This is a genomic window from Clostridium sp. FS41 (genome assembly GCF_000954015.1).
In the GTDB taxonomy this organism is placed as follows: Bacteria; Bacillota; Clostridia; order Lachnospirales; family Lachnospiraceae; genus Enterocloster; species Enterocloster citroniae.
Genome location: NZ_JYHN01000072.1, coordinates 1 through 54,223 on the forward strand (window position 1 = coordinate 1; position 54,223 = coordinate 54,223).

General features: G+C 48.1%; 53 protein-coding genes. 9 read left to right on the forward strand and 44 right to left on the reverse strand.

What is annotated here, in order from left to right; translation table 11 throughout:
* Nucleotides 1-64 precede the first annotated feature (64 nt).
* From CLFS41_RS24405 to CLFS41_RS24445, 9 genes are all read right to left on the reverse strand, one after another.
* The gene (locus CLFS41_RS24405; RefSeq protein WP_045093785.1) at nt 65-997 is read right to left on the reverse strand and encodes an AraC family transcriptional regulator; all 933 of its coding nucleotides are present in this window, start codon (nt 995-997) and stop codon (nt 65-67) included.
* 360 nt (nt 998-1,357) lie between these two features.
* Nucleotides 1,358-2,050 (reverse strand): GntR family transcriptional regulator, encoded by a 693-nt coding sequence (locus CLFS41_RS24410; protein WP_007867666.1) that lies wholly within the window; start codon nt 2,048-2,050, stop codon nt 1,358-1,360.
* 42 nt (nt 2,051-2,092) lie between these two features.
* Complete coding sequence (locus tag CLFS41_RS24415; RefSeq protein WP_007867668.1) at nt 2,093-2,422, reverse strand: cupin domain-containing protein; 330 nt, start codon at nt 2,420-2,422, stop codon at nt 2,093-2,095.
* A 24-nt stretch (nt 2,423-2,446) separates the two neighbouring features.
* A complete protein-coding gene (locus CLFS41_RS24420) occupies nt 2,447-3,967 on the reverse strand; it encodes an FGGY family carbohydrate kinase (RefSeq protein WP_007867670.1) in 1,521 nt (506 codons plus the stop codon).
* A 138-nt stretch (nt 3,968-4,105) separates the two neighbouring features.
* The gene (locus CLFS41_RS24425; RefSeq protein ID WP_045093786.1) at nt 4,106-4,729 is read right to left on the reverse strand and encodes a flavodoxin family protein; all 624 of its coding nucleotides are present in this window, start codon (nt 4,727-4,729) and stop codon (nt 4,106-4,108) included.
* A 5-nt stretch (nt 4,730-4,734) separates the two neighbouring features.
* Nucleotides 4,735-5,829, reverse strand: a complete 1,095-nt coding sequence (locus CLFS41_RS24430) for an ethanolamine utilization protein EutH (protein WP_045093787.1) — start codon at nt 5,827-5,829, stop codon at nt 4,735-4,737.
* Nucleotides 5,830-5,927: 98 nt separating this feature from the next.
* A complete protein-coding gene (locus CLFS41_RS24435) occupies nt 5,928-7,265 on the reverse strand; it encodes a hypothetical protein (protein WP_242856909.1) in 1,338 nt (445 codons plus the stop codon).
* Between the two features lie 20 nt (nt 7,266-7,285).
* Entirely contained in the window at nt 7,286-8,179 is an 894-nt protein-coding gene (gene dapA, locus CLFS41_RS24440; RefSeq protein ID WP_045093789.1) for a 4-hydroxy-tetrahydrodipicolinate synthase, read from the reverse strand.
* 48 nt (nt 8,180-8,227) lie between these two features.
* Nucleotides 8,228-8,893, reverse strand: a complete 666-nt coding sequence (locus CLFS41_RS24445) for a hypothetical protein (protein WP_082082685.1) — start codon at nt 8,891-8,893, stop codon at nt 8,228-8,230.
* Nucleotides 8,894-9,200: 307 nt separating this feature from the next.
* Between CLFS41_RS24445 and CLFS41_RS24450 the strand changes: the two genes are divergently transcribed.
* Nucleotides 9,201-10,067 carry an AraC family transcriptional regulator gene (locus tag CLFS41_RS24450; RefSeq protein ID WP_007862650.1) on the forward strand — a complete coding sequence of 289 codons (867 nt, stop codon included), beginning with the start codon at nt 9,201-9,203 and terminating at the stop codon, nt 10,065-10,067.
* Between the two features lies 1 nt (nt 10,068).
* The gene (ilvD, locus tag CLFS41_RS24455) at nt 10,069-11,739 is read left to right on the forward strand and encodes a dihydroxy-acid dehydratase (RefSeq protein ID WP_045093791.1); all 1,671 of its coding nucleotides are present in this window, start codon (nt 10,069-10,071) and stop codon (nt 11,737-11,739) included.
* Between the two features lie 268 nt (nt 11,740-12,007).
* Here the strand turns inward: ilvD and CLFS41_RS24460 are convergent, their stop codons facing one another.
* The 4 genes from CLFS41_RS24460 to CLFS41_RS24475 all read right to left on the reverse strand — a co-directional run bounded on the left by CLFS41_RS24460 (nt 12,008) and on the right by CLFS41_RS24475 (nt 16,103).
* Nucleotides 12,008-12,835, reverse strand: a complete 828-nt coding sequence (locus tag CLFS41_RS24460) for an HAD family hydrolase (protein WP_045093792.1) — start codon at nt 12,833-12,835, stop codon at nt 12,008-12,010.
* Between the two features lie 12 nt (nt 12,836-12,847).
* Nucleotides 12,848-13,453: a sugar O-acetyltransferase gene (locus CLFS41_RS24465; protein WP_045093793.1), complete on the reverse strand. Its 606-nt coding sequence runs from the start codon at nt 13,451-13,453 to the stop codon at nt 12,848-12,850.
* A 216-nt stretch (nt 13,454-13,669) separates the two neighbouring features.
* Complete coding sequence (locus CLFS41_RS24470) at nt 13,670-14,812, reverse strand: mandelate racemase/muconate lactonizing enzyme family protein (protein WP_045093794.1); 1,143 nt, start codon at nt 14,810-14,812, stop codon at nt 13,670-13,672.
* 67 nt (nt 14,813-14,879) lie between these two features.
* On the reverse strand, nt 14,880-16,103 hold the full coding sequence (locus CLFS41_RS24475) for an ABC transporter substrate-binding protein (protein ID WP_045093795.1): 1,224 nt from the start codon (nt 16,101-16,103) through the stop codon (nt 14,880-14,882).
* A 228-nt stretch (nt 16,104-16,331) separates the two neighbouring features.
* Between CLFS41_RS24475 and CLFS41_RS24480 the strand changes: the two genes are divergently transcribed.
* Complete coding sequence (locus CLFS41_RS24480) at nt 16,332-17,252, forward strand: AraC family transcriptional regulator (RefSeq protein ID WP_045093796.1); 921 nt, start codon at nt 16,332-16,334, stop codon at nt 17,250-17,252.
* Nucleotides 17,253-17,338: 86 nt separating this feature from the next.
* On the opposite strand, the gene CLFS41_RS24485 is transcribed toward CLFS41_RS24480, so the two are convergent.
* The 7 genes from CLFS41_RS24485 to CLFS41_RS24515 form a co-directional block, all read right to left on the reverse strand.
* Entirely contained in the window at nt 17,339-17,572 is a 234-nt protein-coding gene (locus CLFS41_RS24485; protein WP_007862667.1) for a hypothetical protein, read from the reverse strand.
* Between the two features lie 40 nt (nt 17,573-17,612).
* Entirely contained in the window at nt 17,613-18,320 is a 708-nt protein-coding gene (locus tag CLFS41_RS24490) for an ABC transporter ATP-binding protein (RefSeq protein WP_007862668.1), read from the reverse strand.
* Nucleotides 18,321-18,323: 3 nt separating this feature from the next.
* Nucleotides 18,324-19,094, reverse strand: a complete 771-nt coding sequence (locus CLFS41_RS24495) for an ABC transporter ATP-binding protein (protein WP_007862669.1) — start codon at nt 19,092-19,094, stop codon at nt 18,324-18,326.
* Nucleotides 19,091-20,071 (reverse strand): branched-chain amino acid ABC transporter permease, encoded by a 981-nt coding sequence (locus CLFS41_RS24500; protein WP_052665852.1) that lies wholly within the window; start codon nt 20,069-20,071, stop codon nt 19,091-19,093. The genes CLFS41_RS24495 and CLFS41_RS24500 overlap by 4 nt, the downstream gene beginning before the upstream one ends.
* 15 nt (nt 20,072-20,086) lie before the next feature.
* Nucleotides 20,087-20,962 (reverse strand): branched-chain amino acid ABC transporter permease, encoded by an 876-nt coding sequence (locus CLFS41_RS24505; RefSeq protein WP_007862673.1) that lies wholly within the window; start codon nt 20,960-20,962, stop codon nt 20,087-20,089.
* Between the two features lie 513 nt (nt 20,963-21,475).
* Nucleotides 21,476-22,189, reverse strand: coding sequence for a CAP domain-containing protein (locus tag CLFS41_RS24510; protein WP_045093797.1), 714 nt, complete (start codon nt 22,187-22,189; stop codon nt 21,476-21,478).
* A 138-nt stretch (nt 22,190-22,327) separates the two neighbouring features.
* Nucleotides 22,328-23,794, reverse strand: a complete 1,467-nt coding sequence (locus CLFS41_RS24515; RefSeq protein WP_045093798.1) for a Na+/H+ antiporter NhaC family protein — start codon at nt 23,792-23,794, stop codon at nt 22,328-22,330.
* A gap of 341 nt (nt 23,795-24,135) precedes the next feature.
* Between CLFS41_RS24515 and CLFS41_RS24520 the strand changes: the two genes are divergently transcribed.
* A complete protein-coding gene (locus CLFS41_RS24520) occupies nt 24,136-25,071 on the forward strand; it encodes an AraC family transcriptional regulator (protein ID WP_045093799.1) in 936 nt (311 codons plus the stop codon).
* Between the two features lie 115 nt (nt 25,072-25,186).
* Here CLFS41_RS24520 and CLFS41_RS24525 read toward each other — a convergent pair whose 3' ends face one another.
* Nucleotides 25,187-25,555, reverse strand: a complete 369-nt coding sequence (locus tag CLFS41_RS24525) for a TfoX/Sxy family protein (RefSeq protein WP_045093800.1) — start codon at nt 25,553-25,555, stop codon at nt 25,187-25,189.
* 127 nt (nt 25,556-25,682) lie between these two features.
* Nucleotides 25,683-26,594 carry a YafY family protein gene (locus CLFS41_RS24530; protein WP_045093801.1) on the reverse strand — a complete coding sequence of 304 codons (912 nt, stop codon included), beginning with the start codon at nt 26,592-26,594 and terminating at the stop codon, nt 25,683-25,685.
* Nucleotides 26,595-26,802: 208 nt separating this feature from the next.
* On the opposite strand from CLFS41_RS24530, the gene CLFS41_RS24535 reads away from it, so the two are divergent.
* Nucleotides 26,803-27,717, forward strand: coding sequence for a LysR family transcriptional regulator (locus CLFS41_RS24535; RefSeq protein ID WP_045093802.1), 915 nt, complete (start codon nt 26,803-26,805; stop codon nt 27,715-27,717).
* On the opposite strand, the gene CLFS41_RS24540 is transcribed toward CLFS41_RS24535, so the two are convergent.
* From CLFS41_RS24540 to CLFS41_RS24585, 10 genes are all read right to left on the reverse strand, one after another.
* Nucleotides 27,714-28,883 carry a mandelate racemase/muconate lactonizing enzyme family protein gene (locus CLFS41_RS24540; RefSeq protein ID WP_045093803.1) on the reverse strand — a complete coding sequence of 390 codons (1,170 nt, stop codon included), beginning with the start codon at nt 28,881-28,883 and terminating at the stop codon, nt 27,714-27,716. The genes CLFS41_RS24535 and CLFS41_RS24540 overlap by 4 nt on opposite strands.
* Nucleotides 28,880-29,476 carry a fumarylacetoacetate hydrolase family protein gene (locus CLFS41_RS29620; RefSeq protein ID WP_161797508.1) on the reverse strand — a complete coding sequence of 199 codons (597 nt, stop codon included), beginning with the start codon at nt 29,474-29,476 and terminating at the stop codon, nt 28,880-28,882. Before CLFS41_RS29620 ends, CLFS41_RS24540 begins: the two co-directional genes overlap by 4 nt.
* 200 nt (nt 29,477-29,676) lie before the next feature.
* Complete coding sequence (locus CLFS41_RS24550; RefSeq protein WP_007862693.1) at nt 29,677-30,966, reverse strand: TRAP transporter large permease; 1,290 nt, start codon at nt 30,964-30,966, stop codon at nt 29,677-29,679.
* Nucleotides 30,967-30,981: 15 nt separating this feature from the next.
* Nucleotides 30,982-31,506, reverse strand: a complete 525-nt coding sequence (locus CLFS41_RS24555; protein ID WP_045093804.1) for a TRAP transporter small permease — start codon at nt 31,504-31,506, stop codon at nt 30,982-30,984.
* 91 nt (nt 31,507-31,597) lie between these two features.
* Complete coding sequence (locus tag CLFS41_RS24560) at nt 31,598-32,686, reverse strand: TRAP transporter substrate-binding protein (protein WP_052665857.1); 1,089 nt, start codon at nt 32,684-32,686, stop codon at nt 31,598-31,600.
* A gap of 27 nt (nt 32,687-32,713) precedes the next feature.
* Entirely contained in the window at nt 32,714-33,664 is a 951-nt protein-coding gene (locus CLFS41_RS24565; protein WP_045093805.1) for a hydroxyacid dehydrogenase, read from the reverse strand.
* Complete coding sequence (locus tag CLFS41_RS24570) at nt 33,657-34,433, reverse strand: PIG-L family deacetylase (RefSeq protein ID WP_045093806.1); 777 nt, start codon at nt 34,431-34,433, stop codon at nt 33,657-33,659. Before CLFS41_RS24570 ends, CLFS41_RS24565 begins: the two co-directional genes overlap by 8 nt.
* The gene (locus CLFS41_RS30160; RefSeq protein ID WP_045093807.1) at nt 34,393-34,683 is read right to left on the reverse strand and encodes a hypothetical protein; all 291 of its coding nucleotides are present in this window, start codon (nt 34,681-34,683) and stop codon (nt 34,393-34,395) included. Before CLFS41_RS30160 ends, CLFS41_RS24570 begins: the two co-directional genes overlap by 41 nt.
* 206 nt (nt 34,684-34,889) lie before the next feature.
* Nucleotides 34,890-35,306, reverse strand: coding sequence for a YjdF family protein (locus CLFS41_RS24580; protein ID WP_007862701.1), 417 nt, complete (start codon nt 35,304-35,306; stop codon nt 34,890-34,892).
* A 219-nt stretch (nt 35,307-35,525) separates the two neighbouring features.
* Nucleotides 35,526-35,885: a nucleotide pyrophosphohydrolase gene (locus CLFS41_RS24585; protein WP_007862703.1), complete on the reverse strand. Its 360-nt coding sequence runs from the start codon at nt 35,883-35,885 to the stop codon at nt 35,526-35,528.
* A 237-nt stretch (nt 35,886-36,122) separates the two neighbouring features.
* Between CLFS41_RS24585 and CLFS41_RS24590 the strand changes: the two genes are divergently transcribed.
* Together CLFS41_RS24590 and CLFS41_RS24595 are read left to right on the forward strand one after the other, a co-directional pair.
* Nucleotides 36,123-36,917 (forward strand): DUF305 domain-containing protein, encoded by a 795-nt coding sequence (locus tag CLFS41_RS24590; RefSeq protein WP_045093808.1) that lies wholly within the window; start codon nt 36,123-36,125, stop codon nt 36,915-36,917.
* Between the two features lie 182 nt (nt 36,918-37,099).
* Complete coding sequence (locus tag CLFS41_RS24595; protein WP_045093809.1) at nt 37,100-37,297, forward strand: hypothetical protein; 198 nt, start codon at nt 37,100-37,102, stop codon at nt 37,295-37,297.
* A gap of 186 nt (nt 37,298-37,483) precedes the next feature.
* Here CLFS41_RS24595 and CLFS41_RS24600 read toward each other — a convergent pair whose 3' ends face one another.
* The 8 genes from CLFS41_RS24600 to CLFS41_RS24635 all read right to left on the reverse strand — a co-directional run bounded on the left by CLFS41_RS24600 (nt 37,484) and on the right by CLFS41_RS24635 (nt 45,312).
* Complete coding sequence (locus CLFS41_RS24600) at nt 37,484-38,503, reverse strand: zinc-binding alcohol dehydrogenase family protein (RefSeq protein WP_197092168.1); 1,020 nt, start codon at nt 38,501-38,503, stop codon at nt 37,484-37,486.
* Between the two features lie 40 nt (nt 38,504-38,543).
* Nucleotides 38,544-39,557 carry a tripartite tricarboxylate transporter substrate binding protein gene (locus tag CLFS41_RS24605; protein ID WP_045093810.1) on the reverse strand — a complete coding sequence of 338 codons (1,014 nt, stop codon included), beginning with the start codon at nt 39,555-39,557 and terminating at the stop codon, nt 38,544-38,546.
* 76 nt (nt 39,558-39,633) lie between these two features.
* On the reverse strand, nt 39,634-41,151 hold the full coding sequence (locus CLFS41_RS24610) for a tripartite tricarboxylate transporter permease (RefSeq protein ID WP_007862712.1): 1,518 nt from the start codon (nt 41,149-41,151) through the stop codon (nt 39,634-39,636).
* An 11-nt stretch (nt 41,152-41,162) separates the two neighbouring features.
* A complete protein-coding gene (locus CLFS41_RS29160; protein ID WP_007862713.1) occupies nt 41,163-41,615 on the reverse strand; it encodes a tripartite tricarboxylate transporter TctB family protein in 453 nt (150 codons plus the stop codon).
* Nucleotides 41,616-41,666: 51 nt separating this feature from the next.
* Nucleotides 41,667-42,344, reverse strand: a complete 678-nt coding sequence (locus CLFS41_RS24620; RefSeq protein WP_007862714.1) for a 4-carboxy-4-hydroxy-2-oxoadipate aldolase/oxaloacetate decarboxylase — start codon at nt 42,342-42,344, stop codon at nt 41,667-41,669.
* 107 nt (nt 42,345-42,451) lie between these two features.
* On the reverse strand, nt 42,452-43,345 hold the full coding sequence (locus tag CLFS41_RS24625; RefSeq protein ID WP_007862722.1) for a MurR/RpiR family transcriptional regulator: 894 nt from the start codon (nt 43,343-43,345) through the stop codon (nt 42,452-42,454).
* A 289-nt stretch (nt 43,346-43,634) separates the two neighbouring features.
* Nucleotides 43,635-44,456, reverse strand: coding sequence for a GNAT family N-acetyltransferase (locus tag CLFS41_RS24630; RefSeq protein WP_045093811.1), 822 nt, complete (start codon nt 44,454-44,456; stop codon nt 43,635-43,637).
* A 67-nt stretch (nt 44,457-44,523) separates the two neighbouring features.
* The gene (locus CLFS41_RS24635) at nt 44,524-45,312 is read right to left on the reverse strand and encodes an SDR family NAD(P)-dependent oxidoreductase (RefSeq protein ID WP_007862726.1); all 789 of its coding nucleotides are present in this window, start codon (nt 45,310-45,312) and stop codon (nt 44,524-44,526) included.
* 207 nt (nt 45,313-45,519) lie between these two features.
* On the opposite strand from CLFS41_RS24635, the gene CLFS41_RS24640 reads away from it, so the two are divergent.
* Nucleotides 45,520-46,797, forward strand: a complete 1,278-nt coding sequence (locus tag CLFS41_RS24640; RefSeq protein WP_045093812.1) for an MFS transporter — start codon at nt 45,520-45,522, stop codon at nt 46,795-46,797.
* 193 nt (nt 46,798-46,990) lie between these two features.
* Here the strand turns inward: CLFS41_RS24640 and CLFS41_RS24645 are convergent, their stop codons facing one another.
* Nucleotides 46,991-47,248, reverse strand: coding sequence for a DUF3795 domain-containing protein (locus tag CLFS41_RS24645; RefSeq protein WP_045093813.1), 258 nt, complete (start codon nt 47,246-47,248; stop codon nt 46,991-46,993).
* Between the two features lie 111 nt (nt 47,249-47,359).
* Nucleotides 47,360-48,157 (reverse strand): sigma-70 family RNA polymerase sigma factor, encoded by a 798-nt coding sequence (locus CLFS41_RS24650; protein ID WP_007862738.1) that lies wholly within the window; start codon nt 48,155-48,157, stop codon nt 47,360-47,362.
* A 374-nt stretch (nt 48,158-48,531) separates the two neighbouring features.
* Here CLFS41_RS24650 and CLFS41_RS24655 point away from each other — a divergent pair, with 374 nt between their 5' ends.
* Nucleotides 48,532-49,203 carry a nucleoside phosphorylase gene (locus CLFS41_RS24655; RefSeq protein ID WP_242856910.1) on the forward strand — a complete coding sequence of 224 codons (672 nt, stop codon included), beginning with the start codon at nt 48,532-48,534 and terminating at the stop codon, nt 49,201-49,203.
* 174 nt (nt 49,204-49,377) lie between these two features.
* Here CLFS41_RS24655 and guaA read toward each other — a convergent pair whose 3' ends face one another.
* Both guaA and uvrA read right to left on the reverse strand, forming a co-directional pair.
* A complete protein-coding gene (guaA, locus tag CLFS41_RS24660; protein ID WP_007862771.1) occupies nt 49,378-50,919 on the reverse strand; it encodes a glutamine-hydrolyzing GMP synthase in 1,542 nt (513 codons plus the stop codon).
* A 219-nt stretch (nt 50,920-51,138) separates the two neighbouring features.
* Complete coding sequence (gene uvrA, locus CLFS41_RS24665; protein WP_045093814.1) at nt 51,139-53,988, reverse strand: excinuclease ABC subunit UvrA; 2,850 nt, start codon at nt 53,986-53,988, stop codon at nt 51,139-51,141.
* Between the last annotated feature and the right edge of the window lie 235 nt (nt 53,989-54,223).

Sequence of the window (54,223 nt, forward strand, 5' to 3'; positions counted from 1 at the left end):
CGTGACTCGCATGAGTCACGCCTGCCCCTGTTCGGAACCATCTATTTCCCGACAGCCCCTTTTGTTACGCATGATGCATTTCCATATATTCCTTTGGAGTACACCCCATATATTTTTTAAACACCCTGTGAAAATAAGAGTAGTCTGCAAATCCCAGGTCTTCCGCCACGGAAGCGATCGTCTCCGTCCCCTCCTTCAGCAGCTGGCAGGCAGCCGCCACCCGCACCTGTGTGAGATACTCAATGGGCGTCAGCTTCAGAAACCGTTTAAAACAACGGTTGCATTCACTCAGGCTGATACTGGCAGCCGCGGCGATCTGGGACAGGGTAATGCGGTCCGAGTAGTGATTCTGGATATAGGAAAGCATTTCTTTTATCCTGGGGGCATTGGACAGCGTGTACAGATCCGTGTTGTTAGCAGGGATGGAGTTGTAATTGCGCAGCATTAACATCCATGCACAGGAAAGCAAGTTTTTAACATCCAGTTCATAGGCGAAATCCTGCTGGTTCGCCGATATAAAAGCCCTGTTCAAATAATTCAGTACCCCTGAATGCCATGAAACCTCTTCTTTGAACGTCAGGTAGTTCAGATCAGCGTTATTGATCACGGAAGCAACATACTTTGTATAGAGATAGATGTCTTTTTCCGAGCATATGGCCGAAGGATGCAGTTGAAAACTGTATCCCACACACTCTGATTCCCCCTTAAAATTAAGGTGATGGAACACATTGGAATTGATGAATATCCCATCCCCCCTCTGCAGCAGAATATCCTTTCCGTTCACGGACACATCCAGGGTTCCTTCCAGTATTACATTAAACTGGATGGAACGATGCCAGTGCCTGCTGGAAAAAGCATAATCCCCAACATGAAATATATCAAGAAAAACCTTGATCCCTTCGGGAAATGAAGGGATGGAGATCTCTTCCTCATGCTGGCTTAAAAGCAGCTCCGAGGCACGCATTATATTGGTATATTTTTCAGAAGTAACGTCCATTCTATCCCACCCTCTCCAAGAAACGCCGACCCATAACATTATCATTCTTTTCCGGCATTTTAGCCTTATCTATAGTTTACAAAATATCCGCTCATAAATCCATTATTATGTTTGCTGAACACATATCTTTTTTTGCTGCGTGCCCAATTTCCTCCCCTGCTCACAGCCCTGCCGGATTACAGCCAAATGGCTGTACAGCACGCAGAATATACTTCATAATCAAAATTATGTCAAGGGCGGGGGCATATCCAAAGAGGACCCGTTGGCAGGCTGAATATTATACGATACAAACGTTTAATATTTAACCGTTCAACAGGTCCTCTGATTTTCTGTTCAGTTATTTTTTTCCAATGCTGAATCTCAGCAAACATCCGGTCTCTGCTTTACGATACAGCTTCCAAGCATCATCCCCTTCTGACGCTCTATATGTTTTGTCACTGCCTGCACTGCCATGTCTGCGTCACGATGTTTCAATCCCTGGATAATGGCCTCATGTTCCTGAACCAGGATCCTGCTGTCATGGCATGTATTCAGCGCTCTTACCCGGAAGCGGTACATGGTGCTTTCAAAGTCCCTGATAAGCTTCAGAAGAGTGCGGTTGTCCGACAGTTGGTATATGATATCATGAAACGCCTCATCCGCCTCCACGCTGGCAAGCACGTCACCCCTGGCCAGGGTACGGCAAAAGTCTTCATTGGCTCGTTCCATGCACTGGATCCCTTCCTGTGTCACGTGGCAGACACCATCTGATATTGCCAGCTTTTCCAGGGCGGAACGTATCTCAAGGGTATCTTCAATGTCCTGGCAGGATACGGATTCCACAATAGCACGGCCGCGCTTGCGCCTTACAAGGCCCTCTTTTTCCAGACGGATAATGGCCTTTCTCACAGGAGTCCTGCTCACCTTCATGTCCTCGGCCAGGAAACACTCCAGCAGGTGATCCCCCGGCTTCAGCGATTCACTGACGATCCTGTGATATAATGTATTATGAATCATCTGGTACAGCGGCTGTCCCTTGTCCGTATCATCAACCGCCCAATCCTGTGTAAACATACAACCTCCTGTTAAATCCAGTGTACTCTATCTATATGGGAATCAATCAATCTTAGGCGCGCAGCTCCATGTGATCACTGCCATATCCGTACCTATATTGGTCAGCTCATGGGGTTCTCCTTCATAAACCAGGATAATGTCGCCTTCATGGAGCTCATAAAATTCATCGGTCTGGGTATTATGCATCAGGACCTCTCCCCTGCTGACATAAAATACTTCATGGCCTTCCGGATGTCCGGGGTCGATCCCTCCGGTCTGTCCGGGATGAAGTGTGGAGGAACCAAACACGATCTTTGGTGTGATCACATACTCCCTGCAAATCTCCGGTCCGTCCAGATATATCCTGCTCTCTTCTTTCTTGATTACCTTCATCTTTCTACCTCACTTTGTCATATTTTACATACTTGTTTTGTCAAAGCACTCCGTCAGGTCACGGAACAGCTTACAGTACATTTCATATCTCTCATCATACAGTTCCTTGTCGTCCGGACGGGCTTCGTATCGGTCCTTGATCTGGATCATATTATTCACCGCATCCTCCACGCTTGAGAAGACGCCGGTGGCTGTGCCTGCAAGGATTGCGGCGCCAAGGCATGCGGCCTCCTTTGATTTCACGGTCACAAGGGAAATATCATTGATATCTGCTTTGATCTGGTTCCACACCTTGCTCTTGGAACCGCCGCCCAGGGAGCGCACTTCTTTTACAGTGATGCCCATATCGGCCAGGGCTTCCAGATTCCTTCTGAGAATGAATCCCAGGGATTCCATAATGGATCTTGCAAAATGTGCCTTTGTGTGGTTCAGACTGAATCCAAACCATACTCCCTTTGCCTTTGCATTGATATCAGGCGCCAGGGAACCTGATAAATGGGGAAGCATCACAAGGCCGTCACATCCCGGAGCCACTTGATCCACCTCGCTGCTGATCAGATCATAGGCATCCCCGCCTCCTGCCGCCTGAACCGCCATCTCATCCGCGCAGAACTTATCCCTGAACCATCTAAGCGTCATGCCGCCTGTGGTAAATGTATGGATCATATATGTATCGGGAAGGGCAAAGTAATGGAGGGGCATCTTCCGGTTGGGATCAAACACAGGCTTGGATACCGGTGCGCAGATCGCAAGAGCTGCGCCGATGGTCTCGGAGAACATGCCTTCCTTTATGTTTCCTGCGCCAATGGCTCCCGCCGCCTGGTCCAGGGCTCCCATACATACGGTGACCGGGCAGTTAAGACCAAACTCCCTTGCCACTTCCGGGATCATATCATCCACCACAGTGCCGGACTCCGCCACCTCGGCCAGCTGGGATTCACGGATACCGATAAAGTCCAGCATATCTTTCCAATAACATTTGTTAATGATATCCCAATATACGGAGGAACACACCAGGGATCCTTCCGTGTAAAAATGTCCGGTCATACGGTAGATCAGATAATCCTCCACCAGAAGGAACCTGTCCGTATTGGCAAATATCTCCGGCTCATTCTTTTTCAGCCACAGGATCTTAGGGGCCGGCCAGCATGGTTCAAAGCTTACCTGCCCGGTTACCCGGTAACATGTCTCATTGCCAAACCGTTCTTCCATCTCCCGGGCTTCGTCCACTGCCCGGTTATCCATCCATACAATTGCATTGCCCAGCGTCTTTCCCTGTTTGTCAATGCAGATCAGCGTCTCTCCCTGTGCGGATATTGCCAATGCTATCTTGTCACCGCTTCCCACCGGATAGGCTGCCGTAATCTCCTCCAGCCCTTTTTTTAATGACTGCCAGTAAACCTCTGCGTCCACTTCCACATAATTTACTTTGGGGGTAAGCAATGCATATTCCTGTGTGGACACTGCTAAAAGCGTGCCTTTTCCATCAAAAAGAGCAACCTTAAGTGCTGTTGTTCCTACATCCAATCCTATAAGTAACTGCATTATTCTCCTCCTTAACTTTGTTGTATTAAGCATAGTTCAATCCCTGCCATGTGTCGATTAAGTATGTTGTCCCATACATTACATTTTTTGCCCGCAACACTTTAAGCAATGTTTTGCACGGCTGCCGAAACAGGTGATTTATCTTATGTAGCTGGTCTTGATCTTGGGCTCCTTCTCAGGCATTACAAGACCTTTCTCCCTGCCCGCTTCCATGCATTTAAGCATCCATGCCATGTTCCTTCCAAGGGTACGCATGGTCTGCATGCCTTCCTCATCCTGTCTGGTTTCCTCCGGCGTATGTCCATGGATCACATTGTAATAATTGGAGGAGACAATGGGCATTCCGGCCAGATTAAAATACTTGTTCAGGACGTCAATGGTGGCCGTGGTTCCGGCTCTTCTGGCAGATGCGACTGCTGCTGCCGGTTTTAAATAGAATTTATTTCCGGCCATAAAGATCCTGTCAAGCAAAGACAGGACAGCGCCTGTGGGTGATGCAAAATAAACAGGGCTGCCCACGATCAGGCCGTCTGCCGTCTCCATCTTATCCAGCACCTCATTGACAATCCCGCCGTCAAAGATACACCTGTTTCCGTTGCCGGAACAGGCGCCGCATCCTGTACATCCCATGATACAGTTCTTCTTGATATGCATGATCTCTGCTTCGATCCCCTCTTCTTCAAGCGTCCTTGCCACCTCACTGAGTGCGGTATAGGTACATCCTCTTTCATTTGGACTCCCATTTAATAATAAAACCTTCATCCTTTCTAAACCTCTCTTTCTCTTATTTCTTCCATATTACGGGTTGTCAGAAATGCAATGATCAGGGCCAGGATTCCTGCCGCCAGTTTTGCGGCCATGAACGACATGATCATCTCCGGCTCCACCCCCAGTACGAAACTTAGCTGACTTCCAAAAATCGCAGCACAGGTCACACTCCAGGCAGCATTGATGACGATCCCTCTGCGGGACATATTCTTCATCATTGCAAATGTGGGCACACCGCTGGCCATGGTAAATATGATCCCGCTTGTGCTGACCGCATCCAATCCTATCTTTCTTCCAATTATGTTCAGCGTTTTTTTAAGCAGCCGGATAAATATCTCAAGCACGGGCAGCATACCGATGAGCACAATGGTCATGCCGCACACCACCGCCATGCTTTCCATGACCGGGGTAAAATCCCCAATGATGGTAACTCCGGTGAGATAGGAGATACTTCCAATGGTAATCCCCACAATTCCCAGTTTTGAGATCATGTTTCCAAATGCTTCCACACAGCGCACAATCCTGCCCGGACAGAACCTGAATCCCCATATCAAGATCAGAGACAGCAGGATCACCGGCACGTGGTTGATCAGGATCAGATTCCAGGGGATCCCCATAAAAGCTCCCCCCATTATGCTTCCAAAGGGGATGGCCGCGATCCCAAGCAGCATCCCCCTTGAAAAATACGGCATATCCTCAGGTTCCACCATGGCCTGGCCTACCGGGATTGAAAATGTCAGGGTCCCGCCCAGCATGGATGCCGTGGCCAGCCCCACCATGCGGGCGATCTCCTTGGATTCAGCCAGGGACATGGCCAGCTGGTAACCGCCCATATCACAGCCCAGAAGGATACCAAACACAGCCGGGTCCGCTCCTATAAAACGGAATACAGGCACCAACGCAGGCTGCAGCAGTTTTGCTATGAGGGGAGCCAGGGACATGATTCCGGCAATGGACAGCATCATGGGCCCGGCCATTCCAAACCCTTCCTTCATTTTCTCTCCAATGTGGAACCGGCAGTCCATGAGAAGATCTGCCCCTCCTGCCACAATCCCCACCGCAACTATGATCTTTATTACCTGATATGCGGACATGCGATTTCTCCTCCTCATTGCAAAACGGCCGCAGTGACATTCCCGCTGCGGCCATCTTTCTCCTGGTACGCTTCCGGGCGTACTTCTCTGAAAAAAACTTATTTTAACAGCAATTGATCAAATCCCATGTAGTCGCAGAATGCGGACAATTCCTTGGTATAGTCGCCTTCCTTGATCACAAAGTGGTGATCCATGCCGCCCTTGATCAGCTGATCGATCACAGACTGGGCAGGGGTATCAAACTGCAGGTTCACAAGCAGCTTGGAGCCGCCTTCCACCCACTCCTCATGTGTTACAGGCAGGGTTCTGCCCTTTGCAACAAACATCTTATAATTTCCGCCATTGCCCACAATTGCGCTGACTGTAACGGTATCCATGGCCTTGTGGGGCACGCCCACAAAGGTGCCCAGTTCGCCGCTGGGGTTGATCTGTGCCCTGTCAAGGCTGTCAGCCAGTGACATTGCAGTGCTTCCCTCGTGCGCAACAGGAACGATATTTCTTTCTATGTCAATGCTTCCGGCCTCGCCAAGGGCAACCACTCCGCCGCCGGCCAGCTGGTTCAGTGTGTTGATCACAAACGCATGGCCCAGATCGCCTTCCGTATCCACCAGCACGCCCTCATCTGCCATCCAGGAGGATACCAGATTCATCAGGCCGCCGTAGTTGGGATAGCACTCAGCAGCAACAGAGGTAAGATGATACTTTGCAATAACCTCCTTGGTAGCCATGTAAACCTTTGCCATGTAAACCAGGGCCTTTTTGTCTGCCACGGATTTCCCGCTGCGTTTCATCAGTTCAGCCAGTGTCTTTTCAGCTTCCTCATCTGAAATTGCCGCTGCGCGGTCTGTCACTTCCTCCATCTCGATATGTACAAAGGTAACACCTGTCTTCTTTGTAAAATCCCACTCTTCCTTGCTCATATCCTGAGGTCCGCAAACTCGCCATGTCTGTCTCGGTCCCATAAGGCCAATGACCATGTCCTTTGCATTGTCAACAGCAGCGCCCACTTTTGCATAGGACTCGATGCCTTCAATAACAGCCTGATCCTCCGGCAGTCCGTAAACGTAATCATACGTATATCCCATTGCCTTTAAGATAGAGCCGTAATGCTGGATGCACCCGATGGAGAATGTCTCCGTATAGGGAACTGCCCAGAACACGGTGGGAACCTGAAGTTTGGTGGTAAAAATATACTTCATGGAATCAATGACCCATGTGATGTCCATGATCACCAGGGAGTTTACATTTTCTTTCTTAAATGTATCGCAGGCTTCCAGTGCCGCCGCCGCATCCCAGATCAGCTCAGGATATACCACAACCTCCATACCGGCTGCCGTCATGGCCTTCCTGGCCCTTGCAAGCAGATCATCACCGCGCTCGCCGCCGGATTCCACAGGGCTGGCAACTGCTGCCAAACCAATTTTAATCTTTTTCATTTTCATATTCTCCCTTCTGATTACAGTAAACCGGCAATCTTTAATGTCTCCACCAGCCCTGGAACCTGGTCCTCAGGCATTGGAAGGATCGGCATTCTAGGATCACTGCTCGGACGGCCTAAGAGCTCAACTGCTTTCTTGATGCCTGCCGGGAAGTTGTCCTCAGCTCCTATCACGCTGGTCAGAGGTGCAATGCTGTAGTAAACTTCTCTTGCCTTCTTAATATCGCCGTTCTCAACCGCATTCATGATGTCCAGAACCTGCTTTGGAGCAACGTTTGCTGTTGCCAGGATAATAGCCTTTGCGCCTACTGCCAGCGCCGGAAGGGTCAGGTCATCTGCGCCTGTGAAAATGGAAATGTTGGTATCGCCGTATTTTCTGAAGATCTCAGCAAGGAGAGGCATGCTTCCGCTGGTTTCTTTCATACCGATCACATTGGGAATCTGGATCAGTCTGTCAAACTTTTCAATGGTAATGTCGATTCCGGTTGCGCCCGGGTGATTGTACAGAACAATGGGAATACCGACTTCAGCCACTGCCTCATAGTGCTTTACAAGTCCCTCATCTGTTGTATTGCCGATGGGTGAGAGAACCAGGGCGGCGTCTGCCCCTGCATCCTTGGCATCCTGTACCAGCTCAATGGTCTGTGCGGTCATGGAAGCGCCAGCACCTGCAATGATCTTTCCCTCTGTGCCCATGGCTTCCCTTGCCGCCTTGATCGCAGCCACTCTCTCTTCTCTGGTAAGGGCTGCCGCCTCACCGGTAGAGCCATTGACACACATGCCTGCACAGCCCTGAGCCATGAGATATTTTACATTTTCCTTTAAGCCTTCCAGATCAAGAGTATTGTCGGCGTTGAAGCCTACCATTAATGCGGGATAAAGTCCTTTGAATTCAATTGATTTTGTTAACATTTCTGCTTCCTCCTTATTTTTTATATGTTTCGTTTCATAGGTTCCTACTTATTTCAACAGGCCCAGGACATATTCCAGATTCTGGCGGAAATTGCCGTCCCCAACAAATTTCTTGGCAAACAGAGCGCTTCCCATTGTGAACGTCCATGGGTTCATTTTCAGAACCTCTGCAACCCTTTCATCGCTTCCAATGCTGCCTGCCAGGATAACGGGCTTCTTTGCCTTTGCTATGTATTCTGCTGACAGGGCAGCCGGATCGCCGTCCACATACCTGTACCCCAGCAGATCAGTTCCCATGCAGCCTTTTTCAGCAAACATTGCTTCCTGGTCCAGCATCTCCTGTACAGTTCCCTGCAGAATGCTTGGGTTCTGTGTTACTGTACCTGCAAATGGGCAATACTTTAAATCTGTTGTCTTAATATACTCAAACACGCTGTCATAAAAGATGGTTCCTACCAGATAATCAAATCCGCACTCCACTGCCAGTTTGGCGCCACGCATGCATTCCTCTTCAGTGTAGCTTACCACTTCCAGGAATGTGGTCTTTCCGTTGTCCTTCATGCACTGTGTCAGTTCCTTCATCTTGTCCGGTTCCATGCCGTGATCCTTAAATCCCCAATACTTAACCGGAAGGTCCTTACACGCCAGGAATGTCTCCATTGCATCCGGCACCGTTACATCATTGTGTGTTAACATAACTATTAATTCTGACATCTTCATCTTCTCCTTTTCGCTTTTCTGTTTGTTGTAGTTATCTTGTTGCAATTATTGCTTTTGCTTAGCACGCACTAATCATAATCCAACCTTGCATTATTTGTCGATTAAGTATATTGCCGCTGGTATTACATTTTTTGCCTTCCTGGTATTTACTGATTTATCAAGGTTCCTCCACATATACTTCCTTGCTTTTTACATTACATATCTTGCTTTTTACATATATATCAATTGAGAGGGGATTTTTTTTGTGATATGATTCTATATAACAATTATTGCTTTTACCAAAAGAAGGGGGCATGAATCAATGGAGGCTGTTTTTCTATCCAAAACAGATGTTTATAATGGCAATTATTCCATCACCAAGCGTGATGCTACCCATGAATTTTCAAAAGAAATGCATTACCATGACTTTTACGAGATGCAGTTTTACCTCTGCGAGTCCGAGGACGGAAAGATAGGGGAAATTACCATGAACGGCAAAACCAGGGAGCTGACTCAGGGATGTATGGTCCTGATCAATATGTTTGATGTGCATCAGATCAACATTACCTGCAAGGTTCCATATACACGCTACTGTATTTCCTTTGATTCCAGTCTGCTGCTTTTTGCATGTTCCAATGCATCCAATCTGTTCAACATCTTTTCACACTGCGCTGACGTAAAATACTCCCAGCCTCTGACCCCGGCACAGATTGCTACCTTTGTGAGCATTTACAATAAGCACGAACATTTAACCGTCAGACACGGGCGGGATATCATGGAGAAATCCCTGATCCTGGAAATTTTTGCCCATATCTACGACATTTTCTATGACGGGCAGGAAATCAGTGCCACGGACTCCAGAAGCCTTGCCGTCATCACGGAGCTGATCAATTACATAGACGCCAACATTGCCGGGGACCTTTCCCTGGAACGGCTTGCAGAGCATGTGAATTTCAGCGCCTTTCACCTGAGCCGTATGTTCAAACGGTATACAGGCACCACCCTGAACAAGTACATCATTACCAAACGGATCGACAAAGCCAAGCTGTCACTGAAAAGCCAGGTTCCTATCACTACGGTCAGTAAGGAAGTTGGCTTTAACAACTACAATCATTTTTACAGGACCTTTAAAAATGTAACAGGCATCAATCCTGCCAAATACAAGGAGATCATGGAAAAGGAGAAATAATATGAAAGACTTTAACCAGAAATACTTTACAGGCGACTCCGCTGCGCATTCCCGCTCAGTGTACAAGGGAAGCGGGTATGACCCCCAGGACCTGAACCGCCCCCACATCGGGATTGCCAACACCTTCAGCGAAAATTCCGCAGGCCACGCCCATCTGAGGGAGCTGGCTGCTGCTGTGAAAAGCGCTATATGGCAGGCAGGCGGCGTTCCCTTTGAGTTCGGACTCCCCTCCACCTGCGCCGAGGTTGCCATTGGCACGGATACCATGTGTATGGACCTGGCCATGCGTGACATTGTGGCATCCGGCATTGAGATTGTGAGCAGTGTCCAGCATTTTGACGGACTGGTTCTTTTATCCGGCTGTGATAACATTGTCCCCGGCACCCTTCTGGCAGCTGCCAGACTGGACATCCCGGCCATCTGCTGTACCGGCGGACCCATGCTCTCCGGCCGTCTGGACGGCAAACAGTTCCTACAGTGCGATGTCACCGAGTTCTCATATGGACAGATCTCAAAGGGAACCGCAAGCAGGGAAGCCATCCTAAAAGCGGAGTGCAGTGCCTGCCCGTCCATGGGTGCCTGTTCCTCCATGGGAACAGCCAACACCATGCAGATCCTGGCCGAGGCCCTGGGAATGACCCTTCCCGGCGCATCTACCATCCCTGCCGTATTCACAGATAAGATCATCAGCTGTAAGCAGATCGGACGCAGGATCGTGGATATGGTCCACGAGAATCTGGTCCCCTCCCGGATCATCACCAGGAAAGCCATTGAAAATGCAATCTACATGGATCTGGCCATCGGCGGTTCCACCAACGCGGTCCTCCACCTTCTGGCCTTGGCCAATGAGCTGAATATTGAATTGTCCTTACAGGATTTTGAGAGACTAAGCCGCACCACGCCATGTATTGCAAATGTGCGCCCCAGCGGAGTCTACGCAGTGGACGACCTGTTCTATTCCGGCGGTGTGCCTGCCATCTTTAAGCAGCTGGAATCCATTGTCCACAAGGAATGCCTGAATGTCAGCGGCCAGACCCTGGGCGAGATCCTGAGTACTGTCCCATCCGAACCTGATGACGTGATCCGCTCCCTGGACAATCCGATCGTAAAGGACGGCGGGCTTGCGATCCTGTCAGGAAACCTGGCCCTCAACGGCTGTGTTGTGCGCTCCTCCACAGTCAAGGAGAGCATGCATCATTTCCGTGGTACGGCCAAGGTATTTTCCAGCGACAGCGAGGCACATGACTCCATTATCCAGGAAAAGGTACGGCCCGGTGATATTATCGTGGTCCGATATTGCGGCCCCGTGGGCGCGCCCGGAATGGTGGAGATCATGGAAGCCACCGAGGCCATCATCAACCTTGGCCTGGACGAAAGCGTTGCGCTGATCACAGACGGAAGGTTCTCCGGCTTCTGCCACGGCCCCATCATCGGACATGTATCGCCTGAGGCGGCCATTGGCGGAACCATCGCCCTGGTGGAGGATGGGGATCTGATCGATATTGATATCCCGGGGCGCTCCCTGACCCTGCTGGTGTCTGATGAGGAGCTGGAAAAGAGACAAAAAGATCTGGTCTTTCCGGAACCGAACATTAAAAAAGGATTTATGCGCACCTATGCCAAGAACTGTCTGCCTCCGGAAAAGGGAGCAGCCATGCAGATGTGGGATTAAATAAGGGATTGGCAAAAACAGCCCAGGCAATATTCCTAAATGGAATCATTGCCTGGGCTGTTTTTGATACTTCTTATATGGATACCCTCATCGGACAAGGGTATAAATACTAAAAGTCAGGTGCCGGCTCAGATGGCGGCACAGGCAGGGGTGAGCAAGGGCTGATAAGACCCTGGGGTAGCTCGGGCATAGGAATGGATTGAGTGGACCATTCTTTGATGGAGGGTTCCCTGCCTGTGCCGTCCATCTGAACCAGCACCTTTTTATTTTATATTCCCAGTTCTCTTCTCAGAAACTTTGCAACGCCGTCATGGTCGCAGTCTTCCAGTACATCCGTCACTGCCTGCTTCACCACCTCCAGCGCATTGGCCGGCGCATAGCTTCTGTCAGCGATCTCGATCATTGGCATGTCGTTATGGTTATCCCCAAACACCACCAGCTGGCCGCATCCCAGCATGTCCTTCAGCCTTAAAAGGGCATGGCGCTTGCTGGCCTTGTGGCTGAACACCTCAAGACAGTAAAGTCCATTATAGATATTCAGGTAACAGGTATAGTGGATTCCCCGGACCTGGTCAAGGCTTTTGCAGATGGGTTCTAATTCCTGCTCCGTGCCTGTGAGGGCAAAGTAGACCACATCCCCCTGTTCCATCTCTTTTCTGAAATCATCGGTCCGGTACACACGCTCACAGCTCTCCAAGGCCCTTTTGCTGTAATACTGCTCCTGGGCTTTTAAGGAATCATCACCGTAGCAGATGCTGATCTGTTCATCATGGAACAGATACATGAAACAGGATTTTTTATTTTCCTCAAATGCTCCTATTACTTCCCGTGCCGCATCCTTTTCTATCTTCTCTGCGTGAAGGTATTTCTTTGTGTTAAAGTCATAGATAAACACGCCGTTTGTCAGGATAGCCGGGGTCTGAAGGTTCAATTGTTTCAGTCTGTAATCACAACCATAAGGCATTCTTGCGGTGGCAACAGAGAACAGCATTCCGACCTCAATACACCGGTTGATGATCCCGGCCGTGTAATCCGTCACTTCCTTTTTGCTGTTCAGCAGAGTTCCGTCCAGATCTGATATATATAATGTCTTCATAAGCATCCTCCTCTAATATCTTTCCAATATCTCAAAATAGTCCGTCTTCTCATCTTCCGTAATGCGGCGGATCACCTTACAGGGTACGCCCGCAGCAACCACATTGGCAGGGATATCTCTGGTTATGACACTTCCTGCACCAATTATAGTATTATCGCCTATGGTGATTCCGTGGTCCATGTGTACGCCACCTCCCACCCATACATGATTGCCAATTTTCACAGGTTTTGCAAAGCAGGCCCCGGCTGCTCTTTCAGCAGCATTATAGGCATGTCTCGCCGTATAGATGGAAACCCGTGGTCCAAACAATACATTATCTCCTATCTCAATAGGACCTGGATCCAATAAAATGCAGTCAAAATTTGCATAGAAATTCTTTCCCACCGATATATTAAAACCAAATTCGCAGCGAAAACCAGGTTCAAAAAAGGCATGTTCCCCCACTTTTTTCATTAACTTTTTCAAAAGGGGTTCCCGGATTTCCGGTGCCTGACCATAGCTGGCGTTATACTCATTGGTGAGTTCGACCGCAACTCTCCTTGCTTCCACCAGTTCCGGGGTTAAATCATTATATATCTTTCCCTGTAATATCCGCTGTTTCTGCTCATCAAACGTCATCTCTCTATTCCTCCTCAAGTCAAGATATGTTATCTAAAGTATAAATTGATTCCGTTTTTTTTCCTATTACATTTCTTGCTCGAATGATGACATTTACATTGATGTACAAATGCACCTCAAAAGGCGTTAAAACCCCATTCCTGGTTTTTAACGCCTTTTGCTACCTTCTCCTGGTATTAAAGCTCCTAGCCGGCTACTGTATTGTGTTTATATCCGTCAATCCACGGAGAACCGCTTCAGAACTTCTTCATTCACTTCAACTCCAATGCCCGGCCCGGCCGGAACCTTTACCATTCCATTTTCCATTCTGACCGTACCATACACAAGATCATTTCGGAATGGATGCTCTGATTTATCAAATTCGATCATTGGCTCCATGGGATTCAGGCAAAGAGGGGTTGGCGGTAGGGAGGCAATGTACTGCAGGGAAGCTGCCTGACCGATCCCTGAGCCCCAAACATGGGGTATCACCATAGTATTATATGCCTGAGCCATGGCTGCCACCTTTTTCATTTCAGTGATGCCGCCGCAGGAACACAGTTCCGGCTGCAGGATATCCAGGACATGGCCTGATATCCAGTGCCTGAATCCAATCTTCCCAAAGACGTTCTCGCCAGCTGCAATATAGGTGGGAGTCAGGGTCTTTAACTCTTTGTATCCCTCAATATCCTCAGGAGGAAGCGGCTCCTCAAAGAAATTCAGTTTTGCATCCGCAGTCTCCAAAAGAACCCGCCTTGCAGTTCCTGCATTATATGCGCAGTTGGCATCCACCATCATGAGGACATCGTCCCCCACCGCCTCTCTGACCGCATGGACAAACTTGATATCATCCTTAACATCAAACCCAATAACCAGTTTAAATGCCTTGAATCCGTCTTCCAGATATCCCTTTGCCTCATCAATGGAATCCTGGTAGGTGAAATTTTCTTTTCTATAAAAGCCCGTGGCATAAGGCTGTATCTCTGTTCTGAAGGCGCCGCCAATAAGCTTATGCACTGGCTTTTGCACCGCCTTTCCAATAATATCCCACAGGGCGATATCCACGCCGCTCATTGCATTTATAGCAATTCCTGACTGGCCTACCTGACGGGTCAGATTATACATTTCCTCCCATAAAACTTCCACATCAAAAGGATCTCTTCCTATTAACAAAGGTTTCAACCAGCTGTCAATTGTAATCCTGGCAGGTTCCGGGGGCTGTGTCCCATGGCACATGGATTCTCCCCATCCAACGATTCCCTCATCTGTCTCAATCTTTACGATCACAGAGCAGCGCTCTTTGATGATCCCATTGCCATACGCGGTGGGATCTGCCAGTGTTTCACGAAGCGCATATGTCATTACGTCCCTTATTTTCATCTTCGTTTTCCTGCCTCCATCTCTTATATATTATCTTTTAATCTCCATTTGACCATTTACTGATTCCCTATGGTTCAAAATGCTGGAATGCACCATCTTTTACCTGGATAAAATGTGCTTTACATTTTACATTATCTCCATTCTCATCAAAGGCAACCTCACCTGTCACTCCGCTGTAGTCTGTATTAGCCCGGAGCCATTCTACCAGATCCCGGCCTGTCAGGTCTTTTGCTTCCTCTGACTTTAAGGCTTCCGCCACCACATAAATGGAGTCATAGCATCCAGCTCCCCACTCACCGGGAGCAAAGCCGGATAATTCCTTGTATGCCTCCACAAATTTCTGAACCTGTTCATTCTCCACCGTGGGGTCAAATCCACATACGGAAACAAATCCCTCTGCGGCCTCTCCTGCAATTTCAATAAACTGGGGGTTGGATGCTCCGCCCAATGAGAAGATCTGGGCGTCATATCCAAGAGAACGGGCCTGCTTGGTAAAAAGTGCTGCCGGGGAATATTCCGACATGATAATGACACAATCCGCTCCTTGGTTCTTAAAATTGGTCACATGGGCCGTGTAATCCTTCTCCGTGGTGGGGTTCACACAAGCTGTGGAAATAAACTCCATCCCATATGTATCTTTCAGATAACCCGCGCAATACTCGTAGGAGGATACATCCGTATCACTGACCGTATAGATGATGGCCGGCTTTTGGAATTTCATTTCATTTACGATCAGGTCACACAGCTGTGCCACATTGCCATTGTCCCTGTAGCTCACTCTCAGCAAATTCTCAAACCCGTGCTGTGTCAGGTGATCCGCTGTATTAATACCTGCAATAACAGGCAGATCCACTGTTTTATACACCGGATAGGATGCCTGGGTTCCTCCGGATGATACTGTGGTCATAACAAAACGGTAACTGGGATCTGCAACAATCTTCTCTGCGCAGATGATGGTCTGATTGGGATTCAGCTGATCGTCATACACGTCAAATTCCAGCTTTTTTCCTAAGATTCCGCCTGCCTCATTGATCTCGTTCACAGCCAGCTGGATTCCGTTCAGCTGCTGTGCTCCCTGGGAAGCCGCGTCTCCTGTCATAGGGCCTACCACAGCAAACCGAATCGTTCCTGCTTTCCCTTCCTGTGAAGCGGATTCCTGAGCGGTGGATTCCGTATCTTTAGTGGTTTCCTGCTTTTTATCAGCCTGCACGGCGGCAGTTTTCTGGCACCCGGTACTGAGGAGCATGGCCATAATGAGACACACTGAAGCACTAACAATCGTTTTTTTCATGATTACCTCCTTAAATTGTATTATTACAGCATAACAGTCACATTAACATACACGGTCACTCTTTGGTCCTTTACAGGGTATCTGCCGGCTTTTCTCTGCAATAAACATGGATTATCATTGAATATTCCCGTTTTGTTTGATACAATCATTATATCATAGGAAAGGAGCGGCATCACTCAATGATATCCGCAATTTATTGTATTATATCAGCGAACTTGCCATACGCTTATGGATTATTATAATACTATAACCCGTGCTCCGCAGATTGGCATCAATGAGCATCTGGAAGAGATCAGTCTCTCCAATTCCGGATTTTCTTCTTACAGCATTTTCTTGGATGAATTCAAACAGCATTCATTGACCACCTTTCAAAATCACTGGCACCACTCCCTGCAATTCAGCCTTGTGATTTTGGGCCAGATCAAATATTCCATGGGTTGCGAGGAGTACATCCTGGATCCGGGAGAAGGGATTTTTATCAATTCCAACGCCCTTCACTGCGTTAATTCCCTGTCTGAAGGCGACAGCTGCGCCATCACCCTGCACATGGATCCATCCCTGATCAGCAGCCAGAACGATATCCTTCTCTACACCAAGTACATTGCCCCTGTTATCAATAATCCACTTTTGAAATGCATCCTGCTTCAGGATGATTTCGCATGGAAAACCCGGATCCTGGAAACCCTTCGCCGGATCTTTGACGCTGAAATGTACAAGAAGACAGGATATGAGCTGTTCATCAAATACCAGTCATGCTCCATATGGTATCAGATGATCGCCAATTCCCCCTCCATACTGGACCAGGCTAAGGCTGAGGATTCGGTTGACAGCCAAAGGATTCGGCTCATGTTGGATTTTATCCACCATTCATACCAGCAAAAGATAACCCTGTCACAGCTGTCCCATGTTTGCAGTATAAGTAAAAGCGAATGCGAGCGGTGTTTTCAGCGCACGCTTAATTTAACCCCCATCGAGTACATACTTCATTACCGTATAGAGATCGCCGCCAATCTCCTTAGGAATCCCCAGACTCCCATTTCCGAGATTTCCTATGGGGTGGGCTTTACTGAAATCAGTTATTTTTATAAACAATTCAAACGCATAACCGGCTATACGCCAAAAGAATACAGGCTTTTATGCCAGACATGATTGCTTTTTCTATAAAAATGATGGATGCATCTTAGAGTTTTCCTCACAGATGCATCCATCATGTATGATCAAAGATCAGTTTTTATCTAACGGTAAATACAAAATCTCACCAGCTGGTCCATATCCCCGGGATCCGAGGTCAGGATTTCCATCTCCTTAATCTCCCCTCCTGAGAAAAATGTGGCCAGAGACACACATTTGGTCAGCTGTGACTTCAGATTCAGCCTGTCCCCCTCCTCGGTGAGCAGTTCAACCCTGCCCTTACACTTGTCAACCGTCCTAAAAAATCCTTCAATGTCGTCAATCTTATAGAATTTCATGTTTCCCTTCCTCCTCAGACAAAATCTGTTTTTCGTACGCTTAAGCTCCGCCCAGATATGCTTCCTGGATGGCCTTGCTTGCCAGAAGGTTCTCCGCCGTATCGGAAGCAACCACATTACCGATCTCCAGCACATAACCGTAATCCGCAATTCTCAATGCCTGTTTTGCATTCTGCTCAACCAGCAATATGGATGTGCCCTGGGCATTTACACCTTTAATGATATTAAACACTTCCTGGACAACGATCGGCGCTAATCCCATGGACGGCTCATCCAGCAAAAGCAGCTTGGGCCTTGCCATCAGTGCCCGGCAGATAACAAGCATCTGCTGTTCTCCGCCGGAAAGGGAACCGGCCGGCTGGTTGCGTCTCTCCCTCAGCCTGGGGAAGGTGTTAAAATGATTTTCAATATCAGCCTCCACCCCGTTGTCCTTTCTTGTAAATGCTCCCATTTTCAAATTTTCATAAACCGTTTGATTCTGGAATACTTTTCTTCCCTCCGGACACTGGGAAATACCCAGGGTCACGATCTTGTCAGCTTCCATTCCTCCAATCTCCCTGCCGTCCAGCGTGATGCTTCCTGCCGCAGGTTTTAGGAGTCCTGAAATTGTCTTTAGCAGAGTACTTTTTCCCGCTCCGTTTGAACCGATCAGGGTTGTCAGCTTTCCGTCTTCCGCTGTAAAGGATATTCCTCTCAGCGCTGAAATCTCACCGTATTTTACAACTAAATCTTTTACCTCCAGCGCCATATGCTATTCCTCCTCACTATTTCCCAGATAGGCTTCGATTACCTGAGGATCGTTCTGCACGGCCACAGGCTCGCCCAATGTCAGCAGCTGGCCAAAATTCAGGACGGCAATCCTGTGACAGAGACTCATCATGAATTTCATATTATGTTCAATTACCAGCACGGCCGGACCCTGTTTTCGTATCTCCTGGATCAGCATCATCAGTTCCATGGTTTCCTGCTGGTTCATACCTGCTGTAGGCTCATCCAGCAAAAGGAGTTTAGGTTCACTGGCCAGCGCCCTTGCGATCTCCACAAGACGCTGTGTACCGTATGGAAGGTTTCCGGCTGTCTCATCTGCGAATCTTTCAATCTTTAAAAACCGCAGTATTTCCATGGCCTTTTCAGACGCCTGTTTTTCAGCCTCTTTCTGTTTTTTGTTGTTCATGCAAATGGAAAAGAGATCTGTATGGACGTTTTTGTGCATCCCCACGGCTACATTTTCAAGGACCGTCATTTTTGAAAATACCCGGATATTCTGAAATGTCCTTGCAAGTCCCTCCAAAGCATAGTCGGTTGTCTTTTTTCCGGTCATGTCTTTTCCGTTAAAATACACCTTGCCTGAACTTGGCATGGAAAAGCCTGAAACCGCATTAAAAAGTGTTGTTTTTCCAGCGCCATTAGGCCCGATCAGTCCAAAGATCTCATCCTCATAGATTTCCAGGGAAACATCGGAAAGCGCTTTTAGTCCGGAGAAATTTTTGGAAACATTTTCAATCTTTAATATTTCTTTCATTCTTTCTTTTCCCCTTTCCTGAGTTTTATATATGCCATGATCTGATCCCTGATACCGTTCACACCAAACAATCCATTGGGTGCAAACAGCATGAGTATAACCATCAAAGCGCCCATGAACAGGAGCCGGAAATTGTAGAAGGATCTGGAGATTTCGGGCAGTACAGTGAGGATCACGGTTCCCACAATGGATCCGGGAAGGCTTCCCAGGCCGCCTAATATGGGCATCTGGAGCATGATCAGGGACTCATCTATGGTATAATTAGTGGGCGATGCAAACATTGTATAGTGGACAAGTGCAGCGCCTGCGATCCCTGTAAAAAAGGATGCCACGGCAAAGTTGATCATTTTATATTTCGCAACGTCAATCCCTGCATAAGCGGCAGCAATGGGGTCATCCCGCAATGCCATAAACGCTCTTCCCATTTTGGACCGCGTGATCCTGCGGATCACAATGTAACAAAGAATCAGCAGAACAAAGTTAAAATAAAACATGGACTGATGGGTTGCAAATGTATATCCAAATAATTTAGGCCGTTCCGCCACAAAACCAAAGGCTCCTCCTGTCACCTTGATCCAGTTTTGAAGAATCAGCCGAACGATCTCACTGAATCCAATGGTGATTAATGTCAGATAGTCAAAGGAGGAGTACCTGCACAACATTCCCAGCAGCAGTCCCAATAAACAGGCAAACAGTCCGCCGCCAACAAAGCTGATAATAAAGGGAACTCCCAGCCTGCTCATCATAATAGCTGAAAAATATCCGCCGATCCCGGCAAACGCCGATCTTCCAAAATCCAGCTGCCCTGAAAATCCAACGATCAGGTTGATGGAAAGGGCAATGATGGAATAGATCATAACATTGTTGATCACTTTTAACGCATATGTATTTTTAACAAATAACGGGATTGTACAAACTACAATCAGGAATACCAATAAAACAGAATTTTTCCGTTTCAGTATGCTGTCCATTTTCATATCTTCTCCTCCTCCTTATATTTTTTCTGCAATCTGTGCAGGGAACATACCCTGTGGACGGATTAAGATAAAAATGATAAATATCAGCCATACAAAGGCATCCTTGTACGCAGATGACACGTAGGCCCCAATAAAGGTTTCCGCCAGCCCCAATGCAAACGCTCCAACGATCGCACCCTTCAGGCTTCCGATACCGCCCCAGATACTTGCCATCCAGGCTTTCATGGTACCGTAGGCAAAACCGATCCCCATATAGATCATCTGGTAGTAGGAACAGAACAAAAGTCCTCCGATCACACCAAGGACCGCACCCAGACCGTATACAATAGAGATCACACGGTTGGCCGGTATTCCCATCAGTGAAGCTGCCGGAATACTCTGTGAAATACCGATGATCGCCTGACCCCATTTGGTTTTTTTCAGCAAGAGTGAAATAACCATCATCAATACCAGGGAGATCATCAAAATATAGATCTGCAGTTTTCCTATGACGATTCCGCCAATACTGATACTGGACATATCAAAGATCCCCAGATTAAAATTGTAAGTCTCAGTCCCCCAGATCAGCTGTATCAGATTCCTCATGATATAGGCAATACCTACAGCGGAAATGGTGGGCGCCACACGCCCGGAATCCCGCAGCGGCCTGTATGCAAACCGCTCCACAATAACATTCAGGATAAACCCTGCTAAACATCCCAGTAAAATTGCCAAAATTGGATTACACCCCGTTCCAATCATGGAAAATACCACAAAGCATCCAACTGCATACACATCTCCATGGGCAAAATTCAGTTTTTCCAAAATACCGTAAACCATATTGTAACCAATGGAAAGCAGCGCATAGACGCTTCCAATACTCAATGCATTAACTAAATGCTGTAGAAACATGATTACCTTTCTCCTTTCAAGATATATTAAATTTTTTATATATAATATAAAATTTTTATATGGTCTAAAATGCTTGAATCACTGTATCTTCCCCCTTTCTGGCAACCATGTTTTTTGCCAGGTGAATCTGGTTTCCCCATAGGTTACTGCATTTTAGCCAATTCACTTTCAGACCTTTTTTTATTATTCATAACTTTATCAGACAACTCAATTGTAGTCCATTACAATAACTGCCATTTACATTACAATATTTGCTTTTTATTCTATTCCTCCATGGACACTGAAACGGCCTTTCCTCCCATTCAGGCCGGATTATCCCACTTTCACAAATCAGAAAAGTCATTGGAAACACCATGATTTTTTTGTCCGAATTTAATATCATTTATTGCTTGCAGCAAGATATGTAATGCCATCGCAAAAAGCGCTGGCCCAATGATCGGCACCAACGCTCTTTAATATATTTTTTTCTATTCTCTATCTTCTATCCTTCACCCTGGTCAAACAAAATCTGGTTTACTGAATAAACAGCTGTGTCCAGTAATCCACCCCTGATGCATTCTTATAATGACCCACTCCGATGGAGGTGTAATTTGCATTCAGAATATTAGCTCTGTGTCCGGAGCTGTTCATCCATCCTTCCATTACCTGCTGAGGCGTGCTCTGGCCATATGCAATGTTCTCGCCTGCTCCCCTGAAATTGACCCCTGCTGCGGTCAGTGCCGTATTAAAGCTGCTTCCGTCAGGTCTTGTATGGGAAAATGATCGTTCAATCTCCCTTGCCCTGGTCTGGGCAGCGCTGGCAGCTCCATTGTGTACGGTCAGCGGTGACAGACCAGCCTTGGCCCTCTCCTCATTCACCAGCTTTACCACCTGGTTTGCAAAAGCATCCTGGCTTCCGTCCGCCTCGGGCTGATCCGGTGTGAGGTCACCCGGCTGGTCCGGCAGCATATTTCCCGGATAGTCCGGAATCGGAAACTCAGGCATAGGAAGGCTGTTATCCGGCACATTGGATCCCGGCATGTTCACTCCAGGAAACTGGATTCCCGGAAGGTTGATGCCCGGCAGAATCTGGTCACAGTTAGCTCCGTTCATAGTGCCGCCAATCACAACCACCTTTCCTCCTGGAATATTGTATGTACCGGTTGCAGCATATGCGGTTGCAGGGACCGCTCCTGCTGCTGCCAAAGTAGTTGCTGCTGTCAGTAGGCAAATTGATAATTTTCTCATGGTATATTCCTCCTATTGTTACATAAATATTACATTTTTGTTACAAAAGAATAATACCACATAATTAATGGAAATACGTTAGGAGATAGATGGTAATTCTGGAAACCATTACTGTATCTGATGGAATCAGGAACAAAATCAGGCAATGGTTTCAACAATAGTTTCCGGAATGCTGTCTGAAACCTCTTTCGTAATGCCTTCCGGCCTTTCCACCTTCTCATCCAGCTTTCTTCCAATTCCGGTTATAGCTGAGAAAAGAAATACGAGGGCGATTACAAAAGCATGAACAGTAAAAGGGATCATGGCCAATGGGTTAGTAATGGCCGGACACCAGGAATAGGTTGCCGCTGCCGCCGCTGCGGTTGCGCACATCAGAATACTCTGCCCTCCCCATGGCATGGTATAGCCAAACATGGCCTGTACTGAATCGGAGAAATTTGCCGCCCTGTACAGGGAGATATGATACTCCTCGGCAATACCTTTCATGATGGGACCGGCTACAATCTGAGATGTAACATTATTACATAGGCCGAAGGCGGACAGCGCGATCACAAACCAGTTTGTAACCTCAGCCTGTCTGGGGGTCTTAATATATTTCTTTATCTTTCCCAAAAGGGAGCCTACCGCACCGCTGGATATCATGGGCTGGATGACTGCTGCGCTTAATATGATAAACACGATCAGGCCGATAAATCCGGAAATGCCTTCAATCAATGCACCGCCGATACCGGTATCCGTTACGCGGATAATCGAGTTCCAGGTCAGGAGTCCGGACGGGATCCCCATAATAATGGCTAATACACCTCCGATGGACATGCACATGATCAGGTTGATGCCCCTGAATGCCAGCACGATCACCAGAATGGCGGGAATAAGCATGATAAGCCCCTTGGGATCTGCCTGGCCTGTGATCAAGGCATACTGTTCTGTGGAAATGGAAACTCCGCTTTCCAGTACAAATCCAAGGATCGTTATAATGGAAAAGGAAATTGCGCCCGCCACCAGTGTATAGGGAAGCCTCGTCTTTACAACTCCGGGAATATCAACCCCCATGGTTGCAGCCGCCACAATGGTAGAGTCAGACACCGGAGCCAGGTTGTCCCCAAAGGCGCCTCCGCTGACAATGGCTCCGGCCATCACAAGGGGATTGACTCCCAATGCCACACCTGCCGGGTATAAGAGCGCCCCAATGGTCACAATGGCAGAACTGCCGGAACCGTTGGATGTGGAATAGATTGCTGCAACAAGAAACGTAATACCTGCAAAGAACCCCTTGCCGATATTAAAAGTCAGTCCCAGCCATACCAGACCATTCCCCAAGCCGGAGGCTTTCAGAATGCTTGCAAACATACCTGCAAATATCCAGCAGAAAATTGGAGTGATATACAGCGGGGAAGCCGCGCCATGAATGATGGCGTCAAAGTACTTTGCCGAGTCAGATGCCAGCAGCATCCCCAGCATAATACATACACAGGCTACCACCCAGAACGCCTCCATGGCAGCCAGCCCCATTGCAGAACATCCCAGCAGTCCTGCGACCATCAGCAAAAACGGGATCAAACTAGTGTACTTTCCACCTCTGAAAGAAAGAACTTCATGATTCATTTTTCTCCTCCTCAATACTTATGTGTACCCCTGGAATCTCCCGGTACTCAGATCTGCGGGCGTACACTTATATTTTTGTGATCTCAAGCCTTATATGAACGGCTTTTATGTACCTTGCTCCCGGCAGCAGGTCTTCCTTATATTTGCCGGCGTATGTTCCTGTTTTATTTCCTCCCCTCTCCAGTTTTCTTTTTAACCATTATAAAAGGATTATTTTAAAAAATCCTGGTTAATCTTCCCGGGTTATTGTACTATTTTGTCAGTATTGCATTAAATATTGATTATTTTATCGTTTTATTGTACTATTTTATCAATCAGATAGAAAGATGGGGGGTATATAAATGAACCAGGAAGAAAAAATAACCATGGAATTTTCAGATGGGGCAAAGAATTTTGAACTCAGCGAACAGTCCGAGGAGATATCTATTTCACTGGCATCCATTGAATTCTACAATGATGCCTACCAACCCAACAATCTATCCCAGAACCACTGGCATTATTCCATTCAGTTTAATTTGATCACAAAGGGAACGCTGCGGGCAACCATTGAAGGGGAAGAGATTCTGATCTATAAGGGGCAGGGCATCCTCATCAACTCCAATATCCTGCACAGGTTAGCCCAGGAGGGCGGCCAGTGCTGCACTACGGTTAGTATCCAGATCCCTCCCCATTACATCTGTCCGAAGATGGAAACAGATATCTATCAGAAATATATTGTACCTATTGTGAACAACCCGTCTGCCAAATATATTTTATTAAAGGAAGATGGAACCTGGAGATCATCCGTGCTCTTAAAGATGAATAAGGCCATTGAATGCAAGCTGCAAAAGGACACTGCCTATGAGCTCCAGATCAAGGCATTTGTCCTGGATGCATGGGTTGACATTATTAAAAATATTCCGGTCAATGGGGATACACTGCTGGATCGCCTGCATTTGACACAGCAATCGTCAAGGGTAAAAGCCATGCTTTCCTTTATTGAGGAAAATTATAGTGAAAAAATAACCCTTTCCAGGATCGCAGATGCCGCAGACATCAGTATATGCGAGTGCAACCGATGTTTTCGCAATGTCCTGCATTTAACGCCCATCGAATATCTGATCCAATATCGAATCATTGCCGGATGCAGGCTGTTGAGCACCACAAACTTATCCATTGCCCAAGTTGCAGGTGCGGCCGGCTTTACGGAAATGTCTTATTTTTATAAAATCTTCAAAAAATACACTGGGTATACACCAAAAAAATACCGGAATACTTTTCATAATCTCCACGGATAGCCAACCAGCGGGATAACGAAAAAAGACCTGCCAAAAGGGCAGGCCTGACTGAATCTATTATATTAACATTTATGTAAGGGAACAGAAGCTTCTTCCCCTTATCCTGTTTCTTGTTCTATTTCTTATTCTCTTCCTTGTTTTCTTTCTTATTCCCCTCCTGCTTCCCCTCTCTTTTCCCAGTCTTCGGCTCAGGCAGCGCTTCGCACGTCCCTATCACAAGTTCTGTGAGAAACCCGGCGTCATCCAGGTCCTCCACCATGTACATTCCCGGCCGGCCTCCATGGGGAGCCGTTGGTTTTGCATCCGGCAGCATCCTGTGTCCCGCCTCCGTTATCTTAACGTAGAACTGGTTTTCTTCCACTGTGCCGAAGAATTTACCTCCGCACCACAGCCCGTACTCGCCGAATAATTTCTTATATGTGATCACGCCGGCGCCGGCCAGCTGTGACGCCACATACTGGACATAGTCCAAACTTGAAGCCATCCGTCTTACCTCCTCTCAATCCAGTGCCCCATTCATCACAGATACAGCCGCAGCAGGTAACGGTCTTCTCCATACAGCACCCCGTTTCCTTTTTTCATTGTACCATTGCAAACAGGACAACTGTATGTCATGTTTGCTCATACTGCTTACAAAGTACATTTGCAATCTGTAACAAGTCCTCCCTGAATTCTGCCGGTTCCAAAAGCTCGATCTGGCTTCCCAGGCTGAGTATCCATGACAGCAGATTCTCCTTGTCCGAATATCCGGCCTGAAAAAGCAGCCTGCCGTCCTCCATCTCTGTCAGACTCTCTACTCCAAATTCCTCCACCACCCGCCACTTGATCCGGGGCTGGCAGATGGCTTTTACCCGGAACCGGATGGGGAAGGGACCATTGGGTTCATTTTCATATGCAGGCATATCACGCTTTTTAAAATGCTCCCCTTTCAGTTCCAGATCCACCATCCGGTTCAGCTTAAACATTCTGTAATCCTGTCTGAGACAGCAATATCCCCACACATACCAGGACGCCCACTGGAATACCAGGGTGTAGGGTTCAATGGTCCGTCCTGTTTCCCCGGACGGAGAATAGTATGAAAAATGGATCAGGCAGCTGTCCTCAATGGCATCCTGGATCAGCTTGATCTTTGGAGTCAGGGATTCCTTGTACCAGGAGGACAGGTTGATCATAATATGGCTGTCCACATTGATCAGGTCCTGGTTTCCAACCGCCAGCTTGTCCATAAGCTGCTTGTACCGGCTTGTACCGGACACGCTGTCCAGGCTGCGAAGCCCGGCCAGGATAGACTGCATTTCCCGTGAAGTGAGAAGTGTCTTATCCATGCGGAAGCCTTCCATAATGGAAATGCCTCCTCCTGCTCCCCTTGCCGTGACAATAGGGATACCGGCCATACAGATATCCTCAATGTCGCGGCTGATGGTCCGCCGTGAAACCTCAAACTTGTCCGCAAGGTAGGGCGCAGTGACTTTTTCTCTTTGGAGAAGAATGGAAAGTATGCCAATAAGGCGGTCTATTTTCATGTGTGTTAACCTCGTCTGCAAATGGAATATCATCTATCATATACCATAACACACAATGGCCTGTTTGAGAATTGCTTTCTAATGGAAGAAATATCCCCCCTTGCTTGCAGTTGCGGCTGTTTTATTGTATAAATAAGCTAACCGGACAGACCAGCGGTACTGCCATGCCGGGGCATATCATGCAATCAATCGCAAAGGAGATACAGCATTGGATTTCCGATTATTAGAATATATCGTTAAGATAGCAGAAGAAAATAATATAACCAAAGCATCTGAAAAACTCTTCATTTCCCAGTCAGCCCTTAACCAGCAGCTCCTGAAACTGGAGCAGGAGCTGGGAACCAGACTGTTTCACCGTTCCAGGACAAACTGGCACCTTACGGAAGCAGGAAAGATTTATGTGGAAGGTGCCAGGGATGCGTTAAAGATCAAGCACGACACCTATACGCGGATCCAGGATATCTGCGATTCCAAAACAGGCACGCTTACCATCGGACTGACCCATGGCAGAGGGATCTATATGTTTGCTTCCCTCTACCCGGAACTTCATTCACGCTATCCCGGTCTGGACCTCAGACCGGTTGAAATGAATGTGTACAAGCAGCAGGAAGCCATTGTCCAGGGCTCCATTGACATGGGCTTCCTCGCCCTTTCCAGGGAGCAGCGGACCAATGATTGCTATGAAAACCTGATTTCCGAGGAAATGGTGCTGGCCCTTCCTGCATCCCATCCAGCCGCCGGATCTGCCAATCCTCCCGGCCGGCCTCTGGCAGTGATCAACCTGGACCTGCTAAAGGACACTCCTTTTGTACTTTTATTTAAGGAATCCTCCCTGCATGAAATTGTGGATAACGCATTTAAGGAGGCGGGCTTTGAGCCCAGCCTCCTATTTGAGACATCCAACACGGTCAGTATCTTAATGATGGTCCAGTCCACCTATTGCTGCGGTGTGGTGCCCTATTTTTATTCCCGGAAATATCCGGAAGGCGTGGTATATTTTGCCCTTCCCGGTCACCCCTGCTGGGACCTGGCCATCTCCTACCGCAAAGATATATACCTGAGCAGCGCTGCCCGGGACTTTATTGAACTTGCCAAGGAATATTGGGAAAACCAAAAGGGCTAGATCCTGTATTTCTCTATGATCTCTTCCCTCAGTTCGATGCCCAGACCCGGAGCATCACTTAAAGTGATCACTCCGCTGCTGTCGGGACACAGGGGTTCCTTTAAAAGCCCATCCCTGAATATATTATCACTCAGGTCATATTCCATGGTTGCCCCATTGGGAATCGCGCAAGTGAAATGCGCGCTGGCGGCCAAGAGGATACCGGAAGACCAGACATGGGTTGTGCATTCCATGAAATTGGCCTCTGCAATGGCTGCAATTTTTCTGGCTTGTGTGATGCCGCCGCACCAGCTCAAGTCAGGCTGTACCATATCCATTGCCCCCATCCGTATCATCCTCATATAATTAGTGGCCAGGCATTCTGTCTCATAGCCGGTTATCCTGGTCACCAGGTCAGCAGCCAGCCGGGCGCTTCCCTCATAATCATCCGTGCGGACGGGTTCTTCCAGAAAATGGATGCCCAGCTTATCGTATTCCTTTCCCGCAGCCAGCGCATCCGGGTAACTCCAGGCCGCATTGGCATCCAGCATAAGCTGGCAGTCATTTCCCAGGGCTTTTTTCACAGCAGCCACCCGCTCAATGTCCTCCTCCATGGTCACCATTCTGCACTTGTCCGGCCGGTTAAATACTCCCAGGGAAAACGGGGTATCTGTGCGGGCAACCTTGATCTTAACGCCCCTCATCCCCATGTCAGCGTAATGCTCCGCTTCCTGCACCAGCTCCCTGATCCCCTTGTTCTCCATATAAAAACCGCCGCTGCCATACACGGGAGCAGATCTCTTAAATCCTCCCAGCAGCCGGTAGAGAGGGGTTAATGCAGATTTTCCAAGCAGGTCCCACAGTGCAATATCCACTCCTGACAGGGCGGAGATCAGGATTCCTGACCTTCCGTGCTGAAAATGCGCAAAGAAACACTTGTGCCAGATACGCTCCACATCCCTTGGGTCTTCCCCTATGAGCATAGGGGCGATCTCCTGTTCCAGCACTGTCAATGTGGACTGCACCGGCCCTCCGTAGGCAGCCGCCTCCCCCAGCCCTACCAGGCCATTGTCCGTATAGATCCGAACCAGAAGCAGCTGCCTCTGGCTGCATTTTCCCACACCGCTGTAGATTGGTTCCTCCAAGGGATATACCATGGGAATGCATTCCACTTTCTCTATCTTCATGGTTTTACCTCTTTTACTGTCATTTTATTTTTTAAGATGCCAATTCCCTGTATTTCCACTTCAACCGTCTCCCCCACTTTAAGTGGGCCCATTTCCACCGGTGAACCGGTAGCAATCATATCGCCCGGATACAGTGTCATATACGTTGAGATAAAGGAAATGAGAAATGGGATGGGGAAATACAGGTCTGACGTGCTCATATGCTGCCTCACCTGCCCCTGGACCCGTGTCTCAAGGATCAAATCGCCTCCATCGATCCCATCCGCGATGACAGGACCCAGAGGAGCAAATGTATCCACCCCCTTTCCCCTGGTCCACTGCCCGTCCTCTTCCAGCATGGTCCTGTCTGTCACATCATTGATGCAGGTGTATCCAAACACATGGTCCAATGCTTTTTCCTCCGGAACTTTGCTGCACCGTTTCCCCATCACCACTGCCAGTTCCCCTTCAAAGTGGATCGTATGGGCAGGATCCGGACAGATGATCCTATCATCCGGCCCAATGACCGAGGAACCAGGCTTTATAAAAAGTCTGGGGCAGGAGGGCGGATCCATATGTTTGCCGCTCAGGTGGGATTTGTAATTTGCGCCCACCCCCCACGATCTTCCCCGGCTCACAGGGCGGCAGCAGTTTTGCCTCCCGCAATCCGTACTTTCTTCCAATCAGCCGGTACTGTGAAAAGATATCCCCCTCCAGTTCTTCTATCTCCTGTCCGGATAAAATACCCCTTCCAACATGTCCGTCCGGACTGCAAAATCTTACATACTTCATATTTCCCTCCCCTTAAGACCGCCTACTGGGTCATAACGCCTGGAAGCAATGTGGAAATGCCCGGGAATATCATACACAGCAGGATCACAAGCACCAAAGCACTGCAGAATACAAGGGAGTGCTTCCCTATGGACATCACTGACCTTCCGCTGTAACCGCAGGCCACAAACAGGTTCGTCCCAAAGGGTGGTGTGGCCTGGCCAATCGCCATGGTGAACACAAAGATCAGGCCGAACTGGATGGGATCAATGCCAAAGGCCACTGCCACCGGAGCCAGCATGGGGGCCAGGATCAGGATAGAAGCCGCCACATCCATAAACATCCCCAGGAACAGGAGCAGGATGATCACTCCGATCATAAACATGTAGCGGTTGCTCACATTGGCAATCAGAAACCGGCTCAGTGTCGCGGGTATCTGGTAAATGGTGAGCAGGTAGCTGAAGGAGGTGGCCGCCATGCACAGAATCATCACATTGGCTGTTGTCCGGCAGCTTTCTTTGATCACGCGCCTGAATAAAGCAAGATCCATATCCCGGTAGATCACAGTGGCACAGATGAGCCCATAGGCTGCCGCCGCCACACCTGATTCCGTGGGGGTGAAGATCCCCGTGTAGATTCCTCCCAGAATAATAATGGGCATCAGCAGGGCCCAAATGGAATCCTTCAGGGTCTTAATCACCACTTTTGCCTCAAATCCCTCATTTCTTGGATAGGATTTCCTTTTTGCGAACACGTAGCACATGATGCAGATGAAAAACGCCCCCATCAGACCCGGGATCACGCCTGCCATGAGCAGCTTACCCGGCGAGACGCTGGCCACGTTCCCGTACAGGATGAACAGCACACTGGGCGGTATGATGACTCCCAGAACTCCTGCCGCTGCCGGGAGGGCTGCTGCATAATCCTCCGGGTATCCCAGGCGCTTCAGTTCCGGATACATGATCCCTCCTATGGCTGCCGTGGTGGCCACCGCCGACCCGGATATGGCTGCAAAAAATGTACACGCGATCACACATACCAGGGAAGCTCCTCCGCTGATATGCCCCACCAGACTGTTGGCAAAATCCACCAGGCGCTTGGACAGCCCTCCATACTGCATGATGGCACCTGCCAGCACAAAGAAAAAGATTGCCAGCAGGGAGTACTGCAGCCCCCCTGCAAACATCCTCTGCACCAGGATGGGCAGGGCATCCAAAGTTCCTCCCGCCGCCACGGAGCAGACGCAGGCCAAAACCAGCGACCACACCAGGGGCACTCCCAATACCGCGAAGACAATCACGGATACGATAAGAACAATTGCTGCTGTAGACATTTCCCTTCCTCCCCTCTATTTCCCTGTGCCCGCTTCGTCCGTCTCCCTGCCTGACTCCCTGCCTGACAAAAAACGGATATCATGGATGATATGCACTGCCTTCATCCAGACCAAGAGCGTGAAGCTCAGCGGCATACAGAAATACAGGTATGCCGTGATGATCTTTAAGGACGCGGTCTTTTGCGGGAACGCCAGGGAGTTTCTGATCATCAGGACACTTCCGTACAGGAAGGCCGCACAGGCGGCCAGACCCAGCAGTTCACGGACCATCAGGACCGTCCTTCTCCCTTTCATATCTTTTAACCGCAGGACCTCGATCCCCAGTTCATTCCTCTCCCTACAGGCTGCATACAACGCCAGGAAGATGATCCACACATACATATAGGTGCTCAGTTCCTCCGACCAGGTGATACTGGAATGGAACACATACCGCCCCAGCACCTGGGCCAGGTTCACTGCCAGCATGACCACGCTGGCAACTCCCAGGAACACATCCAGTACCCTCTGGATTTGTAAATTGATCTTGTCTATGGTTTTCACCGATCCACAGCTCCTTCCGTTACATCCTTACACATTCGCCCATGCCCCCTATATCATACATATTACATATATCATACATGTTACACCTATCCTATTTGATCTTATCCAGCCATACGGAAAACTGGGGATACTGTTCGTACACCACCTCCATCTTGTCCACAAACGGCTGTAGCTGCGGATAGGTCACCTCACATCCCTTTTCCTCCAACTCCTTGGCCGCCTTCTCATTCTGCTCACGCACCAGCTTTTTCTGGTTCGCTGTGGCTTCCTTCATGCATTCCATAAAGAGTTCCTGGTCCTCAGGGGACATGGATGCCCAGGCCTTGGGGGACACGATGACCCCCAGAGGGCTGTACACATGGTTGGTCACTGCAATATAATGGCATACCTCAAAGGTGGAATTGGCGATCAGGGAGTGAAGGGGATTGTCCTGGCCGTCAATGGTACCGTTCTGGTTGGCCACATAGGCATCGGACAGGGACATGGGCACCGGGTCCGCCCCAAGTGCGGTCCAGAGAGCCTGGTGCACCTCATTGCTCATAACCCTCAGCCTGAGCCCTTTTACATCCTCCACTGAGTTGATAGGCCGGGCATTGTTGGCAAGACATCTGAAGCCGATCTCCCACCATGCCACCAGCTTCATGTTGGCATTGTCGGCCAGGGCCGCCAGTTCTGCACCAATCTCACCGTCCAGGACAGCATCCACATCTTCAGCCGTGGTGAACAGATAGGGCATGTCGAACACACCGTAATCCGGCACATAGTTTGCAACAATGGAGCTGGCAGGACAGGCCATCTCCAGAGTACCCATCTGGACGGATTCACACAACTGGGACGCATCCCCCAGCTGGGAGTCCGGATAGATCTGGATGGACCATTTCCCAGGCGCTTTCTCATCCAGCAAGGTGCAAAAATACTCCATGGCCTCATAATTGGGGTTGGATGTGGAATCCACTGTTCCCCATTTCCAGTTATATGTAGTTTCCGATGCCGCAGGAGCCGCATCCTTTCCGGCTGGTGCGCTGTCTTTGGACTTGTCCTCCTGGCTGTCCTTTGCCTGGCTGTCCTGGGCCGCTGCCGCTGTTGTCCGGGGCGCTGCCTCCTTGGAACCGCAGGCAGTCATTCCTACCGCCAGTGTCATCCCCATTGCAAGTGCTAATAAACGTTTGCTTTTTCTCATAGTCTTAACCCTCCTGGTTTTTATTTTTTACTTTTGTGGTTTATTGACCGGCCATGCAGGTGTCCTGCCTGTCAGTACCTCATCTACTCCCATGGCTGCATACAGTGACATTCTGTCCTTGCTCTCCTCGGAAAGCCCTGAGTTATGCTGAGACAGTATTACCTGTTCCATGGACAGCAGAGGACTGTCCTTCAGCGGCTCCTGGCTGTAAACATCCAGCGCCGCTCCACTTAGATGTCCTTCTTTTAATATACGCACCAGATCCTCCTCCACATAGACATCGCCTCTGGCACAATTAATAAAATAAGCTCCCTTTTTCATCATAGAGAACAACTGGTAATCAAACATTCCCCTTGTCTCAGGTGTGGATGGGATATGAAGGGACACAAAATCCGCTTCATACAAAATCTCATCCAAACAGCCGGTAAAACGGATTCCTGATAAGGGATGGGCATTTGAATGGATATCATATGCAATAACGTCCATGCCCAGGGCACTTATAACCTTATCCGCCACCAGATGGCCAATACGTCCAAATCCCACAAGACCAAGGGTCTTACCCTTAATCTCATATCGCTCCATGGATAAACGGTATGTCCAGTCCTTGGCCCGGGTTTTCCGGTCCGCCTGCACAAGGCCGCAGCTCAGCGCCAGTATCAGCCCCACCGTATACTCCGCCACAGCATTGATATTGGCAGTGGGGCCGTTAACCACCTGGATTCCCAGCAATTCAGCTTCCTTCACTGCAATATTGTCCACCCCTGTTCCGTGGCGTCCAATGACCTTCAGCCTTTTTCCGGCTTCCAGCACCTCTTTTGGGTATCTGGCATTCCTCACGATCAGCCCATCCGCATCCTCGATCTCGCGCTTTAAGCTTTCCACATCCGTGGGGACCCCTACCCTGAGTTCATACCCCCGGTCGGTAAGATATTGTTTTCCTGATTGGGCAATATCCTCCGGTATCAGTATTTTATACATATCCGTCCTCCTTGATAAAACGCTCCTCCAATGATGATACAGGCAGACAGTCCCCCAGATAAGGCACATACCGCTTAAATCCCTCTGCATACTGGATACTGCGCCTGCCCCTTGACCAGTCATTTGCCTGTACCCCCCGGTTCTTTGCACACCGGGTGTAGTATTCCACCAGCTGGGGCTGGGCTGCAAACAGCTTGACCGCCTGTATCTTTTTCTCAAAGACATCTCCAATGTCCAGGTATGTGTCTATCTCAAAATGATTAAATTCCGAATGGGGCATGGTGGTCTCAAAGAAAAAGATATCCGGAATAAAGTGGGGATCCGTATCCGGTATAGCTCCTCTCATCCCGCATGCACTGACAGCCCTGACAACCGCCTTGCCTGTGATTTCATGGTCCATGTTAAAGGGATCGTCAATCCAGTGGGTCAATATCACATCCGGGCGCAGATCCATGATTCGGCAGATCAGATCCTGTACTCTGGAAGTTCCCATATCCAGAGGATAATCCCCATAGTCAAAAAACTCGATCCTTTTTACTCCCATGAACGCTGCCGCTGCCTGGGCTTCCGTCTTGCGGCAATGCTTCACCTCCTCCACATTGGTCCCCCAATGATCCTTCCAGTAAGCCCCTGATTCACCGTGTTCACCAAAGGTCAGGGCATATACCGTTACCTCCCAGCCGGCGTTTACATATTTTAAAATAGTCCCTCCGGCCCTTGTACACCAGTCAGCGCCATGTGCGCTGACCACCAGCATTTTTTTGCTCATATCCTGCGGTTCCTTTCCAAAACATATTACAGACTCCGGCCGGCTCCACGGCTGCCATAATGGATTTTTTGGGGTTTTCCATAATGCCATCAGGTCTTATATCCTCCGGCTGAGGGCCAACCAGTCCTGTGCTGGAAACATTTAACATTACTTTTACTGTAACACAGGACCGTTGTATCTCCTGCTGGTAAAAACTGGTATAGCTTTCCGCAGCCTGTGCCGCTTCCGTACACACAGGTGATAACTCCATTTAGCAGACATCCAATGGTTCAGATCGTCCAATGACCGTCACAATGTATAATATGTTGATGTTTTTTATGTCTTTATTATAATTAATATACAAATACAAGTAAAACGCATAATCACAATAGCTCTCTAAGTAAATCTTAGAGATTGGCGATGCGCGGAAAAAACAGAATCAGCCTGATTTTATGGCAAAAAAACACAGAGGCAGTATTACCTGCCCCTGTGCTTTTCCTTCTTTTTTTGCTGTTTCAGTTCAAACTGGCGTCTGGCCTCCGTTTCCTTTTTCTCTCTGCTCACGGCCCTTCTGTCAGTCTTCATCTGCTCCTGCTGCAGTTTCAGGGCCTGTTGGGATTTGGTTCCCATGCCCGTATCCTGAAGTTCCCTTCTCACCTGACGCTGGATGCGCTTTGGATTTACATGGTTCTCCTTTACAGCAGCTGCCACAGCCGGACTGAACCGCAGACTGTAGTAATTTTTCATAAGGAATTCCTGTACCTCATAATCCCTTGGCTCCGGGCCAAAGGTTATTTTGCTCACAGTCATCCTGCCCTCCGACACCCGTTCCAGGATGCCGATCCAGAAAGGATCCTCAAAAAATACTCTCAGCGCTACCGATACTTTGTCCATGACAATTCCTCCTTTAAGATGTTATGAACAAAGAATGGACGACCAAGGAGGAGGGCTACTTAGAAGAACTGCCTGCCAATACCGGTTCCGGCAAAGGAACAGGGGTCTTCCGTCCGGACTACCAACCGGATCTGCATGTGATACATGCGCTGTGTTTTTATCTTTGTAATCACTATTATATTATAAGAAGGGGGAATGCGCCAGCGTATCTCTTAATCTCTATCCATGTATTTTTATGTTTTTTCCTTTAGAATTCTCAATGGTATACCGCTGACCGTTTTTGTTCACTTTATCAGTCAGCGCATCATAAAGATCAATATCATTCATCTGGGCAAACCTTAAAAGAAAGAAAAGTGTATCCGCCAGTTCCTCCTGAATGTGGCTGCGTACTGTTTGGTCTGACATCAGTTCCCTCATCTGCTCCTCTGACTGGAATCTGAATATATCCAGTAATTCATTGGCCTCTGTGGATATCCCGATTGCCAGATCCTTGGGATTATGGAATTGGTCCCAGTCTCGGGCCTCGCAGAATTCTTTTACAATCTTCTTCATACTCCCTATTGTTATTGTTTCATCCATAGCTTCTCTCCCACATTTCATTAAATAACTTCATAAAAATCACTTTGATGCATGATACTAGTCTATCACAAAGCAAAGCCCGGATAAATATTTTTTTTATGTTTCCTCCCGGATTCCTTTGTGCACTCTCCAAGTCTCCTCCATTTTCCCCTGCTGGTATATTTTCCAGAAAACAACAAATAATAAGACCATTCTATTATAAAACCACCCATTAAACATTTACAGGAGACTTAAATTATGAACAACAAGAATATGCGTTTATGGATTATCGGAATCTGTGTTGCACTGATCATCATCATTGTAGCTGCTGCAGCTGCCATGAACAAAAAAAGCGACAGCGGTCAGGAGACCGGCACCACCTCTGAAAGCGGCGTGACCGCGGACAGCAATGCTTCCATGGGTTCAGGTGATCAGGCAGCCCAGGGCAGTTCCATGTCCGACAGCCACATGGACCACTCTTCCCATGGCGGCCAGGCAGCCGGTACAGATGATCTGAGCCGGTATCTCACGGAACAGGATTCCATCATGATGAACATGATGGAGGACATGATGATCCGTGAAAAATCCGGAAGTGCTTCCATTGACTTTCTCAAAGGCATGATCCCCCACCATGAGGCGGCCATTAAAATGTCGGAGAGCTACCTGAATTACGGCGGAGAGGTATCTGATCTGCAGACCCTGGCACAGGACATCATTACGGCTCAGAAAAAAGAACTGGTGCAGATGAATGACCTGATCAAAAAATATGAGGAAGAAGGTAAGAAAAACCAGGATAAGGAAGATGCCTACCTGGCAAAATACAGCGAAATGTTTTCTGATGATTCCATGTCACACCACATTAATCCTTCCGGCGTTGACAACATTGACCAGGCTTTTGCCGAGGGCATGATCATGCATCACCAGATGGCCGTGGACATGGCCAAGGACATCCTGGACTATACGGATGAGGAAGAGGTAAAACAGCTGGCACAGGAAATCATCGATGTTCAGGAAAAAGAAATAGAACAAATGCAGAAGCTGATTCAGAAATAATCAGCAAACCCAAATATATCTCCGGAAATAGGCATTCACACAGCCCTCTCCGGAGATATTTTTTATACTAACACCAAATCATTTTTTTACGATATCTTAATTTACTTTCCCCCCACCCTTGTGCTATTCTGATTTTACTTAACAAAAACCGACCCATAAGACCAACTTGAAAGGAGCCTTCTATGGATGAAGAAATGGTAATCGGACAATGGCTTTTCAGAATTACCCAGGAATGTATCCAAAACTACGGCGCTGACTTTGAATATCTGATCATGGCCAACTTTTTCCCGGGACAGCTATGCCGGGTGAAGATCCTGGCAGATCAGATCATCATCACTCCGGAAACACCGTCCCTGTCTCCGGAACACATGTGTCACTGAATACATCTGTCACTGAATACATATGTCACCGAATACATCTGTCACTGAATACATCTGTCACTGAATACATCTGTTACTAAATGTAGGGCGTCTGCTGTTTTCTGCATTTTAGTACTGCCGCGGATGAGAGAACGTAACCGCTCTTTCATCCGGCCGCCCCACAGGCGGGGGAATTTGAAGATCGAGCTATATCATCACATTTACCTTCATATAATTTCCGGGATTTTTTTCAATATCCCTTATGGTATCTGCAGCCTCATCCAGGCTTACGGTTTTAGTCAGGATCTGTCTTGCGTCCACCTGCCCGGAATGGATCAGCCGGATCGCCTCCTCAAATTCATTGGCACTGGTCCTGGCCCCGCGAATGTCCACTTCCTTTTTGGTAATCACATCGGTAGGGAGAGGGGTTTCATTTTTCGGCCATCCTGTCAGGGTTATCCTGCCCGCATTGCACACCAAGTCAAGAGTGGACCTGACGGCTGCATTTGCGCCGGAGCATTCCATTACCAGATGGGCCATGTTCCCGCCTGTGTACTCTCTGACCTTTTCCTCTGCATTTTCTTTTCTTAAATCAATGGTGTACCTGACTCCCAGCTGCTTTGCCTGCAAAAGCCGTTCTTCCACCAAATCAATCATAATCGGCTCTGCGCCGTAAGCAAGGGCTGTCATGGCAGCCAGCATTCCGATGGGGCCGGCTCCGATGATCGCAGTATATTCTCCTGCTTTTAATCCTCCTCTGTGGATACCGTGAAGGGCTATGGTAAGAGGTTCCGCTATGGGAGCTAAATCCCATGGCATATCGTCCGGAAGTCTGACCAGCATGTTCTCAGGATGGACAAAATATTCCGCCATACCTCCCTCAGCATGAACTCCCAGAACCTTTAGATCCGTACAGCAGTTGGTCCTTCCAATGGAACATGGATAGCAGTGGCCGCAGTATAAATAGGGATCCACGATCACATGGTCACCCGGCTTCAGCTGTCCCCGGTTATCCTCTGATATGGAAATGATCTCACCTGCAATCTCATGTCCGATGACCCGGGGATAGGATACCAGGGGATTGGTCCCCCTGTATGCTCCAATATCAGAACCACATATCCCCGCTGATCTTACCCGTATAAGGGCTTCCCCCTTTTTCGGCACCGGCATTTCCTTTTCCACACAGGCCACATCCCATGGTTTTTCAAATTTAATCGCTTTTATCATCATAGCCTCCAAAGAATTTCATTTTATGCAGTCTTTTTTATTATTCGTCCAACAGATCAAAGATTCCCTTGATCGACTCCTCCTGCTGCTCCATCCACTGTTCAAAGTCATCACCGTAGATAGGTGTTACAGCAATTCCCTGTTTTTTTGCTTCTGCCAGCTGATCCGGATCTTCCATGGTTGCTTTCAGCGCTTTCAGAAGTGCCTCTTTGGCAGCGGGATCCAGCCCCTTTGCTGCGATCACGCCACGGCTGGAGGATGCAGCTACCTTGATATCATTTTCATAGGTGCACTGGACATCAGGCAAATATTCGCTCCGCTCCTGGGACAATACCACAACCGGCATAATCTCTTCACCCTTGTTAACAGCCTCACTCACATTACCCATGAGAACATCGATATGTCCGCCCATGACTGCTGCAAATCCTTCTGCGGAATTCTGATAATGCACATGCTGGAATTCAAACCCAAGTTCCTTTTCCAGCATGGCAACCGCCACCGCATCATCCGTCCTGGCCCCCGCAGTACCAATGGTCACAATATTATTTTTAGCATATTCAAAAAATTCCTTGGCATCTTTAAACCTTGTCTCATCCTTTTTAGCCATGATGATATTGTCATCTGACGTGTACAGGGCCAGGAACTCGAAGTTGGTCCTGTCCATCCCAATGGATGCCGCCGGGTCCAGGTATCCTGTCAGCATATTGGGGAAGTTTGCATAGGAGATCATGGAGCCGTCAGTAGGAGATTCTGTCAAATGTTTCCAGCCTACCCAACACGCGCTTCCCCCCATATTAATCACGTCCACAGATGCCCCCAGATGCTTTTCCAGGTAGGGCGCCAGGAAACGGGTATTGTTGTCCATTGCCCCGCCCGCATCACTCGGGCATAAAAATGTGAGTTTAGGAACAGGATAACTCCCCTTTTCCTCTCCGGCTGCTGATGAAACAGCTGCTGCCGTAGTATCCGTCTCCTGTTTCTTATCCTGGGAACACCCTGCGGTCAATGCCATAGCCAGACATAATGCTGCTGCTAATAATCTGTTTTTCTTCATAACCATTCTCCTTTATTCCGCATGACCATGAGTTTACATAACTCATAAAGTCACATAATCTGCAAGTTCACATATTCTATGAGTCTACGTTTCTTTTCTTCATTCTGGACGAAATAATCGGCGATACCAATGAGCCGATGATCAAAAGTCCGAACAGCCAGCACAGGGGCCTGGAACCATAATAAGTAAATACATTCCCCTTTACCATCTGAAGGGAATTGATCAGGTTACGCTCCGCCATAGGACCTAATATTAATGCCAGGACCACGGGGGCTGCAGGCATATTGATCTTCCTCATCAGATAACCCACCACTCCAAAAAACAACATTACAAAAATATCAAATACATTGTTTCTGATTGCAAATGAACCAATGACTGACAGCAGCATAATAACGGGAAGAAGGATCCCCAGAGGCATGGCTGCCAGCTTTACCGCCCTTTTTGCAATGAGAAACCCAAAAATTCCCATGAGGATATTTGCCAGCAGAAAACCGATCAAAATCGCATATGTTATAGAACCGTATTTATTAAACAGGTCATGGCCCGGGGCAAATCCCTGAACGGTCAGGGCTCCCAGAAGCACTGCTGCGGCTCCGCTTCCAGGTATGCCAAGGGTCAATGCGGGAATCAATGCGCCTCCGCATACCGCGTTATTACCCGCCTCAGATCCTGCGATTCCTTCCAAGCTCCCTTTTCCAAACATTTCCTTGTGTTTGCTCTGGGCTTTTGCATCGTTATAGCCAACCCAGGATCCGATATCGCCGCCGGCCCCCGGCAGGATGCCTACAAATATTCCCAGAACAGATGCTCTCAACATAACGGGAAGCAGGGTGCGCATTTCTTCTCTGGTCGGGAAAAAGCTTCCCTTCATATTTTTTGCATTTTCAATCTGCTGATTGAGTTCATCATCTGCTTTTCCCTTTTTCCTGATGGCGTCATTCAGTTTTTCTGACTGGATCAGGACCTGGGAAATGGAAAACAATCCAATCATAGCCGGCACCAGCTGTATTCCGCTGGCCAAGTTCAGGTTTCCGAACGAATACCTTGCATACGGGAAAATATTCATGCCTACCATTCCCAGCAGCAGTCCGAATACCGCTGCCACAAGTCCCTTGAGCATGTTGCCTCCGGAAAGGCTTCCCACAATGGTCAAACCAAAGATTGCGATCAGGAAATACTCCGGTGAACTGAACATCAGCGATACCTTTACAAGCTGCGGCGCCAGAAAAAGCAGGGCCACTGCGCTGATCACACCGCCTGTGACGGAACTGATACTGGATACTCCCACGGCCTTCAGGCCCTTTCCCTGCTTAGTCAGTTCATATCCGTCAATGGCTGTCGCAGCGGAAGCAGGAGTTCCCGGCGTATGGATCAGGATTGCGGAAAAACTTCCTCCATACACAGCCGAAACATAAACAGCCGCTATCATAATCATGGCCGGAGCAGTTTCCATTCCATATGTAATAGGTATCAGAAGGGACATTCCCATGGTTGCGCTGAGTCCGGGCAGCGCTCCGATGAGAAGTCCGCCTGCGGTGCCTGCAACTAAAGCGATCAGACACTGTACTGTAAATAGTTCTTGTATAATCCCCATCATATTCCCTCCTAACCCAGGATCCCTGCCGGAAGAGGCACACCCAGCTGCAGTGTAAACAGGCAGTATACAAAGGCCATGACCACTGCTGTTGTAATTAAAATTGTTTTAATATTCCTGATGCCCATAAAATACATGTAAATGACCAGCATAGCAGGCGTGGAAATGTAGAATCCGATATAGATCACCGCCAGTACATAGAGGATCAGCAGGGCCAGCACAATGACCGGACTCTGAAATTCACCCAGCCTGGCCGGCTCCTCATCGGTAGGCACATCCTTTCTGATCTTCCTTATACTGTCAAATATCAGCAGAACACCCAATACCATTAGGCCGGAAGAAACAATTTTGGGAAACATGGACGCCTTACCCGGCATAACCAGTGACAATACAAACGCTGCAACACCAACCATTATGATAACTACGGCAGCAATCATATCCTGCCTGTATACTTGCTTATTCATATTCCATTCCTTTCCGGGTAAGTATCCATACCCCTAATCCATGAGGCAGTATCAGCACTCTTCGCTCAGATTAAGCGCCCGGAATTCCTTCTCAAAGGTCTGGAAGGTTACGGTGCCGTCCAGCTTTGCCTTTACCAGTGTATTATCCTCATGCTGTTCCCTGGCAACCGCAAGCTCGTAGATCTCCTCCGCCTGCTCCCTTGGAACCACAACCACGGAATCATTATCCGCAAAAACCAGATCCCCGGGATGAACCAGAACACCACCCACAACAATGGGATGGTTGATGGTGCCGCCCAATGCCTTGGTGCTACGCTTTACACCAATGCCTCTTGAAAATACCGGAAAATTGATCTCTTTCATCATCATGGTATCCCGGACACTTCCATCCGTCACCATTCCTGCCGCTCCCATGGTCTGGGCAGCATTGCTCATGATCCCGCCCCACATACCGCCGGATTCCTGGAAACCGTCACAGGTGATAACGATCACATCTCCTGGTTTAGCCATGGAAATGGCCTTGTGAAGCATCAGGTTATCACCTGCTCTGGCACAAACAGTCAATGCGGTTCCGCACATTCTGGAACCTGGCCATACCGGACGTATATCGTGGTTCATTGCCCCGTTGACCTGCATACACTCATTAATGGATGCACTCTCTTCTAATTTAGAGAACTTTTCTACAAGTTCCTGGCTTACCTTTTCGTAGTTTTTAATGATATCAAACATATGATTGCTGCTCCTCTCTTATGGTCAGGCGTGTCCGGAGTATGCTCCCGGAGCAGGATCATTCCTGTATGGAAATACCCCGGGGAAAATAAACTTCCGGACACGGCCTAGAATTTCACACGCTCCTTACTGATGGAACCAACTGCAAAATCATACCGTTTTAATTCAGATACCTGATGCATATTCTTTACATTTTCCTCTATATCTGCATTGTTCCTGACAATATAGCCAATCTGAAGTGTGTGCAGTGTGATCATCTGGCAGATGGTGGTGGTGGGAAGATCCAGGGGACTCTGGTTATCCCGGTGGGTGGTGCACAGGCATACATCGGAATACTTGGTTACAAGGGAATCATTAAGGCCTGTAATACAGATGGTGGTTGCTCCATTTTCCTTTGCCACCGCCAATGTATCCACCACATCCTTGATGTAACCGCAGTTTGTAATTCCAATCACCACGTCCTGTTCCCCTAAAAAGGAAGCGGTTCTGATCTGCGCCAGAGGGTCCTGGATGGTATAGCTGGGTATACCCAGATTCATGAATGTATTGACTGCAAGAAGTGCGATCCCGCTGGCGCTGCCTTCCCCGCATACCAGGATCTGTCTTGCCCTGGACAATGCATTGATGGCTCTTTCAATTTCCTGATTATCCGTGTATAAAATACTGTTATTAATGGCGTTCTTGGAAAATTCAGCCACCTTCTGCTTGATCGTCCCGGCACTGTCATGGTTACTGATCTCAATCTGTCCGCTCAGAGGAGACAGGATACCCTTCTGACAATAAAATTTAAACTCTGCATAACCCTTAAATCCTAGAGTTTTACAGAACCTAACCACGGTTGAAACACTGGTTCCTGTGGCTGCCGCCAAATTATTAATGCTGCTGTCCTCATTTACAAAATCATTGCTTAAAATATAATCTGCAATTTTCTTCTCTGACTCACTCATAACGCTGTACTTGCTTCTTATCCGTGATACGTATTCCTCAACATCCTTTACCATTTGATCCCCACCTTTCCTTTTTTTTTCGTAATTCTGTTGATGAAAAATTTTTCATATTTTATTTAAGTTTCTGAAACTATTTTTATTATACCAAAATGTTCCTGCGGGTCAATAATAAAATCATACAATTTATTTAGACTTTATTATGCAACATGCATAACTTCACGGACCTTTTTATAAATACTGGGTGAAAATCTTTTCACGTACAACTTTTAAACATAAAAATCCCACCAAGCCCAATTTGCCGGCCGGCGGGATCTCTTAGATATCAAATAGTTATTTTCATATTTTATTTGTAACTGTTCAGGACATCCCATGCGAAAATGGGGGCACTCTCGTCTGTATATAGTTCAAATGCCGTATACTCATGGTCGTAATGATAACCAAGCTTTTCAGCCAGTGCAACCGACCACATGTTATGGGCGTCCCAGCTGGGATACAGATTCTGTTCCAGGCACTCCAGAATCAATTTTGCCCCGCATGCGTACGCCAGGCCCTTTCTCCGGTATTCTTCCTTGGTGTCGATCTCGATTTCAATGCCGCCTCTATAAGTCGCATAGGAGGATGCACCGGAAACCGGCTGCCCATTTTTTAGGGCAACCACTCCAATGCCAAGTTTCCGGTACATTTCATAATCTGCATATTGGGACACCAGGTCCCTGCTCCACTCCCTGGACCTGCACAGATGATAAAGCTCTTCATCCATCATTTTCAGGGAAAAGCCGGGCCGCAGGGAAGAGACTGCCCGGTGCAGCTTTTCTTTATCAAATACATCCTGTTCTTTTTTGATCGCATACCGGGTGATCCTCTTTGCATTGTCCCTGTGACAATCCCAGATCAGCTGTGCCCAGCCGTCATTTTGGGGAACCATTATGATATACGGTCCGCAGCCGTCCGGCCTGAACATCACCAGTTCCCTGGAGGGAACACCTGCAAGGAAACAAAAATCCCCAAGAAAAGCCATGGCTGATCCGGGAGTCTCCTGAGACTTCCCATTATACACAGCATATATGTCTCCCATTATATTCTGCAGGCAGGACCAGATGATGGTTTCATCCCAATGGGCAAAAATATCCCCGGCCTGCTCCGGATCGGTTAATTTTATGATCATAAAACATCTCCCATTCTCTCATCTTTCTACAGATTATTGTAATGGAAGATATCTAAGAAAGATAGCACTATTTTCTCATCATATCCCCATACTGCGGGGTTCCGATCCCATATCCTCCCGCAACATCCAAAATATGTCCTGTTATATATGCGGAGTCATCACAAGAAAGGAAAAGGACCGCATTTGCAATATCCTCCGGAGTTCCCATCCGGTTTAAGGGGATGTGGGACAGAAAGGATTTCAGGAATTCTTCAGGCATGTTTTCCAAAGCCGCATCCGTGGCAGTAAGGCCCGGCAGAACTGCATTGCAGCGGATGTTCCGGCGGGCGAACTGCACGGCGATCTGCTGGGTTATATTGTTGATTGCTGATTTTGAAACACCGTAGCCGATCCTGGTGATATCCGGGATCATTCCCCCGATGGAGGAAATATTCACAATGGAACCGCCGCCCGCCCTAAGCATGTGCGGGACCACAAGCTTGGATATGCGGTAAACGCTTCCCAGGTTCAGGTCCAGTATATCAAAAAAAGCCGACTCACTGCCGCTGACCAGATCCAGGTCCTCTGCCGGTCTTCCAATGCCAAAATTATTTACAAGAATATTAATTTGACCGGCTTCCTGGACGGTCTCCTCCACCATGGATTGATAGCTTGATCTGTCCGTGGCATCAAAATAAACCGGAACCATTTTATATCCCTTTTCACGGTATTCATCACATATTTCCTGGGTTGCCTGAAGCCTGCGCACTCCCATGTAGACGCTGGCACCGGCTTCAGCCAGTTTCAGAGCGCACGCAAGTCCAATTCCCTTTGTGGCAGAGGTGACCAATGCCACCCTATTTTCCAGTTTTTTCATAAATTCACCATCCTTATCTATTCATCGCGAATAGTATTTGGATAAAGTCTTAATTTATTCCCTTTGTCTTCATAGCAGGAATAAAAATGAAACAGAAGAGGAAAATAATCCTGAGATCCTATACCGGGATGTGTCAGAAGACAAGGCGGGCAGACAGCAGAAGCCAAAATTTCAGGCACTCTCCGATGGTAAGAGAGGCGGGAATCTATGAAAAAAAAGAACATACATTATGCATGGTTCATATTATTGGGCGTTATCTTAATCCGTGGTTTTGCGGGAGGCGGACTGAACACCACCTCCGGCCTATTCCTGCCTCCTGTTTCACAGGAACTGGATGTGGGAATCGGTACACTGTCTATCTACTTCAGCATCACCTCCATTGTCATGGTCTTTTGGCTGCCCTTTGCCGGAACGCTGATCAACCGGTATGATATCCGGGTGATGGCTGTGGCAGGCGCTGTGCTTCAGACCCTTTCCTTTATGGCGTTCGGTTTATTAAACCAGGTGTATGGCTGGTATATCCTGTCCATTCCTTACGCTATGGGCGCAACCATCTTAGTCAGCCTGCTGGGCCCCATCCTGATCAACCGGTGGTTTACAAAAAATGCGGGATTGATGATGGGGATCCAAATGGCCTTTGTGGGATTATTCGGAGCAGTACTGCAGCCTGCCGCATCCAATATCATTTTCCGCCAGGGGTGGAGGACCGCCTATTTTCTCATGGGCGGAGCGGCTTTTCTTGTTGTAATCCTCACATCACTGATCCTTCTCCGCAACAAACCGGAGGATAAACATCTCTCCCCCCTGGGCGCCGATATCCGGCCTTCCAAACAGGGCAAAGCAGGATCCGGAGAAGCCACTGAAACGGTTGAAACGGTTGAGATTCCGGAAAAAACAGCCATTTACTCCATCTCCTTTGCCCTCTTGCTGTTGTTTATGATCTCCATAACCGGCATCGGCGTCTTTTCCCAGCATATTCCAAACTATGGCTCCCTGCTGGGCTACACCCCAAGCCAGACAGGAAAAGCACTTGCATTGGCTTCCGTGGGCAGCGCCATCGGCTCCATTGCCATCGGTATCATCAGTGACCGGATCGGCAGCCTGAAAACATGTTATGGAATGATCGGAATCGGCTTTTTATCCATTTTCGGATTCCTGTTCAGCGGAAATGGGTTTGGCATATTTGGCCTGTCAGCCTTCTTACACGGGCTGGTAAGCTCAAGCATCATGGTCCTGGCTCCTATCCTGACACTGAAATTTTACGGGCGCACTGACTATGAGAAAATCTTTGCCAAGCTGTTCATGGGAGCTCCCATATCCTCTATTGTCCTGATACCTGCGTATGGATTTATCTTTGACCTGACAGAGAGTTATCAAACCGTGCTTGCCGCAATGCTCTGCCTGTTGGTGATTGCATTGTTAAGCATTACCTTGGGATGGAAAAACAGGTGCACCCAGGCGGGATGTGCATTGTGGAAGAAATGAGAAATGTTGGTTTGCGGCTTCGATGCCATGGCAATGGATGAGGATCCTATGTGCATAAATCCAGCCCGGGAGGCCAGCCCCCGGGCTTTTTACATGAAACGTTCCGTGTCATATGTTAGTTTTGGATCTAAAGTTTGGCTGTGACCGGCAATACATGGCAGTATCAGCCGATTCCGTGAAACTGGCAATATACTCACTCAAGTACCCATTGCCTGCATTGCTCTATCTTCACAGCAGGGTCATATCCTTCCTCCACCCCCATATTGGACAATACGTTACAGGGAAAGTCTCCGCATTCGCCGCAGTGGTTCAGTCCTTTGGATTCACAACAGGATTTCACCTCACAGACCCCTCCCCAAAAAGGCCCATCCATATTGATACACCCTTTACAGCTGACCGCATCCTTTCTCTCACATATATCACAGCATACACCACATCTTGATTGAAACATATTCCATTCCTCTTTTCTTCTGGTATTTTCCTTTGCATAATAGAAGATGAAGTTTCTTGGCAGAAGTCCCGGGTAATGCAAACTTTTTAATTGGAATTTTTATTGCATATTTCATTTATAACCTTTATAGCAATCTTCCATCAAAGTGATCAGCCCTTCAAACCATTCCTGAGGCGGCCTTTGTTCCGGCATGTTGCGGTAATAATACAATATCTTTTGGCTCGTATCAGGATCGTGGACATATCCTTTTTCCTTATAATCCAGATATTCCTTTTTCTGCCTTAATTTTTCCTGAAATGTATTTCTGTCCTTCATAAATTCCATCCACGCAGTACATTTACAGGGGTTGCTGATATCCACAAAACTGCAATGTCCCTGAAAAAATGATTCCAGGTTCATCCTGGCACGGTAGAGCAGACCCTTGACTGCTTTGGGCGTCAGATCCAGAAGTTGTGACACTTCCCCTATCGGCAGGCCAAACATATCAATTAGTGAAAATACCGTTCTCTGGTTCAATGTGAGTTTCCTTGTCATGGCCAGGAAGCAGCCATTGCGCAGATTAGCCACCTCCTCCGAAGCCCGGACCTCATCCATGATCAAAGGGGGATAATCCGCCAATAGCGTTCCGTCCCTCTCCAGTTCTTCCACACTCTCTATGTAGGTTGTGGCTTCACGCTTTTCTTTCCTTATCATCATGCGGAACTCATTGATGCAGATGGTACGAAGCCAACTTTTAATGGCAGCCTCATTCTTTAAATCAGCTATATGAATCCATGCTTTGATAAAGGTGTCCTGGGCCAGATCCTCTGCTTTGTCCGGGTCAGCTGTCAGCTTCAGGGAGAGGTTGAAGATGTAGGGGGCGTAGTTGTTTATGATAGTTTCAATTAGGGGGGAGTTGTGGTTTTCCATGGGTGGGGTCCTCACTTATGTTCAAATTAACATTCATCATATCTTATATTTCAACCTTTTCCATTTATATTTTACTATCCTGGTCTATGAATGTTTTATTGTGAGCCTCAAAATACTTCTTTCCAAGTGAGGAAGCATTTAATAAAGAATTGGAACAGATGAACGAGACTTGCGAACAGATTAAGCAACATTTAGTTGATACAAATAGAATTGTGAAAAAGGGAGCATCTGGTATCTCTGTCAAGTTATATCCAGAAAATTAGCGAGGAGGTAAATAGCTTGAACACAATATTTCAACGAACAAATATTTCGGAACCAGCTTTATTCAGCCCGTCCGATACAACGAAAAAAAATTGATAATTTCCCGGAGATATGTGTTTCCACGTTTTCAGAGAATATTATTCAAAAATTTTATTCACTGGACAGTACCGATAAAGATCGCAGAACTATATACCGCAAATGGTATGATACCCGTTTACAAAATCCGTTATAAAGATACAGATATTGCTTTTTATCTGTCCAGAGTAGGCGCACCTGCTTGTGTCTCTAGATTTGAAGAAATTATTGCTATGGGAGCCAAAAAGTTTGTTTTGTTCGGTTCCTGCGGAGTATTGGACGATGATAAGGTAAAAGATAACATCATTATCCCCGTTTCTGCTATCCGTGATGAGGGCACGAGCTATCACTATATAGCACCCTCGCCAGAAATTGAAGCAGAACCACATTCAGTCCAAATATTAGAAAGTGTTTTATCAAGCTGTGGTTATCGGTATGTAAAAGAAAAAACATGGACTTCGGACGCTATTTACAGAGAAACACTCCCCCTTATTCAAGAACGCAGACAAGATGGCTGCCTTGTCGCAGAAATGGAATGTGCTTCCATGCTGGCAGTTACAAAATATCGACAAATTCCCTTTATCCAATTCTTGTATGGTGCAGATAATCTAAGTTCTGATACATGGGAAATCAGAGATTTGAATTTATATGGTCTAAATAATGCGGAAAAATATATGGTACTTGCATTCGAGTGTGGACTTGCTCTATAAAACAAATAAGGCAGATATCATGATACCCACCCCAAATCCAGTATTCATCATACACTAGAAAGTACGCTTCGCAAACTTTCTAGTGTCAAGAATAATTAGAGCCATTTTAGAGCCAAACGGCATAAAACAACCCCGGAAATGCCCATTCTATCAGCATTCCCGGGGTTCTGTCCGTTACTCAAACTCAATCGTAGCCGGCGGCTTCCCCGTACAATCATACATCACCCGGTTCACGCCCTTCACCTCATTCACGATCCTGCTGGTCACCTTTCCCAGCACCTCCCAGGGAATCTGCGCAGCCTCTGCAGTCATAAAATCAGAGGTCAGGACAGCCCGCAGCGCAACCGCATAGTCGTAGGTTCTCTCATCTCCCATGCATCCAACGGACCGCATGTTGGTAAGTGCCGCAAAATACTGGCCCAGATTCTTATCCACTCCGGCTTTTGCAATCTCCTCCCTGTATATAGCGTCCGCGTCCTGAACAATCTTTACCTTTTCAGCCGTTACTTCGCCAATGATCCTGACCCCAAGTCCGGGACCTGGAAACGGCTGCCTGAATACAAGATATTCCGGGATCCCCAGCTCAAGCCCGGCCTTTCGCACCTCATCCTTAAACAGCAGGCGCAGCGGCTCCACCAGTTCCTTAAAATCCACATGCTCGGGAAGACCGCCCACATTGTGGTGGGACTTGATCACAGCGGATTTGCCCAGCCCGGATTCGATCACATCCGGATAAATGGTGCCCTGCACCAGGTAATCCACTGCGCCGATCTTTCTGGCCTCCTCCTCAAATACACGGATGAATTCTTCGCCAATGATCTTTCTCTTTGCCTCAGGTTCTTCCACGCCCTTCAGCCTTGCGTAGAAACGCTCCTGGGCATTGACACGGATAAAGTTAAGATCATACTGGCCCTTGGGACCGAATACGGCTTCCACCTCATCCCCTTCGTTCTTGCGCAGCAGGCCATGGTCCACGAATACACAGGTCAGCTGCTTGCCGATGGCCTTGGACAGCATAACCGCTGCAACAGAAGAATCCACACCGCCGGAAAGGGCACACAGCACCTTGCCGTCACCGATCTTCTCCCTCAGCGCTTTGATGGTAGTATCCACAAAAGAATCCATCTTCCAGTCTCCGGAGCAGCCGCAGACATTGTATACAAAGTTGGACAGCATTTTTGTCCCCTCTTTGGTATGAACCACCTCAGGATGGAACTGAACCGCGTAGAAATCCTTTCCCGCGCACTCCATACCTGCAACCGGGCATGACTCTGTGTGGGCAGTGATCCTGAACCCGGCAGGTACTTCTGCAATATATACTCCATGGCTCATCCAGCACACGGTCCTGGGTGAAACACCCTCAAACAGCTTGGAAGACGTGTCCACATCCACCTCTGTATGTCCATACTCGCTGACAACCGCCTTTTTCACAACGCCGTCCAGCAGATAACTCATAAGCTGCGCTCCATAACAGATTCCCAGAACCGGAATACCCAGTTCAAATATCTCCTTGGAACAGCGCGGCGCACCGTCCTCAAACACCACGTCCGGGCCGCCTGTGAAAATGATCCCCTTGGGATTCATCTCCTTTATCTTGTCCAGGCTCATATTGTACGGATGTACTTCGCAGTACACATTGCACTCACGGACACGGCGTGCAATCAGCTGGTTATACTGACCGCCGAAGTCCAAAACGATAATCATCTCTCTATCCATGAGATCTATTCCTCCATATTTTTCTGGATATCCCCGCCAAAACGGTTAAACCGAAATGTCCTCTCCCTATACCATGACCCAATTTACCAGAAAATATTTATCTCCGTATAAATTGAAAGAGATTGTACAAAATAGTACAATCTCTTCTTTATCTTTCGTATATGTCTATTATATGCCACCTAACTACAAATAGCAAGCAATTTCGACAAATTTTTTAATTTATTTTATTCCCTTTTTATTTCCCGCCTCAAGATATTTCTTAATGTACATGCCGGTGTAGGAAACCGGGTTCTCAGCCACTTCCTCAGGCGTTCCCCTGGCAATGACCGTTCCGCCCTTATCCCCGCCTTCCGGTCCGATATCAATAATATAGTCGGCAGTCTTGATCACATCCAGGTTATGCTCGATCACCACAACGGTATTGCCTCCGTCCGACAGCCTGCGCAGAATGTCGATCAGCTTGTGCACATCTGCAAAATGCAGCCCTGTTGTGGGCTCATCCAGAATATAGATGGTTTTTCCCGTCCCGCGCTTGGACAGCTCGGTAGCCAGCTTGATACGCTGTGCCTCACCGCCCGACAGCTCAGTGGACGGCTGTCCCAGCCGGATATATCCCAGGCCCACATCGTACAGGGTCTGTATCTTCCTGGTGACTGAGGGCACATTTTCAAAGAACTTCAGCGCGTCCTCCACTGTCATATCCAGGACATCGTATATACTCTTTCCCTTATACTTTACATCCAGGGTCTCGCGGTTGTACCGCTTTCCGCCGCAGACTTCACAGGGAACATAGACATCGGGAAGGAAATGCATCTCTATCTTGATAATGCCGTCACCGCTGCATGATTCACACCGTCCGCCCTTCACATTAAAACTAAAGCGGCCTTTTGTATAGCCCTTGGCCTTTGCATCCACGGTAGAGGCAAACAGATCACGGATCAGGTCAAACACGCCTGTATACGTGGCCGGGTTCGACCGTGGAGTACGCCCGATCGGCGACTGGTCAATGGCAATGATCTTATCCAGCTGCTCTGTCCCGTCAATTCCCTTATGCTTACCGGGAATGGTCCTGGCACGGTTCAATTTTTTGGCCAGGGCTTTGTAAAGTATTTCATTGACAAGGGAACTCTTGCCGGAGCCGGACACTCCTGTGACGCAAGTCATGACACCCAGCGGAAAGTCCACGTTCAGGTTCTTCAGGTTGTTCTCAGCAGCGCCCCGAACCGTGATCCATCCGCTTGGTTTCCTGCGCTCAGACGGCACGGGAATGGCCATCCTTCCACTGAGATATGCGCCTGTGATGGAATCCTTATTGGCCATGATCTGTTTGGCGGTTCCCATGGCGATCACCTGTCCGCCGTGTTCGCCTGCACCTGGTCCGATATCCACGATACAGTCCGCTGCCAGCATGGTATCCTCATCATGTTCCACCACCAGCACGCTGTTCCCCAGGTCACGCAGATGGATCAGGGTCTTTAACAGCTTGTCATTGTCCCGCTGGTGAAGTCCAATACTTGGCTCATCCAGGATATATGCAACCCCCACCAGACCGGAGCCGATCTGTGTTGCCAGACGGATCCTCTGCGCCTCCCCGCCTGACAGGGTGCCTGTGGCCCGTGAAAGGGACAAATAATCCAATCCCACGTCAATGAGGAAGCAGATCCTTGCCCTGATTTCCTTTAAGATGGACGCGCCAATGGTCTGCTGCATGGAAGTCAGCTTCAGGCCGTCCATAAAGTCCTTGAATTTTACAATGGACATATTGGTTGCCTGATAGATATTCATATCCCCCACCGTAACTGCCAGAGACTCCTTTTTAAGCCTCTGCCCTTTACACACAGGACATGGCGTGATCCGCATATAGGACTCATATTCCGCCTTGGAGGCCTCGGAAAATGTCTCCTTATAGCGCCTGTTCACATTCTCAATCAATCCCTCAAAGGCCACATCATATACGCCCTCGCCCCTTTGGCTCTTATAGCGTACCTTGACTTCCTTGCCTCCCGTACCGTACAGGATCACATCCTGTATTTCCTTGGGGTAATCCTGAAAAGGAGTGGAAAGGCTGAATTTATACTCCTTGGCCAGAGCGTCCAGTATGGCCCTGGTAAAGCTTCCCTTGTCCGTGCAGGACTGCCAGCCCAACACCACAATGGCGCCATCGTCAATGGATATGGATTTGTCCGGAATCATCAGGTCCTCATCAAACTCCATCTTATACCCAAGTCCGAAACACTCGGGACATGCGCCGAAGGGGTTGTTAAAGGAAAAGCTTCTGGGCTCCACCTCATCGATGCTGATGCCGCAGTCCGGGCAGGAAAAGCTCTGGCTGAAATTCACCGGCTCCCCCTCCGTCACATCCACGGTCATAAGGCCGCCGCTCAGCGCCATCACCGTCTCAATAGAATCCGTAAGGCGCTTCTCGATCCCTTCCTTTACGATCAGACGGTCCACCACGATCTCAATATTATGCTTTATATTCTTGTCCAGCTTAATATCCTCGGAAAGCTCATAAAGATTCCCGTCAATGCGCACACGCACATAGCCGCTCTTGCGCGCCTGGTCCAGCACCTTTGCATGCTCTCCCTTCCTGCCCCGCACCACAGGTGCCAGAAGCTGGATCTTAGTCCGCTCAGGCATGGCCATGATATGGTCCACCATCTGGTCAATGGATTGTTTGTGGATCTCTTTGCCGCACTTGGGACAATGGGGAATGCCCACCCTGGCATAGAGAAGCCTCATATAATCATAGATCTCCGTCACCGTCCCCACAGTGGAACGCGGGTTCCGGTTGGTCGACTTCTGATCTATGGAAATAGCCGGTGACAGCCCTTCAATGCTTTCCACATCCGGCTTCTCCATCTGCCCCAAAAACTGGCGTGCGTAAGAAGACAGAGACTCCATATAGCGCCTCTGCCCTTCTGCATAAATAGTATCAAAAGCCAGTGAAGATTTGCCGGACCCGGACAGTCCTGTAAGTACCACCAGCTCGTTCCTCGGTATATCCACGGATATATTCTTCAGATTATGTTCATTGGCCCCGCGGATTTTAATGTACTGCTTTGCCATCTAAAAATGCTCCTTGTCTCTTGCATAGAACGCCAGGCACCTGTCCTTTTGGCGCCCGGGTGTGAATCGTATCAATGTTACAATATCCAGTTACAATATCTTGCGTAAGTATATCACATTTGCGTTCCATTTGCAAACACTTGTTCGATAAAATATTGTAAAATTCCTGGAACTTCTTCCAGCACTTAAATGTAATTATAAATTCCAGAATGCAAGAGTAAATTCTATATTTCTG

Coding starts and splice junctions, on each gene's coding strand:
- CLFS41_RS24405 (WP_045093785.1), bottom strand. CDS start 997: ATGGACGTTACTTCTGAAAAATATACCAATATAATGCGTGCCTCGGAG.
- CLFS41_RS24410 (WP_007867666.1), bottom strand. CDS start 2,050: ATGTTTACACAGGATTGGGCGGTTGATGATACGGACAAGGGACAGCCG.
- CLFS41_RS24415 (WP_007867668.1), bottom strand. CDS start 2,422: ATGAAGGTAATCAAGAAAGAAGAGAGCAGGATATATCTGGACGGACCG.
- CLFS41_RS24420 (WP_007867670.1), bottom strand. CDS start 3,967: ATGCAGTTACTTATAGGATTGGATGTAGGAACAACAGCACTTAAGGTT.
- CLFS41_RS24425 (WP_045093786.1), bottom strand. CDS start 4,729: ATGAAGGTTTTATTATTAAATGGGAGTCCAAATGAAAGAGGATGTACC.
- CLFS41_RS24430 (WP_045093787.1), bottom strand. CDS start 5,829: ATGTCCGCATATCAGGTAATAAAGATCATAGTTGCGGTGGGGATTGTG.
- CLFS41_RS24435 (WP_242856909.1), bottom strand. CDS start 7,265: ATGAAAAAGATTAAAATTGGTTTGGCAGCAGTTGCCAGCCCTGTGGAA.
- dapA (WP_045093789.1), bottom strand. CDS start 8,179: ATGTTAACAAAATCAATTGAATTCAAAGGACTTTATCCCGCATTAATG.
- CLFS41_RS24445 (WP_082082685.1), bottom strand. CDS start 8,893: ATGTCAGAATTAATAGTTATGTTAACACACAATGATGTAACGGTGCCG.
- CLFS41_RS24450 (WP_007862650.1), top strand. CDS start 9,201: ATGGAGGCTGTTTTTCTATCCAAAACAGATGTTTATAATGGCAATTAT.
- ilvD (WP_045093791.1), top strand. CDS start 10,069: ATGAAAGACTTTAACCAGAAATACTTTACAGGCGACTCCGCTGCGCAT.
- CLFS41_RS24460 (WP_045093792.1), bottom strand. CDS start 12,835: ATGAAGACATTATATATATCAGATCTGGACGGAACTCTGCTGAACAGC.
- CLFS41_RS24465 (WP_045093793.1), bottom strand. CDS start 13,453: ATGACGTTTGATGAGCAGAAACAGCGGATATTACAGGGAAAGATATAT.
- CLFS41_RS24470 (WP_045093794.1), bottom strand. CDS start 14,812: ATGAAAATAAGGGACGTAATGACATATGCGCTTCGTGAAACACTGGCA.
- CLFS41_RS24475 (WP_045093795.1), bottom strand. CDS start 16,103: ATGAAAAAAACGATTGTTAGTGCTTCAGTGTGTCTCATTATGGCCATG.
- CLFS41_RS24480 (WP_045093796.1), top strand. CDS start 16,332: ATGGATTATTATAATACTATAACCCGTGCTCCGCAGATTGGCATCAAT.
- CLFS41_RS24485 (WP_007862667.1), bottom strand. CDS start 17,572: ATGAAATTCTATAAGATTGACGACATTGAAGGATTTTTTAGGACGGTT.
- CLFS41_RS24490 (WP_007862668.1), bottom strand. CDS start 18,320: ATGGCGCTGGAGGTAAAAGATTTAGTTGTAAAATACGGTGAGATTTCA.
- CLFS41_RS24495 (WP_007862669.1), bottom strand. CDS start 19,094: ATGAAAGAAATATTAAAGATTGAAAATGTTTCCAAAAATTTCTCCGGA.
- CLFS41_RS24500 (WP_052665852.1), bottom strand. CDS start 20,071: ATGAAAATGGACAGCATACTGAAACGGAAAAATTCTGTTTTATTGGTA.
- CLFS41_RS24505 (WP_007862673.1), bottom strand. CDS start 20,962: ATGTTTCTACAGCATTTAGTTAATGCATTGAGTATTGGAAGCGTCTAT.
- CLFS41_RS24510 (WP_045093797.1), bottom strand. CDS start 22,189: ATGAGAAAATTATCAATTTGCCTACTGACAGCAGCAACTACTTTGGCA.
- CLFS41_RS24515 (WP_045093798.1), bottom strand. CDS start 23,794: ATGAATCATGAAGTTCTTTCTTTCAGAGGTGGAAAGTACACTAGTTTG.
- CLFS41_RS24520 (WP_045093799.1), top strand. CDS start 24,136: ATGAACCAGGAAGAAAAAATAACCATGGAATTTTCAGATGGGGCAAAG.
- CLFS41_RS24525 (WP_045093800.1), bottom strand. CDS start 25,555: ATGGCTTCAAGTTTGGACTATGTCCAGTATGTGGCGTCACAGCTGGCC.
- CLFS41_RS24530 (WP_045093801.1), bottom strand. CDS start 26,594: ATGAAAATAGACCGCCTTATTGGCATACTTTCCATTCTTCTCCAAAGA.
- CLFS41_RS24540 (WP_045093803.1), bottom strand. CDS start 28,883: ATGAAGATAGAGAAAGTGGAATGCATTCCCATGGTATATCCCTTGGAG.
- CLFS41_RS24550 (WP_007862693.1), bottom strand. CDS start 30,966: ATGTCTACAGCAGCAATTGTTCTTATCGTATCCGTGATTGTCTTCGCG.
- CLFS41_RS24560 (WP_052665857.1), bottom strand. CDS start 32,686: ATGAGAAAAAGCAAACGTTTATTAGCACTTGCAATGGGGATGACACTG.
- CLFS41_RS24565 (WP_045093805.1), bottom strand. CDS start 33,664: ATGTATAAAATACTGATACCGGAGGATATTGCCCAATCAGGAAAACAA.
- CLFS41_RS24570 (WP_045093806.1), bottom strand. CDS start 34,433: ATGAGCAAAAAAATGCTGGTGGTCAGCGCACATGGCGCTGACTGGTGT.
- CLFS41_RS30160 (WP_045093807.1), bottom strand. CDS start 34,683: ATGGAGTTATCACCTGTGTGTACGGAAGCGGCACAGGCTGCGGAAAGC.
- CLFS41_RS24580 (WP_007862701.1), bottom strand. CDS start 35,306: ATGGACAAAGTATCGGTAGCGCTGAGAGTATTTTTTGAGGATCCTTTC.
- CLFS41_RS24585 (WP_007862703.1), bottom strand. CDS start 35,885: ATGGATGAAACAATAACAATAGGGAGTATGAAGAAGATTGTAAAAGAA.
- CLFS41_RS24590 (WP_045093808.1), top strand. CDS start 36,123: ATGAACAACAAGAATATGCGTTTATGGATTATCGGAATCTGTGTTGCA.
- CLFS41_RS24595 (WP_045093809.1), top strand. CDS start 37,100: ATGGATGAAGAAATGGTAATCGGACAATGGCTTTTCAGAATTACCCAG.
- CLFS41_RS24600 (WP_197092168.1), bottom strand. CDS start 38,503: ATGATAAAAGCGATTAAATTTGAAAAACCATGGGATGTGGCCTGTGTG.
- CLFS41_RS24605 (WP_045093810.1), bottom strand. CDS start 39,557: ATGAAGAAAAACAGATTATTAGCAGCAGCATTATGTCTGGCTATGGCA.
- CLFS41_RS24610 (WP_007862712.1), bottom strand. CDS start 41,151: ATGGGGATTATACAAGAACTATTTACAGTACAGTGTCTGATCGCTTTA.
- CLFS41_RS29160 (WP_007862713.1), bottom strand. CDS start 41,615: ATGAATAAGCAAGTATACAGGCAGGATATGATTGCTGCCGTAGTTATC.
- CLFS41_RS24620 (WP_007862714.1), bottom strand. CDS start 42,344: ATGTTTGATATCATTAAAAACTACGAAAAGGTAAGCCAGGAACTTGTA.
- CLFS41_RS24625 (WP_007862722.1), bottom strand. CDS start 43,345: ATGGTAAAGGATGTTGAGGAATACGTATCACGGATAAGAAGCAAGTAC.
- CLFS41_RS24630 (WP_045093811.1), bottom strand. CDS start 44,456: ATGATCATAAAATTAACCGATCCGGAGCAGGCCGGGGATATTTTTGCC.
- CLFS41_RS24635 (WP_007862726.1), bottom strand. CDS start 45,312: ATGAAAAAACTGGAAAATAGGGTGGCATTGGTCACCTCTGCCACAAAG.
- CLFS41_RS24640 (WP_045093812.1), top strand. CDS start 45,520: ATGAAAAAAAAGAACATACATTATGCATGGTTCATATTATTGGGCGTT.
- CLFS41_RS24645 (WP_045093813.1), bottom strand. CDS start 47,248: ATGTTTCAATCAAGATGTGGTGTATGCTGTGATATATGTGAGAGAAAG.
- CLFS41_RS24650 (WP_007862738.1), bottom strand. CDS start 48,157: ATGGAAAACCACAACTCCCCCCTAATTGAAACTATCATAAACAACTAC.
- guaA (WP_007862771.1), bottom strand. CDS start 50,919: ATGGATAGAGAGATGATTATCGTTTTGGACTTCGGCGGTCAGTATAAC.
- uvrA (WP_045093814.1), bottom strand. CDS start 53,988: ATGGCAAAGCAGTACATTAAAATCCGCGGGGCCAATGAACATAATCTG.